The sequence below is a fragment of the Holdemanella porci genome, from assembly GCF_019052655.1.
Lineage (GTDB): Bacteria > Bacillota_I > Bacilli_A > Erysipelotrichales > Erysipelotrichaceae > Holdemanella > Holdemanella hominis.
Window position 1 is genome coordinate 1 of the sequence record NZ_JAHQVB010000010.1, and the last position, 46,663, is coordinate 46,663.

General features: G+C 34.9%; 43 protein-coding genes and 1 riboswitch. Of the genes, 8 read left to right on the forward strand and 35 right to left on the reverse strand.

Annotation, left to right across the window (positions count from 1 at the left end; genetic code table 11):
- Positions 1–270 precede the first annotated feature (270 nt).
- From KTQ83_RS03295 to KTQ83_RS03410, 24 genes are all read right to left on the reverse strand, one after another.
- Positions 271–657 carry a DUF956 family protein gene (locus KTQ83_RS03295; protein WP_117926010.1) on the reverse strand — a complete coding sequence of 129 codons (387 nt, stop codon included), beginning with the start codon at positions 655–657 and terminating at the stop codon, positions 271–273.
- Positions 658–675: 18 nt separating this feature from the next.
- The gene (locus KTQ83_RS03300; RefSeq protein WP_117926012.1) at positions 676–1,593 is read right to left on the reverse strand and encodes a PTS system mannose/fructose/sorbose family transporter subunit IID; all 918 of its coding nucleotides are present in this window, start codon (positions 1,591–1,593) and stop codon (positions 676–678) included.
- A gap of 23 nt (positions 1,594–1,616) precedes the next feature.
- Positions 1,617–2,435, reverse strand: coding sequence for a PTS mannose/fructose/sorbose transporter subunit IIC (locus tag KTQ83_RS03305; protein WP_117926014.1), 819 nt, complete (start codon positions 2,433–2,435; stop codon positions 1,617–1,619).
- Positions 2,436–2,453: 18 nt separating this feature from the next.
- Positions 2,454–3,434 carry a PTS sugar transporter subunit IIB gene (locus KTQ83_RS03310; RefSeq protein ID WP_003866163.1) on the reverse strand — a complete coding sequence of 327 codons (981 nt, stop codon included), beginning with the start codon at positions 3,432–3,434 and terminating at the stop codon, positions 2,454–2,456.
- A 199-nt stretch (positions 3,435–3,633) separates the two neighbouring features.
- Entirely contained in the window at positions 3,634–4,467 is an 834-nt protein-coding gene (locus KTQ83_RS03315; protein WP_217256019.1) for a PRD domain-containing protein, read from the reverse strand.
- A gap of 5 nt (positions 4,468–4,472) precedes the next feature.
- The gene (locus KTQ83_RS03320; protein WP_217256020.1) at positions 4,473–6,563 is read right to left on the reverse strand and encodes a PTS sugar transporter subunit IIABC; all 2,091 of its coding nucleotides are present in this window, start codon (positions 6,561–6,563) and stop codon (positions 4,473–4,475) included.
- A 79-nt stretch (positions 6,564–6,642) separates the two neighbouring features.
- Entirely contained in the window at positions 6,643–7,227 is a 585-nt protein-coding gene (locus KTQ83_RS03325) for a class I SAM-dependent methyltransferase (protein ID WP_217256021.1), read from the reverse strand.
- A gap of 1 nt (position 7,228) precedes the next feature.
- On the reverse strand, positions 7,229–8,143 hold the full coding sequence (locus KTQ83_RS03330; RefSeq protein WP_117571758.1) for a transketolase family protein: 915 nt from the start codon (positions 8,141–8,143) through the stop codon (positions 7,229–7,231).
- Complete coding sequence (locus tag KTQ83_RS03335) at positions 8,143–8,991, reverse strand: transketolase (RefSeq protein ID WP_255466308.1); 849 nt, start codon at positions 8,989–8,991, stop codon at positions 8,143–8,145. The genes KTQ83_RS03330 and KTQ83_RS03335 overlap by 1 nt, the downstream gene beginning before the upstream one ends.
- Positions 8,992–9,040: 49 nt before the next feature.
- Entirely contained in the window at positions 9,041–9,412 is a 372-nt protein-coding gene (locus KTQ83_RS03340) for a hypothetical protein (protein WP_117926572.1), read from the reverse strand.
- Positions 9,413–9,489: 77 nt separating this feature from the next.
- Positions 9,490–11,316, reverse strand: coding sequence for a 1,4-alpha-glucan branching protein GlgB (gene glgB, locus KTQ83_RS03345; RefSeq protein WP_117926571.1), 1,827 nt, complete (start codon positions 11,314–11,316; stop codon positions 9,490–9,492).
- A gap of 105 nt (positions 11,317–11,421) precedes the next feature.
- Positions 11,422–12,387: a tRNA dihydrouridine synthase DusB gene (dusB, locus tag KTQ83_RS03350; RefSeq protein WP_117926570.1), complete on the reverse strand. Its 966-nt coding sequence runs from the start codon at positions 12,385–12,387 to the stop codon at positions 11,422–11,424.
- A complete protein-coding gene (hslO, locus tag KTQ83_RS03355) occupies positions 12,380–13,264 on the reverse strand; it encodes an Hsp33 family molecular chaperone HslO (RefSeq protein WP_117926569.1) in 885 nt (294 codons plus the stop codon). Before hslO ends, dusB begins: the two co-directional genes overlap by 8 nt.
- Positions 13,265–13,364: 100 nt before the next feature.
- Positions 13,365–15,320 (reverse strand): ATP-dependent zinc metalloprotease FtsH, encoded by a 1,956-nt coding sequence (gene ftsH, locus KTQ83_RS03360; protein WP_217256022.1) that lies wholly within the window; start codon positions 15,318–15,320, stop codon positions 13,365–13,367.
- Between the two features lie 10 nt (positions 15,321–15,330).
- A complete protein-coding gene (gene hpt, locus KTQ83_RS03365) occupies positions 15,331–15,873 on the reverse strand; it encodes a hypoxanthine phosphoribosyltransferase (RefSeq protein ID WP_186999065.1) in 543 nt (180 codons plus the stop codon).
- Between the two features lie 46 nt (positions 15,874–15,919).
- Complete coding sequence (gene tilS / locus KTQ83_RS03370) at positions 15,920–17,104, reverse strand: tRNA lysidine(34) synthetase TilS (RefSeq protein WP_186999066.1); 1,185 nt, start codon at positions 17,102–17,104, stop codon at positions 15,920–15,922.
- Between the two features lie 7 nt (positions 17,105–17,111).
- Positions 17,112–17,660 (reverse strand): hypothetical protein, encoded by a 549-nt coding sequence (locus tag KTQ83_RS03375; protein ID WP_117926053.1) that lies wholly within the window; start codon positions 17,658–17,660, stop codon positions 17,112–17,114.
- A gap of 49 nt (positions 17,661–17,709) precedes the next feature.
- Positions 17,710–18,777 (reverse strand): MraY family glycosyltransferase, encoded by a 1,068-nt coding sequence (locus KTQ83_RS03380; protein WP_227402742.1) that lies wholly within the window; start codon positions 18,775–18,777, stop codon positions 17,710–17,712.
- Entirely contained in the window at positions 18,774–19,712 is a 939-nt protein-coding gene (locus KTQ83_RS03385) for a rod shape-determining protein (protein WP_186999067.1), read from the reverse strand. Before KTQ83_RS03385 ends, KTQ83_RS03380 begins: the two co-directional genes overlap by 4 nt.
- A complete protein-coding gene (locus KTQ83_RS03390; protein WP_117571749.1) occupies positions 19,699–19,905 on the reverse strand; it encodes a DUF1146 domain-containing protein in 207 nt (68 codons plus the stop codon). The genes KTQ83_RS03385 and KTQ83_RS03390 overlap by 14 nt, the downstream gene beginning before the upstream one ends.
- 1 nt (position 19,906) lies before the next feature.
- Complete coding sequence (ispE, locus tag KTQ83_RS03395) at positions 19,907–20,740, reverse strand: 4-(cytidine 5'-diphospho)-2-C-methyl-D-erythritol kinase (protein ID WP_117926049.1); 834 nt, start codon at positions 20,738–20,740, stop codon at positions 19,907–19,909.
- A complete protein-coding gene (rsmA, locus tag KTQ83_RS03400; RefSeq protein ID WP_186999068.1) occupies positions 20,712–21,581 on the reverse strand; it encodes a 16S rRNA (adenine(1518)-N(6)/adenine(1519)-N(6))-dimethyltransferase RsmA in 870 nt (289 codons plus the stop codon). Before rsmA ends, ispE begins: the two co-directional genes overlap by 29 nt.
- Positions 21,578–22,102 (reverse strand): ribonuclease M5, encoded by a 525-nt coding sequence (gene rnmV, locus KTQ83_RS03405; protein WP_217256023.1) that lies wholly within the window; start codon positions 22,100–22,102, stop codon positions 21,578–21,580. Before rnmV ends, rsmA begins: the two co-directional genes overlap by 4 nt.
- Complete coding sequence (locus tag KTQ83_RS03410; protein ID WP_117926043.1) at positions 22,086–22,970, reverse strand: YitT family protein; 885 nt, start codon at positions 22,968–22,970, stop codon at positions 22,086–22,088. The genes rnmV and KTQ83_RS03410 overlap by 17 nt, the downstream gene beginning before the upstream one ends.
- 83 nt (positions 22,971–23,053) lie before the next feature.
- Positions 23,054–23,151: riboswitch (purine riboswitch) on the forward strand.
- A 6-nt stretch (positions 23,152–23,157) separates the two neighbouring features.
- On the opposite strand from KTQ83_RS03410, the gene KTQ83_RS03415 reads away from it, so the two are divergent.
- The 4 genes from KTQ83_RS03415 to KTQ83_RS03430 all read left to right on the forward strand — a co-directional run bounded on the left by KTQ83_RS03415 (position 23,158) and on the right by KTQ83_RS03430 (position 31,677).
- On the forward strand, positions 23,158–24,528 hold the full coding sequence (locus KTQ83_RS03415; protein WP_117926041.1) for an NAD(P)/FAD-dependent oxidoreductase: 1,371 nt from the start codon (positions 23,158–23,160) through the stop codon (positions 24,526–24,528).
- A gap of 105 nt (positions 24,529–24,633) precedes the next feature.
- Positions 24,634–27,183, forward strand: coding sequence for a PD-(D/E)XK nuclease family protein (locus KTQ83_RS03420; RefSeq protein ID WP_217256024.1), 2,550 nt, complete (start codon positions 24,634–24,636; stop codon positions 27,181–27,183).
- A gap of 2 nt (positions 27,184–27,185) precedes the next feature.
- Entirely contained in the window at positions 27,186–30,293 is a 3,108-nt protein-coding gene (locus tag KTQ83_RS03425; RefSeq protein ID WP_217256025.1) for a UvrD-helicase domain-containing protein, read from the forward strand.
- A 55-nt stretch (positions 30,294–30,348) separates the two neighbouring features.
- Positions 30,349–31,677 (forward strand): NCS2 family permease, encoded by a 1,329-nt coding sequence (locus KTQ83_RS03430; RefSeq protein ID WP_217256026.1) that lies wholly within the window; start codon positions 30,349–30,351, stop codon positions 31,675–31,677.
- Between the two features lie 26 nt (positions 31,678–31,703).
- Here KTQ83_RS03430 and KTQ83_RS03435 read toward each other — a convergent pair whose 3' ends face one another.
- Positions 31,704–32,366 (reverse strand): cytidylate kinase-like family protein, encoded by a 663-nt coding sequence (locus KTQ83_RS03435; protein WP_186999481.1) that lies wholly within the window; start codon positions 32,364–32,366, stop codon positions 31,704–31,706.
- A 64-nt stretch (positions 32,367–32,430) separates the two neighbouring features.
- On the opposite strand from KTQ83_RS03435, the gene KTQ83_RS03440 reads away from it, so the two are divergent.
- The gene (locus KTQ83_RS03440; protein WP_117926030.1) at positions 32,431–33,213 is read left to right on the forward strand and encodes a Cof-type HAD-IIB family hydrolase; all 783 of its coding nucleotides are present in this window, start codon (positions 32,431–32,433) and stop codon (positions 33,211–33,213) included.
- Between the two features lie 20 nt (positions 33,214–33,233).
- Here the strand turns inward: KTQ83_RS03440 and KTQ83_RS03445 are convergent, their stop codons facing one another.
- From KTQ83_RS03445 to KTQ83_RS03460, 4 genes are all read right to left on the reverse strand, one after another.
- On the reverse strand, positions 33,234–33,542 hold the full coding sequence (locus KTQ83_RS03445; RefSeq protein ID WP_118012629.1) for a hypothetical protein: 309 nt from the start codon (positions 33,540–33,542) through the stop codon (positions 33,234–33,236).
- Between the two features lie 94 nt (positions 33,543–33,636).
- Positions 33,637–34,539, reverse strand: a complete 903-nt coding sequence (locus KTQ83_RS03450; RefSeq protein ID WP_217256027.1) for an AEC family transporter — start codon at positions 34,537–34,539, stop codon at positions 33,637–33,639.
- 83 nt (positions 34,540–34,622) lie between these two features.
- Positions 34,623–36,770, reverse strand: coding sequence for a Tex family protein (locus KTQ83_RS03455; RefSeq protein WP_217256028.1), 2,148 nt, complete (start codon positions 36,768–36,770; stop codon positions 34,623–34,625).
- A gap of 52 nt (positions 36,771–36,822) precedes the next feature.
- Positions 36,823–38,157 (reverse strand): ATP-binding protein, encoded by a 1,335-nt coding sequence (locus tag KTQ83_RS03460; RefSeq protein WP_244975751.1) that lies wholly within the window; start codon positions 38,155–38,157, stop codon positions 36,823–36,825.
- A 308-nt stretch (positions 38,158–38,465) separates the two neighbouring features.
- Here KTQ83_RS03460 and KTQ83_RS03465 point away from each other — a divergent pair, with 308 nt between their 5' ends.
- Both KTQ83_RS03465 and KTQ83_RS03470 read left to right on the forward strand, forming a co-directional pair.
- Positions 38,466–38,900, forward strand: coding sequence for a LytTR family DNA-binding domain-containing protein (locus tag KTQ83_RS03465; RefSeq protein ID WP_186999488.1), 435 nt, complete (start codon positions 38,466–38,468; stop codon positions 38,898–38,900).
- The gene (locus KTQ83_RS03470) at positions 38,897–39,565 is read left to right on the forward strand and encodes a LiaF transmembrane domain-containing protein (protein ID WP_217256030.1); all 669 of its coding nucleotides are present in this window, start codon (positions 38,897–38,899) and stop codon (positions 39,563–39,565) included. The genes KTQ83_RS03465 and KTQ83_RS03470 overlap by 4 nt, the downstream gene beginning before the upstream one ends.
- Positions 39,566–39,574: 9 nt before the next feature.
- Here KTQ83_RS03470 and KTQ83_RS03475 read toward each other — a convergent pair whose 3' ends face one another.
- From KTQ83_RS03475 to prfA, 6 genes are all read right to left on the reverse strand, one after another.
- On the reverse strand, positions 39,575–39,955 hold the full coding sequence (locus tag KTQ83_RS03475) for a toxin-antitoxin system HicB family antitoxin (protein ID WP_244975752.1): 381 nt from the start codon (positions 39,953–39,955) through the stop codon (positions 39,575–39,577).
- 133 nt (positions 39,956–40,088) lie between these two features.
- On the reverse strand, positions 40,089–41,426 hold the full coding sequence (locus KTQ83_RS03480; RefSeq protein WP_244975753.1) for an MATE family efflux transporter: 1,338 nt from the start codon (positions 41,424–41,426) through the stop codon (positions 40,089–40,091).
- 48 nt (positions 41,427–41,474) lie between these two features.
- Positions 41,475–42,341 (reverse strand): methionyl aminopeptidase, encoded by an 867-nt coding sequence (locus KTQ83_RS03485; RefSeq protein WP_117926505.1) that lies wholly within the window; start codon positions 42,339–42,341, stop codon positions 41,475–41,477.
- 95 nt (positions 42,342–42,436) lie between these two features.
- Positions 42,437–43,006, reverse strand: a complete 570-nt coding sequence (locus KTQ83_RS03490; RefSeq protein ID WP_003866202.1) for a ferritin family protein — start codon at positions 43,004–43,006, stop codon at positions 42,437–42,439.
- Positions 43,007–43,103: 97 nt separating this feature from the next.
- A complete protein-coding gene (gene prmC, locus KTQ83_RS03495; protein WP_217256032.1) occupies positions 43,104–43,952 on the reverse strand; it encodes a peptide chain release factor N(5)-glutamine methyltransferase in 849 nt (282 codons plus the stop codon).
- The gene (gene prfA, locus KTQ83_RS03500) at positions 43,952–45,028 is read right to left on the reverse strand and encodes a peptide chain release factor 1 (RefSeq protein ID WP_117926507.1); all 1,077 of its coding nucleotides are present in this window, start codon (positions 45,026–45,028) and stop codon (positions 43,952–43,954) included. Before prfA ends, prmC begins: the two co-directional genes overlap by 1 nt.
- A gap of 164 nt (positions 45,029–45,192) precedes the next feature.
- Here prfA and KTQ83_RS03505 point away from each other — a divergent pair, with 164 nt between their 5' ends.
- Complete coding sequence (locus tag KTQ83_RS03505) at positions 45,193–46,572, forward strand: glucosaminidase domain-containing protein (RefSeq protein ID WP_217256033.1); 1,380 nt, start codon at positions 45,193–45,195, stop codon at positions 46,570–46,572.
- Positions 46,573–46,663 lie beyond the last annotated feature (91 nt).

The following is a 46,663-nucleotide window of genomic DNA, read 5'->3' on the forward strand; positions in this document are numbered from 1 at the left end:
GTGATTATTTTGTATAACATTTTTTTGATACCACCCGCATAGCAGGTGGTTTTGTTGTTTCGTACTTCGTACTCAACCGGCTAAAGCCAAAAGCATAAACAACAAGGATGTGAAATTCTAAAGTTCCACATCCTTTTTCATTAAGAAAGACTTTTTCTGTGAAAAAGTCACACGTCATATTATTTTTCTCCTGTATTCTTTACTATTCGTGTACACCAATTTAAAAGAAAGAAAACCCAATCAACATAATGTGGATTGGGTTAACAATACTTAGTTATTAGAATGTAGTAATTTATTTGGAATATACATTAAACCTCGTTTAAACACATCCCAAAAACTTAATGATCGAAGCATTCGATCTGCAGGTACATATTCTCTTATAGCACGCAGTGTTTTTTTGTTGTCTTTTGTAGAGAAAGTAAAGTATGTTTTCTCATTTATGAAAATCACAAATCGAGAAATACTTTTATTAAATAAGACACTCGCTTCTACTCGATCAATTGTATCCCATGGAATTTGAATACAATCTTCAACATTTCTTTCATTATAGAATTCAAACGCTTTATTTCCAACCATGACATTTCCATTTGTACTTAATCCTGCAAAAGATGTTGCCTTAATTGTTAAATCTACTTTTGAATTTAATGATTGTGCCATATGTACCTCCTTAAGCTATTACATAATTCCGATTACACGACCAATAATACCAACTACGAATAATGCGATGATAATTGTGATTGGCGAAACTTTCTTCTTCAATAATTTACAGCATAATAAAGTTAATAATAAAGCTGCAAGACCAGGAATCAATGAATCTAAGTTTTGTTGTAAAGTTGTAACTTTGATTTGATTTAAACCAGTAGCTCCTAATGAAGAATATTGTTCTAATGCACTCTTAATTCCATCAGCATTTCCTTGAATTTGTGACCAATCAATGTATGCACCTTCAGATTGAGCAACACTTGAAACAACTGGAGTAAACGAAATACTTACCCAACGTTGAACCAATGCACCAATGATAAACATACCTAAGATACTTGCACCTTGAGTTATTTTTCCAAGAAGTCCACCTGACATATCTTTAGCAATTTTAGTACCTACATTGTAACCAAATTCTTGTGTATACCACATGAATGCTAAACGAATTACGTTCCATAATACAAAGAATAAGATAGGTCCTAGAATATTTCCACTTAATGCTAAAGAAGCTCCTAATGCACCTAAAATTGGACGCATTGTAAACCAGAATACTGGGTCGCCAACACCAGCTAAAGGCCCCATCATACCTACTTTAACACCTTGGATTGCTGTATCATCTACATTTTCACCATTTGCTTTTTCTTCTTCCAAAGCAAGTGTAACACCCATTACTGGACTTGACACATAAGGGTGAGTGTTATAGAACTCCATGTGACGTTTTAAAGCAGCAACTTGATCTTCCTTGTTAGAATATAATTTTTTGATTGCAGGAATAATTGAATAGCACCATCCACCATTTTGCATACGTTCATAGTTCCAAGAACCCTGAAGGAATTGATGACGCCACCAAACTTTTTTACGATCTTGTTTAGTTAATGTAATTTTTTCAGCCATTTTCATTTACCTCCTTCAAAATCCTAGTAATCATTCAAGATGTCGCCTAATGGATCACCAGAACCAGTATTCGATCCTCCACCATTATTTTTAGCAGCATCTTTCAAACCTAAATAAACGATTGCGATAACAACACCAATAACACCTAAAGCAATTAGTGTGAATTCACTTACACAAGCAAATACGAAACCTAAAGCGAAGAATGGCCAAGTTTCCTTTGTAGCCATCATGTTGATAACCATTGCATAACCAACGGCAGCAACCATTCCTCCACCAACTGTCATACCACCAGATAACCAAGCTGGCATTGCATTTAATACACCAGTTACAACTGAACTAGGTACGAAACATAATGCAGCAGCAGGAATCGCAATACGAACACCTTGTAAACAAATACCTACAATTTGCCAACGTTCAATTGCTCCAAAATCACCTTTTTCAGCAGCAGCATCCATGAAGTGAACAATTGGAATTGCAATTGTACGGCAAAGCATAGTTAAGAATAAACCAGCTACTGATAATGGAATAGCTACGGCAATTGCTGTAGAAATAGCAGTTGTAGTATCTGTTGTTCCACCATTTAAACCTAAAACCATAATAATTGCAGAAGCAACTGAAGCTAGTGCAGCATCGGGTGCAACAGCTGCACCAATGTTTGCCCAACCTAAAGCCATCAACTGCAAAGAACCACCTAACATAACACCTTCTTTTAAGTGACCAGTAACCAAACCAATTAATGTACATGCTACTAATGGTTGGTGGAATTCAAATTGGTCAAGAATCCCTTCCATACCGGCTAAGAAGGCAACAATTATAACTAAAATAACGCTAATCGCTGACATAATAATCTCCCTCTAAATTTACTTTAATTCTGTTTTTGCTTTTTTAAGAATTTCATCGAAGTTTTCAGGTGAATCTGTTGGCACCTTACGAACATCGATCTTAATTCCCATTGCTAATAATTCATCAAATGTTTTTACATCATCACTTCCCATAGAAACGGCCTTTGTACAAACTACCTTTCCTTGAGAGTGTGCCATTGAACCTAAGTTCAATTCTTTAATATCAACTCCACCTTTGATAGCTCTTAATGCATCTTGTGGTGTTTCAAACAACAACATCGCTTTTGTGGCTCCAAAACGAGGATCTTTCGCGACCTGGATCATCTTATCGATTGGAACGACATTTGCTTTTACTCCCGGAGGAGCCGCCTGTTCGATCATGCTCTTTCTTAAATTGTCATGAGCTACATTGTCACTAACAACAATGATACGGTTTGGTCCAACTGTCTTTGTCCAAGCTGTTGCTACCTGACCATGAAGTAAACGTGTGTCAATACGTGCTAAACCATATTTAATATGTCCATCTCCAAGAACTGTTCCTTCTGGAATAGCTCCTTGAGGGGCTGCGCTTACTTCCGCTTTCTTTTCTTCTTTTGGTTCTAATTCTTTTGGATTAATCTGTACACCCTCTTGTGCCGTCTGCATGACGTGTGCTGCAATTTCGTGCGCCTTCTCCATTGAAAATCTAGAAGCATACGTTTCAATCAACATAGGCAAATTCAATCCTGTGACAATTGCCCATTTGTCTTCGTGACCATCTAACAAGGCACTTGCCTGATTGAATGGAGTTCCTCCCCATAGGTCAACTAAGAACAATACTTCTTCTTGATTTTCAAAAGAAGCGATCGCATCTTCCATCTTCTTTCGAATGTCTTCAGGTCCTTCACTAGGCATCAAAGTACAAGGCTTTACATTGGCTTGTTCACCAAAAATCATAGCTCCTGACTGGAAGATACCATTCGCAAATTCACCATGACTTGCAAGAATAATTCCTACCATATATTTTCATCCTTTCTTAGAAATTCAATACGCAAAAAAAGACAGACATATACATTTAAACTGAAGATATACAATAAACCAATAAAAATTATATCTTCAATCAAAATAGTAAATGCCTGCCTAACCAGTTACACGCTATTGAATATTCACTTTTTACATCTGAAAATGTACCACTTTCTGAAAGCGTTGTCAACATTTTTCACGAAATAATCGTACTCGATAAAATTCTTTCCAAGTGTAAAGCCAAATACCCCAACTCCGAATCTGGCAAATCTTTATGTAAAACACGGCTCAATTGTTCACATAAAACACGAGCCTGCTCATAAGCAAATGGAAACTTTTCTTTTGTGAACTCTGTAATATCCATCTGCAATTCCTCATCATTATTTAGTCTCAACAACAAAAACTTAATATGATTCATTAAACGAATATATGACAATGAATTCGCATCAATACGAACATTTAAATCAGCCTGTAATTTCTTGAAGAATTCACGAATCATACGCATAACTTCCATCGACTCTCCTACTTTATTTACCGATATAGCCGAGTGAATATGCAAAGTGATAAAAGCAATTTCATCTGTATTAATTTCTTCATGCGTATATTTTTCAATGACATCCTTTGCCTTTAACGCCACTGAATATTCATCCGGAAACATAAGTTGAATATCCATATTAAATGGATTGGATGGGAAATCCTTCTCTTTAATTCTTTTTATCGCAAAATAAATATGATCCGCTAAAGACAATAAAATATCATGTTCTACTTTACCAAATTTCTCTTTTGTTAAAGTAATAATTTCAGATGAAATTTCAATATACATTGGATCAATGTAATCAAAAATATTATTCGATTTCTGTTTCGCCTGATATGACTTTTGCATCTTATACTGCTTTGCATTACGCGGAACATCCACTTGTTCCCCTTGTTTTTTACCAAAACCAATTCCTTTAGACATCACAATTATTTCTTCATTTTCTTTTAAAACCAAGATTGTATTATGATTCAAAACCTTTAAAATTTCATACATATCCATTATCCCTTTACCCTTAACATCATATCATGACATTGCATTTTTCCATATTTTTTTTCTATTTCTGCACCATCTTTTATTTTCGTAAATACAATTATAATATTCTCATCTAACGCATTATCTTTGATATACTTTAAATCTGCATTCCACAAAACATCTCCGGCTTTTACTTCTTGGTTTGGTCTAACCAACAATTCAAACCCCTTGCCATTTAATTTCGCCGAATCCGTGCCAAAATGAATTAAGATCTGTGTATTATCATCAATTGTAATACCAATCGCATGCTTTGTTGGATAAATCATTGAAATAACTCCATCACACGGCGCCACAACAACCCCATCATACGGACGAATCATAATGCCATCACCCATCAATTTATGTGCAAACATAGAATCCGTTGCATCTTCTATCGGCATTACTTCCCCATTTACTAAACATTCAAGTTCCAACTGTGTTTTTGTTTCTAAAACAACTTCTTTATCCTCAAAATCATAACTTTCCGGCACATTCAACATATACTCATCCAGTTTTGTCTTTATATTCGAAGCCTGAGGACCATAAATAATTTGAATTGCATTTGGCTGACACATAATAGCTGCAGCCCCCGATTTTTTTAACAACCCTTCATTGATTAAAGTATCATCTTTGATTGTCGCTCTTAATCTTGTGATGCAACAATCTAAATCCGTAAAGTTACTTCGTCCACCTAAGCCTTGAACAATCATCTGACTTCTAGGATCGATCAACGATTTATCAAAACTAAAATCATACTTCTTCTTATCAAACACCTTAATGCTTTCGTCTCTTCCAGGCGTTTTTAAATCGTACTTTACAATCAAAAACTTAAACACCCCATAATACACAAAGAAATATACCAAGCCAATCAAAACTACAATCATCCAATTTGTCTTCGCATTTCCCTGCAAAATCCCAAACAATGTAAAATCAAGCAACCCAGCTGAAAAAGTAAATCCAATCGCAACCTGTAAAGCTTGTGCAACCACAAAACATGTGGCGGCTAATAACACATGAACAACATATAATAATGGCGCCACAAACAAGAAAGAGAATTCAATCGGCTCTGTAATTCCTGTTAATGCACTTGTTAAAGCGGCCGAAAGCAATAAACTCGCCGTCTTTTTTTTAGCTTCTGGATTTGCACACTTATACATGGCTAAAGCTACGCCAGGCAAGCCAAAAATCATAAAAATAAATTCCCCAGAGAAAAATTTAGTTGCATTCACACTAAAATGAGTCACACTTGGATCGGATAATTGCGCAAAGAATATATTCTGTGCGCCCGATATAATTGAACCATTTACCATCTTTACACCGCCTAGAGCACTCTGATAAAATGGCATGTACCAAACATGATGCAAGCCAAAAGGAACTAAACTACGCTTAATAACTCCATAAATAAATGTCCCAAAATAGCCGGAGTCAGATATAAATCGTCCTAAATTATAAACGCCCTGCTGTAATGGTGGCCAAACAAAATACAAAAGCACTCCAACTAATACATATGTAATAGCACAAATAATTGGAATAAAGCGTTCTCCTTCATAAAAAGAAATCACATTTGGCAGTTGAATCTGGTAAAAACGATTATGCAAATAACTAACACCAAGTCCAACTATAATTCCGCCAAACACACCCATTTCAAGCGACAAAATTCCACATACCGAAGTAATAGATCCATCTAGAATATAATTTGAAGCCACACCATTCACTATACTTCCATCTAAACAAAGTAACGCATTAATTGTGGCATGCATCACAAAAAAGGCAATAATAGCTGCAAGAGCAGCGACTTCTTTTCTTCGCTTAGACATTCCTAAAGCTATAGAAACCGCAAAAATTAATGGTAGATTATCAAATAAAATTTTGCCCACTTTTTTCAATAAAATTAAAACACAATATAAAAAGGTTCCTTGCCCTAATACTGATTCTAAATGCAATGCCATTACGGTTGTTTCATTGGTCAAAGAACTTCCTACACCCAAAAAAATACCTGCAACAGGAAGCACTGCGATAGGTAACATAAAGGATTTTCCCATCCTTTGTAAAAAACTAAACACATGATGTTGTTTCATTGATTAATACCTCTACTGTATTTATGATGATAAATGACCTCTGTCAAAAAGTCCATAAAAAAAAGGTAATGCAGAATCATTATCTTGAAATCTTCATTACCCAATAGCCTTTATCACGAGCCATTTTTTCTACTTCATAGCCTTTTTCTTGTAAATAATGAATCGCACTTTGTGCACCATGCTGCTTGCGCATTACAATCCAGAAATGACCATCTTCCTTTAAATGTAATAAGCACTGATCAAACAATGAATAAATCATTGCCTTTCCCGTACGAATCGGTGGGTTCAAAAGAATACAGGCATACTGGCCTTCATTCACACCTGACTGACATAATATCTTTGCCTTACGACGATATTTTTTCATGTTTGAATCTGCGAGCTGACAAGCTCTTTGATTTACATCAATCATTGTCATTGCGGTATGCTTCCAATACTCCATTAAAATCAAGGCAATCGGACCAATTCCACAACCTAGATCTAATGTGCTTTCTGGTTCAGCTTCATTGTCGAGTACCGTTTCTAAAAGAATACGTGTACCTTCATCCAATTTATCTTTACTGAAAACTCCAGCATTCGAATTTAACTTATATGTAAAATCACGAAAATGTATCGTAATTTCTTCTGGTGCATCTTTTACAATATCATTTGTGAAATAGTGTGCCATACTACTTTGTAGCAGCTTCTACAATCGCATCTGCATCAATTTTGTATTTTGCGAATAATTCAGCTGGTTTTCCACTTTCACCAAATACATCCTGAACACCGACACGAACAAGTTTACATGCTGTTCCTGCTTCAGCTAAAACTTCTGCCACAGCACTTCCTAAACCACCAATAATTGAATGTTCTTCACAAGTAACGATAGTATCATGAGTTTTTGCTAGTTCAATGATCAATTCTTTATCAATTGGTTTAATTGTATGGATATTCACTACAGTTGGAGCTGTTTCCATTTTCTTAGCAGCCTCTAATGCTTCTTGAACCATTAATCCAGTCGCAACTAAAGCTACTTTTTCACCTTTTTGAAGGACAACACCTTTTCCTAGTTCAAATTTATAGTCATCGCCATTTACACTTTCAACACCACTACGACCTAAACGAACGTAGCAAGGCCCATCAATTTCAGCTACAGCCTTACATGCTTGTTTAGCTTCATTATAGTCACATGGAACGATAACTTTCATACCTGGAATACCACGCATTAAACTAACATCTTCAATACATTGGTGACTTGCACCATCTTCTCCAACACTAATTCCTGCATGAGATGCACAGATTTTAACGTTTAATTGTGGATATCCGATACTGTTACGAATTTGTTCGAATCCACGTCCAGTCGCAAACATTGCGAAGGTAGAAGCATACGCAATCTTTCCACTAGCCGCAAGACCAGCCGCAACACTCATCATATTTCCTTCGGCAATTCCCATGTCAAAGTGACGAGAAGGGTCTACTTTTTTAGCTTCTCCACTCTTTGTACTACCCGCTAAATCAGCATCTAATACAACGACATTTTTATTTTCAACCATTAATTCTTTTAAAGCATCACCATAAGCGACACGTGTAGCTACTTTTGCCATTATTCTGCCTCCAATTCTTTCATTGCAGCATGGTATTGTTCTTCATTTGGTGCTACTCCATGCCATCCCTGTTGATCTTCCATAAATGAAACACCTTTTCCTTTAATTGTCTTCGCAACAATTACAGTTGGCATTCCTTTTGTTTCACGAGCTTCTTTTAATGCAGCACGCAATTGATCATAATCATGACCATCTACATTAATTACGTGGCAATTGAAAGCTTCGAATTTTTTATCCAAAGGATACACACTCATAACTTCATCTACATGACCATCAATTTGAAGGTTATTATTGTCAACAATAATACATAAATTATCTAATTTATAGTGAGCCGCCGACATTGTAGCTTCCCATACTTGTCCTTCTTGGCATTCACCATCTCCAAGTACAGTATAGATACGGTAATCGTTTTCATCTAATTTATTGGCTAATGCCATACCTACAGCGCAAGAAATACCTTGTCCTAAAGATCCTGTAGACATATCTACACCTTCTACATAATTCATGTTAGGGTGTCCTTGTAAACGTGAATTGATAGCTCTGAAAGTTGTCAATTCTTCTTCAGGAAGGAATCCCTTTTCAGCAAGTACTGCATATAAAGCTGGACTTGCATGTCCCTTACTTAATACAAAACGATCACGATTCAATGTATTTAAGTTTTCCTCATTAATATCCATTTCTTCAAAGTATAACTCTGTTAAAATGTCAGTTGCACCTAAACTTCCACCCGGGTGTCCACTTTGGGCACTATACACTTCTTTCACAATATTTCTACGAATATTTTTTGCGTGCAATGCAAGTTCCTTGTTTTCCATAATATTTACGCTATCTCCTTTTTGCGCATACATTATAACAAACTTTTTGTCACAATACACCCCCTACAAAAAGTCAATTATTTCACAAATGCTTATATTGCCACACATAAGCTGCATCATTGATCAATTCTATGTCATTTTGACTAATCCCAATCAATTCCAACGCTTCAAATATGTCTATCCCTTTTTCAAATAACTTCTCAAAACAATCCATCCTCGCATTTGTCTTTTCTTGTTTGATTACTTTCTCTAACACTTCTTGCACTCGATCCGATTGAGCACGATAAAACATACCATCCATCTTTAAAGCGAGTTTTTCATCCACATCCGAAAATAAAGCTCTTAAAGTCTTTATGTCGCAACCCCGATTCAATAAAAGTAAATAAAAGCTACGAATCTCCAAGTTGTACACTCGCTTACGAAACAGTTCAAATTCTACATCTAATTTTTCCATTTTTTTGTTCTCCTTTTTTCTACACTCTCTTATACGTAAAAAAAAGAAGTTTCATCAAAAAAAGTGAGAAATCAATCTCACTTTTCAACTTCATAAATCATGGCACCAAAACTAGGAACATTTACTTCGATCATATATGGCTGATTATGTCTTGTAAGACGCATTGCCTGCACCTCTTGAGGTGCATGACCTTTTAAGTTTCCGTTGTATTTATCCCACTCTGTATTCAAAATTTCTTTATATTTACCTTTGCAAGGAACACCAAACTGTTGGTGATCATATGGATTTGTTGAAAAATTCATAATAATAACGAAATCTTTCTTTGAACCTCTACGAATAAATGAGAACGTATTTTGTCCTACATTATCTGCGTCAATCCAACAGAAACGACTTGGATCATAATCTTGATCAAAGAATGCATCATTTTCTGTGTAAATCTTACCTAAATCTTCGCATAAATGTTCAAATGCATCGTGCATTGGATAATCCAACAAGAACCAGTCACAGCTCTTTTGTTCATCCCATTCACGCAATTGACCAATTTCATTACCCATGAAATTCAATTTCTTTCCAGGATGCGTAAACATATATACATATAATGCTCTTGCCTGGGCAAACTTATCTTCATAGCTTCCCCACATCTTATCTACAATGGTTGCCTTACCATGCACAACTTCATCATGACTAAATGGTAAGATAAATCTTTCTGAATAGAAATAAGCCATCGAGAAAGTAACGTCATGGTGATGCCACTTACGATAGATTGGATCTCTTTTTAAATAAGATAATGTATCATTCATCCAACCTAGATCCCACTTATAGTCAAATCCTAAACCACCCGCATAACTTGGCTTTGTGACATTAGGGAAATCGCTTGAATCTTCTGCAATCAACATGATTTTTCCTTGATGTGCCTCATTCAACAAGTGATTCATACGTTTCATGAAATCACATGCACCTTCATTCACACCATTATTCTTGTTTCCATGCCAGAAAATCGCATTACTGATCGCATCCATTCTTAAACCATCCACATGATAAACATCTACCCAGAAATTGGCTGCAGACATCAAGAATGAGCGAACTTCTTCTTTCCATAAGTTGAAGTTAGCCGTTCCCCATTCACTATTCGCATCTTCCGGTTTTGAATATTCATATAAAGGCGTACCATCAAACATTCCTAACGCGTAATTATCCTTTACAAAGTGCACAGGTACAAAATCCATGATAACACCAATTCCAGCTTCGTGAAGTGCATTCACAAAGTGCATTAATTCATGATTTGTTCCATAACGAGAAGTACTTGAAAAATATCCCGTACATTGATAACCCCAAGAACCATCAAACGGGTATTCACATAGCGGCATGACTTCAACATGTGTAAAGTGATGTTTTTTACAATGTTCAATCAATTCCTTTTCTATTTCATGATACTGTACAAACTCTTCGCTTTCATCATCTTTTCTCCATGAACCAACATGCATTTCATAAATATTTACAGGAGAATCAAAACCCTTATTTCTTTGATTCAGCCATTCTTTGTCAGTCCATCCATCATAACTTAAATCTGATACAATACTTGCCGTATTTGGTCTTAATTCACTATAAAAAGCATATGGATCCATTTTGTCTACCAATTCACCATTTGCCTGCCACACACGATATTTATACGAATCCTTATCCTTTGCACCTTCTACAAAACATTCCCAAATCCCACGTTTATCTTTTTTCATTTTACTCGCTTGATCATCCCAATTATTAAATGTACCAATAACTGAAATATTCTTTGCGTTTGGAGCATACACTCTAAAGCGAACCCCATTAGCTTCTAGGTGTGCACCAAAAATATTATAAGCATGTATGTCACGCCCTTCAAAAAAGGCTTTTGTCTTTCTTTGATCCATATCGATATAACCTCCGTATATATATTTTATACCGGAACACAAGAAACTTAAAGTATATTCTTCACACTTTGAAAACGCTTACCAATTATCAAAAAAAAGATGCAACTAACGCTGCACCACCATAAATTGACGTAATATATTTTCTAAATCTTCTAATGTGTTCATTTGTGACATCTCGTTTTTAAAGATCCTTGAACTAGGAAGTCCCTTTAAATACCAGCTAGCCAAACCTCGCATTTCACGAATAGCTACTTTTTCACCTTTTGTATCCGCTAATCCTTTGGCATGATCCACACAAATTTCAATACGATCTTCCATTGAAAATTCATGTTTCTGTCCTGTAATTGAATCCACACATTCTTGAATCAAGAATGGATTACCTACAATTCCTCGACCTAGCATAACCGCATCACAACCTGTTTCATTCATCATACGGTGAAAATCTTCTACACTGCGGACATCCCCATTCCCGATAACAGGAATAGATACCGCATCTTTTACTTGCTTAATATAAGACCAGTCTGCTTTTCCTTCATACATCTGATTACGCGTACGACCATGCACCGCAACAGCACTAACGCCCACACTTTCCATAGCCTTCGCCATTTCAACACAATTAATATGATACGTATCAAAACCTAAACGCATCTTTACAGTTACTGGCTTATTTACATTTTGTACAATATTCGATACAAGTTCTTTGGCATAATCAATATCCTTCATTAAAAAGCTTCCTGCCTGTGCTTTGATAACCTTGTTTACGGGACACCCCATATTAAAGTCAATAATGTCACAATCTGTTTGCGTATCCAAATATTTAGCTGCATACACAACCGTATCAATGTCATGACCAAACAACTGGAAAGATACAGGATGTTCATTTTCATCGATGGCACACATTTGTTTCGTCTTCAATGAATCATAGTATAAAGCTTTATCACTTACCATTTCATTACAAACTAAACCAGCTCCAAAGCGTTTCGCAATTCTACGAAATGCGATATTACTAATACCTGCCATTGGTGCAATCACAACCGGATTTTCGATTTCTACATTTCCAATCTTAATCATGCATCTTACTCGCAATCGCTCTTAATTCTTCTTCTGTGAAATGATATGTTTCATTACAGAAATTACATGTGATTTCACAACCATGCTCTTTATCAGCCATCTCTAAAACATCTGATTTTTTTATAGTTCCCAAAGCTCTAGCCATACGTACCTTTGAACAAGGACAATCATAAGCCACTGGTTGTGTCGTTAAAATCTTCGCATCTTCAAACATGTCATTTGCCAAATCTTCTAAACTTGAATCATCATATTCTTGAATTAAAGTACTCATTGGTTTCAATCCTTCAAGTACGTGTTCACAAATAGAAATATCTGTTTCTGTTGCATCTGGAAGCATTTGTAGAATCATAGCACCTGCACTGGCAACACGACCATCTGTTCCTATTAAAACTCCACATGATACAGCTGTTGGTGTTTGTTCAGACAAAGTAAAGTAATAGGCGAAATCATCCCCAATTTCACCACTCTGTAACTCAACCGAACCAGAAAAGTTTTCTTCCATACTTAAATCTTTAGTAACTGTTAAAGTTCCATCTGTGCCGACAACAGCTCCTACATTTAATTTTCCTGGGCGAATCAAAACATCCTCTACATGTGGATTTGAAACAAACCCACGAACATTTCCATTCGCATATGCATCTACCACAATAGAACCAATTGGACCGTGTCCATTGATTGTGATTGACAACATTTCTTCTTCTGATTTCAACATAGCACCCATCATACTTGCTACAGATAAAGTTCTTCCTAAAGCTGCACAAGCACATGGATGTAAATCAAAACGATCTTGCGCTTCCTGTACTAAGTCAGTTGTGCGCACAATATATAAACGAACATGCTCATTTAAAACAAGAGCTTTTAATAGTTGATCTTTCATAATATCCTCCACAATAAAATTCACTAGCAACATTCTACTGAATTCTTGTATCCATTTCAAGCCAAACTAAAAGCCATCAATCGATGGCTTTAATGTGTAATTAATCTTTTTTCTTAGTTAATTCATTGAACGCATCATCCAAATCCTTTTGATCAACACCAGCTGGAGTCTCCGGAATCTCTGGAACTTGAACTACTTCTTGTTCTACTTTTTCCTCTTCTGCATTTGTTTCAATATTTGGATCTGTTAATTGTCCATAATTCATTAAATTGGTGATTTCTTCATTTGTTAATGTTTCATGTTCATACAAATTGTTCGCAATCAAATCCAACAAATCTTTGTTTTCAGTTAAGATCTTACGGCAATTTTCATGGCACTCATCAACAATCGCACGAACTTCTTTATCAATTTCAGCCGCTACACCTGCAGAATAATCACTACCCTTTGTATAATCTCTTCCTAAGAAGACATTTCCTTGAGGATCCGCATATTGGATAGGCCCTAAACTAGACATACCATATACACGAACCATATTTTTGGCAATTTCTGTTAATTTTTCAATATCATTTACAGCACCCGCACTGATTTCACCAAATTGGATCTCTTCAGCTGTACGACCACCAAGTAAACCAGTGATCTGCGCAATAAATTCAGATTTTCTATGGAAGTATTTCTCTTCACGAGGTGTCATCAAGTTATATCCACCCGCATCTCCACGAGGAATAATTGTAACTTTCTGAACCATATCTGCATCTTCAAGTTTTAAACCAATAACGGCATGTCCCGCTTCATGGTAAGCCACAAGAATTTTATCTTTTTCTGTATATTTTTTGCTCTTTTTCGCAGGTCCCATCATAACACGGTCAATAGCTTCATCTAAATCCGTCATTGTAACCTTAGACTCATTTTTACGAACCGCTAAAATGGCACCTTCATTCAATACATTAGCTAAATCTGCACCAGAGAATCCAGGCGTACGTTTTGCCAGGTTTGCAAGTGAAACATCATTCGCCAATTTCTTGTTACGAGCATGTACCTGTAAAATAGCTTCACGGCCCTTAATATCTGGCAAGCTAACCGTAACGCGACGATCGAAACGACCACTACGAAGTAAAGCAGGGTCCAATACGTCTGGACGGTTTGTAGCCGCAATAACAACGATTCCAGCATTATCTGTCATACCATCCATTTCAACCAATAATTGGTTCAATGTTTGTTCACGCTCATCGTTTCCGCCACCCATACCAGCTCCACGCTGACGTCCAACGGCATCGATTTCATCAATAAAAATAATACATGGCGCACTCTTTTGTGCTGTTTTAAACATGTCACGAACACGACTCGCACCTGTTCCGACAAACATTTCAACAAAGTCAGAACCTGAAATCGAGAAGAATGGAACATTGGCTTCTCCAGCTACGGCTTTTGCCAATAAAGTCTTACCAGTTCCTGGAGGACCAACCATCAAGATTCCCTTAGGAATATGTGCTCCCATATCTGTAAATTTCTTTGGCGAACGCAAGTAATCGATAATTTCTTTTACTTCTTCTTTTTCTTCTTCACAACCCGCAACATCTTTAAAACGAACTTTTACATTCGATTCAACACGAGCTTTTGATTTTGCGAATTCAAAGGCTTTATTATTGCCTCCACCACCCATTTTAGAAAACATGAAGTAGAAGAATACCGCAATAATCAAGAATGGAATGATTTGAGAAAGAATAGAAATCCATACACTTCCTTGGTTTGGATCTTCTACTGTTAGCTTTCCACCATTACGTTGCAAATCCTTTTCCAACTTCTCAATATTCTTTTCTGTTCTTGGAACAATAACCTTGTATCCAACTGTCTTTGAGTTCTGTTCATAAGTACCTTCCAACTGAATAACAGTGGAACTAATTGTCATAGAACTCTTCTTAAAGTCAACTTCATCTACAATTTTCTCAAATTGTGTATAATTCATTTGTACAGTACTGCCCTGTGAACTATAAAAAACTAATGATAATACAATTGATAAAATGAAGATGGTTGGTAAATAATTTAACCACTTCTTCATAATCTTCCTCCTACTGATAAATTTCAGGTTTTAAAACACCAACAAATGGTAAGTTACGATATTTCTGGTTGTAATCCAATCCGTATCCAACCACAAATTCGTTTGGCACCTCAAAACCAACGTAATCCGCCTCAATTTCACAAACACGACGGCTTGGTTTATCTAACAATGTTACACAACGAACATCTAGACAACCTTTATTCTTAAACATTTTCTTTACTTCAACTAAAGTTCTACCTGTATCAATAATATCTTCTACAACTAAAATAGAACGATTCTTACAAGATAAATCCATATCCTTTAAAATACGAACATCTCCAATAGATTCTGTTCCATCGTATGAACTAACGGACATAAAATCAATTTCACATGGAAATTCAAAACGCTTGATCAATTCAGCCATAAAAGGAACGCTTCCCTTTAACAATCCAACTACGATTGGAGTTTCTCCAGATTCTTTATAATCTTCTTCTATTTGATGTGCTAGTTCTACACAACGGTTTTCGATTTCTTCTTCACTTAATAAAATTTTTTCAATATCTTGAGCTATCATATGGTGTTTTTCTCCTTAAGTTACTTAAACATTGTAACATAAACATTTAATCTAGACCATTCATTTTAAAATAGAACTGTTGATTTTGTGAATAATGTTCTACATCACATCCAAGGCCTGGTACGAAAATAACTTTTCCTGCATTATTTTCCACAACCAGCCAATATTTTCGGTATATCTTGCAGATTTTTCGGTCCACAAAGAAACGATGCACATTCTTATTTCCAAAACGCATCGAAATTACGTCATTCACTTTAACATGACGCACCACCAAAGGAAAGTCAGATGCCTCCACACTAAAAGACTCAATTGTTTGGCCCTGATTCATAATAGAGAATTCTTTATAATCTTTATACTCCAATTCATCCAATGTACAATACACATTCTGTGGTTTTGGCATTAAATACAACTTTTCATTATGCCTTTCCAATAAATGATTCTCTATTTCAATCAGCACATTTCCCTTTAATTGGACACACAACTCTTCCGTGTATTTCCTAGAGAAATGATGGCTCAAAGCCTGAAATAAGAAAGCATCTAAATAGAGCCAGGCATCTTCTTGATTCAATAAAGAATCTACATCCCCATTCCAATTCTTTAAAAAATCTTCTATGCCTGCTCTTTTTATTTGCCAAAAATCATTCTCATTTTGAATCTTTAAAATCCATTCTTCCTTTTCATTACGATCCATCTTCTCAATTTGCGTATGACGAATCACATTACGCGTATAGTGATTGGTTAAATTCGATTCATCAATCCCAAAAGAAACACCATTATCATTGCAGTATTGTTGCAATTCACTCTTTGTGAAATTAAGTAAAGGTCGAACAATTTGGTATCCCTGCCTTACACTCTTTTCTTTTAATCCATACCAGTCACAAATCATATTTCGATTTTTCTGAAACAAATACGTCTCAATCACATCATCCATCTGATGTGCTACATATAATAATTTCGTATCAAATTCATCTGCCACTTCTTCAAAAAAGGCATAACGAACATCTCTTGCCCATGCCTGAAAATTTCCTTTCTCATACACCGGATATAAAACTCGAACAGGAATATCATATTTTTTACAATATTCCTTCACTATTTTCTCATCCCTATCTGCCGTATCGCGATGTTTATAATTCACATGTGCAACGACAATGTCCTTGCCTTGTTTATTCAATTGATCTAATAAAGCCATGCTGTCAGGTCCACCTGAACAGGCTACTACACATTTTGACATGTTCTTATTATAGCATCATTTGCATAACACATTTTTTTATTTTATCAAACAAGTGAGAATTCGGGTCAATATGCGCCTTCACATCAATCACACGCGCCGAATTGATCCATTTCGCATCATTTAAAAATAAGACACTCGACTTATTTAATCCCTCAATTTCTGGTAAACGCATCAAATGACGCTTTCCCATATGGGATACAGGATCATACGCCCTATGATACGCACTACTATTCCCACTCATAGGTACTACAAATATTTTCCCATTCTTCATTGCCAACACTAAACCAAAATGCTGATAGCCAACCTCACTTAGATAGGCCAATCCAAAATCTGTAAAGCATATGTCACCAACTTTCACATACACCTTAGCCTCTAAACTCGAATACATTTGTTTCCTCTGACAAAAATTCAGTTTAGAAAGCATATAATCATAAACCTCACTTTCATTTAAACCCTCTAACAGTTGTTCTTCAGCAATTCTAGCCTGCGACGTTATTTTCTGTGTGTACTCCGTCGACTTCTTGTTTTTGTACTTTTGCCATTCATTCGGTTCCATAACCCCATTCTAACAAACCGATGTGAAAACAATATTAAAAGTAGGCATTTTAGCCTACTTTTTTGAATATTTTTCGCGATTTTCTTTGAATACGATGCCACAAACCAATTAAAGGATGAAATTTCTCACTAATCATTGCCGATTTCTCAATAAAGATCTCTACCGCCAACAATATAATGACCATAACTAAAAAGCCGATATTTCGATTGATCATATACGCAAAAGCACTCAATCCAAAAAGCGCTGTTAAACCACACATGATAATTACAGTATTACGATGTCCAAATTGGCGCATCAACAAGTGATGAATATGACTCTTGTCCGCCTCCATAAATTTCATACCCTTTAAAGTACGTCTCAAAATAGCGGATAACGTATCAATAATTGGCAGCATCAACAATAAGATAGGCAATGCCAACGTCAAAATCGTACTCGATTTAAATCCAAGCAATGAAATTGCCGAAATCATGAACCCCAAAAACAACGATCCACAATCTCCCATAAAGATACTAGCTGGATGCGCATTATAAACTAAGAAACCCAATGTTCCAAAAGCTAAGATAAAGGCAATGCTTAATAAATCCGAACGTCTTTCGATGATAGCGATAGAACCAATGACCACAAGCACAATAACACTCATACCTCCTGCAAGACCATCCAAGCCATCAATCAGGTTTACTGCATTTGTGATACCGGCCACCCAAATAATCGTAAAAATAAACGAAATAATACCTGTATCAATTTGAATGCCCAAAGGCAAACGAATAATATCTACTGAAACCCCAAAATAAATCAAAACCATAGCCGCAATAACTTCCAATGTTAGTTTAACCAGTGGCTTAATATCGATTAAATCATCAATTAAACCAGTAAAAAACATAATACTGCTTCCAATAACCAAACCTTTGATCTGACGATCAGCCTTCACAAAGATAGCCATCGTTATAATGAATGCCAAATAAATCGCTACACCACCAATACGCGAAATCTTTCCATGATGGACCGTACGCTTATTTTCTTTGGCATAGGCCCCACAATAAATAGAATATTGCTTCACCAACGGTGTTAGAATCACTGAAATCAAGAATGGTAATAAAATCATTTTATAATCAATCACGCTGACTTTACCCCCTTTAATGCATCTATCATATCGTATTGTCCTCGTTTTGTACAAAAAACTGGACAAGATATGTTCTTAGAAATGAATTGTGACGGTCCAAAACAATCCGCCAATCCTCCACTCAATTCAATTCCATGCATCAAAAAATGTTCTTGTAAAGAAGCAGGAAGGCCATCAAAACAATGTTTTACCCATAATGAAATCTGTGCTGAAACCATCTCGAAGGCCGGCCACAACATACTTGACTCAATTTGAATATGATGAAGAATCTGTCTTGAATCAAATGCATAACACAACAATAAATTGTTTTTTTGTTGCCAAAAAGCTAGACTTGCCATTTCCTTCAAATGCGCCGCATCCATTTTTGTGATAAAACAACCCGTCTTGTTGTAAACAATCCTTTGTATCTGCTCATCAATCTGTGCTCCCGCATAATAAATTGTCTTTGACACAAGCACCTTACCATAAGCACACACATGAATTTCCGTATAAGAATGTCCACTATGTACTAAAAAACAAGAACCTTCTTCTTGTAAAGCATTTAAGTTTGAAATAAATTCAACCTTACGTACGCCACAATCCAAAAACATTTGCTGCCAAAGTTCTCGTTGTCTTTGCGACAACTCCGTAGGAACACTCACAAGCACACTCGGTCTTAATAAGCCATCAAAGGCATGTAGTTCGTTTAACCCCTTCTGAACCAAAGGTTCAATTGAATGAAGAATTTGACCATGTGATATAGGATATTGAATTTGTATCGTATCCAGATCCTTATATAAATAGGCAAGCGCCTGATCCGATACACCCAATGTTTCTTTTCCTTTTTTTGCGATTATTGTTTTTAAAACAATTTGTTTCTGTGTAGAAAAATCATAAAACCGTGCAAGATACGCCCCCATATCCAGGGCAATCCACTTATCAAGCAAAGCCATTATAGATTGTTAATTGTAAAATCGCCTGACTTGAAATGTACGCAAGACAAAGCGATAAAAGAAACATTAAAATTTGCACTTTCTTCGGATTTTTTACACTACACACCTTTTCAAACTGAATACTTGAAATCGCATAAAAGCTTAAACCAAAACACGCAAAGAATACTAAATAAGAAATTACAGAAGCTGCCATATTAGCCTCCTACATGAACAATTTGAACAAAATCATACTTTTCCTTCAATTGCTCACATGCACTTAAAATCACTTCTTCATCCACACTGAATCCCAACATACTTGAACCAGACCCAGACATCAATATACGTACTAAACCTGCATCTTCCATATCCATTTTCACTTGTTCTAATTCAGGCTCAATCTCAAAAGCGATTGGCTCCAATGAATTTGCCATTGTCTGATATAAAAGATCCATGTTCTCTTCTCGAATACTCGACTCTACTAAATCTACATCCGGATGAAAAGGACGAGACTCTTTCCATTTAGAAAATGCATTCGCGGTGGAAATTCCAAAATCTGGCTTTACAACCACAATATCAAATTTCCAAGCACTTTCAATCGGCGTGATTTTTTCTCCAATACCCTTTACCCGAGCCCACTTATCATGAATACAAAAAGGAACATCCGCCCCCACTTGTTTTGTGATTTCATAAAGATTTTCTTCCGTTTCCTCAATACCTTCCATCTTTAAAACCGCCTTACATACAGCAGCTGCATCCGCACTTCCGCCACCAAGACCTGCCTGAGCTGGAATGTGCTTCTTGATAGATACTTTGAAACAAGAATCTAAGTGATAGGTATCCTTTAAAACTTGAATCATCTTTGAAACCGTATTGTTCTCTGGTAATTTCATACCTTCACATTCAACTACATCAAAATCATTTTTTTCTATCTCAATCTCATCATAAATTGAAATAGGTACCATGATCATGTCTAAAGAATGATACCCATTATCCATTCTTTCTACGACATCTAATGCTAGATTAATTTTTGCCCTTGCCTGTACTTTCATAGGTCACCTCATATAATCGAATAAAATCGTCTAACGTACACTGTTGTGCACGCGTACTAGGATCAATATTTACTTTTTCTAACAATTCTTTTGCCAGAGCCTTATCTTTCACAAAATTCTGAAAGTTATTATAAATAGTTTTTCTTCTTTGTGTAAAACAAGCTTTTACCAAATCGAAGAAATAAGTCTCATCTTCTAAATGATACTTGTGATGGAAAGAAAACTGAATGACCATCGAATCTACATTGGGACTTGGCCAAAATACTCTTCTTGATACATCCATGACTTTTTTCACATCACAACGATATTGCGTAATGACGCTCAACGCATTGTATTCCTTATCATTTTCGTGTGCCAAGAAACGTTCTCCCACTTCTTTTTGCATCATAACCGTAATTCTTTCAATCTCCTCATTTGCCTCGAACAATTTAAATAAGATCGGCGTCGTGATGTAGTAAGGAAGATTCGACGCGAAAACCACCTTTTGACCAGGCTTTCTAAATTCACGAATCTTTTCATCAATATCCACCTTTAAGATGTCTTCTAATACTATCTGTAAATGATCAAAACCAATCTCATTCTCTATTACAACCGGCAATCTTTCATCAATCTCAAAAGCTACAACCTGATTACTTTTTTCACATAAAAACTGTGTTAAAGCCCCAATTCCAGGACCAATCTCAAAAACCAATTCATCTCTTGATTGAATTGCTGCATTGGCAATCTTTTCAACAATACCCGGTTCAATAATAAAATTCTGTCCAAAGCTTTTCTTTGTGAAAACCTTATACTTTTCTTGAATCTCTTTTGTCTTTTTTACTGTCGCAATCGCCTGTCTCATGAAAGACTCCTTTCTTCTATCTCTTCTTTTGTCACATTCATCTGATTTAAACGCTTGAAACATGTTTTCGCATTACAAGGACCAATATGAAAATCTTCACAAACTTGAAAGCGCAAATCCTTGTTTCCAACTAAGCCTAAATCAATAAAGTCTTGCCAACTCAATACTTCTTCTTTATTCTCAAACGTTACACAATGACATAGGGCATCCCATAAATCTTCTTTACTTGCATGCTCTACACCGACTTTTTTAGGTGTTTTCGCTTTTTCTTTATTAATAAACGCATGTTTACATCCTGGCACACTACCACCAATCAATCTACGTATATGTTCTCCTGGCGTATCTGGATCTGTAAAAATAATCACGCCTCTTGTCTTTTGGGCCTGTCTAACACGCTCAATCGTTTTCTCGTTGACCTGGTCTCCACCCGTTTCAATCGTGTCACAATCAAAAAAAGACTGCAACGTGTTTGTATCATTTTTTCCTTCAACGACAATAATTTCTTTAATATGCTGCTTCATCTGTCTCCACCACATGTTTTGATGTAAAACCAGCACCATGTACCTGATGCACATCATTCACAATAATAAACGCTTTTGGATCAATCGCTAAAACACTTGACTCTAATAATGGATATTGTTTCTGCTTAATAACACACATCAACACTGGCTTAGGCGCTTGTGTATAGCCACCACTTCCATCTAGAATCGTTACACCACGATCCACTGTCTCTAATAAAATACGACGAATCTGCTTCCACTCTGTCGATATAATCATAACATTTTTTGCGGATTGCATGCCTAGCATTACTGTTTTATCAATTGCGACACCACAAACAAACACAGACATAATACCAATCAATGCTGGTGTTAAACCATGTGTAACCACACCCAATAAAACTGTTAAGCCATCTACGATCATTACACTGGTTCCTTCAGGAATCTTCAAGTATTTATGTAGAATCAAAGCTAAGATATCCATACCACCCGTACTTGAATTAACTCTAAACACTAAACCTAAACCAATCCCCACAAGAACTCCGGCATAGATTGTGGCCACATAAGCTGGCATCACAAATGTATCTTTAGGAAACATTGTAGCAACCTGTGATAAACCTGTTACGAAAACCGGATATACAATTGTAGAAATCACAGATTTCATCGCAAACTGCTTTCCTAATAAAAGAGCTCCCAATATAAATAATCCAATTGTTAAACCATCAATCATCAAAACTGTATCAATCGGAAGAACTGGATGTAATGCGACAGCCACACCAGCTACACCACCTGTTAATATATTATTAGGAAGTATAAAAAAGGAAACTGAACATGCGACCACAAAGTTTCCAAGTATAATCATTATTAAATCATGTATTTTATTCTTGCTCATATGCATACCTCTTCTAGCCTACATGATTATATCATTTTTTTTATGTTTCGTTTTCAAAAATATCGCTTGCAAACAATTCACTTTATCCGTATAATAGTCCGGGTTATATAAGTTCATGATATGGTTGAACGTTCATACCTACTACCGAAAACAGTAGACTATAGCCTTCAAACAGGAGGAAAATAAAATGCAATACGATATCATTATTATTGGTGCTGGGCCTGGAGGAATTTTCTCAGCCTACGAATTATTAAAGAGTAAACCTGAATTAAAAATTGGTGTTTTTGAAGCAGGAGCACCATTAAACAAAAGAAAATGTCCAATTGACGGAAAGAATATCAAATCATGTATCCACTGTAAATCATGTGCCATCATGAACGGTTTTGGTGGAGCTGGTGCCTTCAGTGATGGAAAATACAATATCACAAATGAATTTGGTGGAAACCTATACGAATATGTAGGTGAACAAGAAGCTATCGATTTAATGGAATATGTGGATGAAATCAACTGCAAGATGGGCGGTGAAAAAACTCGTCTATATGCAAACTCAGATGCTGCTATCGCCAAAAAATGTCTTCAAAATGATCTTCACTTATTAAAAGCGAAAGTTCGTCACTTAGGAACTGACATTAACTATGTAGTACTTGAAAACTTATACAATGAATTAAAAGACAAAGCCGAATTCCATTTCTTTAAACACATTGATATGGTAAACAAAATCGAAGATGGATATGAAGTCGTTTGTGGGGATGAAACATATACATCTACACAATGTATTATTTCTACAGGCCGTTCAGGAAGTAAATGGATGGAATCTGTATGCTCAAACTTAGGCATTGAAACAAAGAGTGATCGTGTAGACATCGGTGTTCGTGTTGAACTAAATGCCGATACATTCTCAGAATTAACAGACTCATTGTATGAATCTAAAATCGTATATCGTTCAAAGAAATATCAAGACCGCGTTCGTACATTCTGTATGAACCCTAGAGGTGTTGTCGTAAACGAAAACACAAACGGAATCATCACTGTAAATGGTCACAGCTATGAAGATCCAGCTCGTTTCACAAACAACACAAACTTTGCCTTATTAGTATCAAATCATTTCACAGAACCCTTCTCACAAAGTAACCAATATGGTGAAAGTATTGCCCGCCTATCAAACATGTTAGGTGGTGGCGTTATCGTTCAACGCTTTGGTGATCTGATTCGTGGACAACGTTCAACTCCAAGTCGTATTGCACAAGGATTCGTAACTCCTACATTGAAGGCTACACCAGGAGACTTGTCTCTAGTTATCCCTAAACGTCAATTAGATGACATTATTGAAATGATCTATGCGCTTGATAAAGTATGTCCATCAACAGCTAGTGATGACACATTACTATATGGTGTTGAAGTTAAATTCTACAACATGCAAGTAAAAGTAGATAAAAACTTAGAAACAAAACACAAAGGACTATTCGTTATCGGAGACTGTTCAGGTGTAACACACTCATTAAGTCATGCCAGTGCATCTGGTGTATATGTTGCAAGACACATTACAGAAAATCTATAATACAACACAAAGTGGATCAAATGATCCACTTTTTTTCATTAACTGCACAGTTAATAACTCTCGAGTTAATAATAATGATGGTATAATAATCTAGGTGATAATTTTATGATACAAATTCCAGACAACAGTACAATATTAGCTCCGGCTACCCTACATCTAGCTTTATACAAAGAAATTTTAAAACAAAAAAAAGATTGCCTTGGCATACAAGTTTTAACCTTGTCTAGCTGGCTATCTTCTTTTTATCATGGACAAAATAAATCTGACATTGAAATTCTTTATTTATACAAAGACGCTTTAAAGAATATCTCTCTTTCCAATGCCTTCTATTCCAGTAAAGAAGACTATGACTTTTTAAATGCCTGTCTAGACTTTATAAAAATGGCAAAAACCTATCAGATTCATAATTTTCCTTGTTCAACCCAAAAAGAAAAAGATTTACACGAAATCTTAAATCTTCTGTATCCAATTCAACTCAAAGAAGACCAAACGCAAGATGTCTTTTCAAGTTTACCAGATTTAGAAAACATCTATATCCTAAAAAAAGAATACTCTCAATTAGACAGTTACTGGATTCAAGTGTTGATTGATCATGGCGCAAAATGGCTCGGCGATAAGCAACTATTAACAACACACTACTACAGTGTTGCCAACGCACGCAAACAAATGGAAGTCATCGCAAATCTTATTATTGAAAATGACTATTCAGCCGATGATATTTTCATTGCCCTAAACAACCCAAGTGACATCAATGTTTTAACCCAGATTCTTACAGCACATAAGATTCCATTCACAACTATACAAGAAGTTCATACTACATCTATATATAACGAGTGGATCCATTATTTAACATGGGCTAAAGATATGGATTTAAAAAGTTTTTTAAACGTAGTTCAAACCTTATATCCAAATGACAATTATCTCTTGCAGTATTACACATTGTTCCCTGAACAATTTTTAAAATTTGAACCTTTCTTAACTACACTTCCATACAAAGATAATGAAATCATTGATTCCTACCAATTCGCATCCTACCAAAAATTAGAACAAGACACTTTAGAATGGATACACGATCATGCCTTCTTATTTGATGCATACGATTTTATCAAGATGGCCAAACACATTCAAAATCTACATGAACAAGTCACAAAAGAAGATTTGAATGCCTTCAACGATGTCATGTCACTTATCCAAGATGTGCATACACACATTCATAATGCGAATGATTTAAACATCTTGATTCACCAAATCCAAAATCTTTCTGCCAATCAGAAAGCCAATTCCATTGAAGGGGTATTCATTGGATCTAGGCAAGACATCACAAATTTAAGACCTATCGTCTTTTTAACTGGCACAAATGCCAGTGCATTTCCTGCTTTAAAGTTACATACTGGAATCTTTGATGAGGCCTATGTACAAAACACGGATTTACCAAATCTTGAAACACGCATTCAAAACCAGCAGTCACAAATCTTTGACTGTTTGTCTTTGTGTGAAATTCTTTATGTATTCTATCCACAAAGTGATTATCAAGGAAAGAATTATGAACCTAGCTCCGACATAGAAAATTGGCTCCAACAAAAGGCTGAGTTTATCACTACGCCCGATTCTTTTAATTGGACTACCCCAACTATCGATTTAAATGAAACAACAGCTAAATCCATATTCTTTAAGGATGATCATTTTAAAGGATCTATTTCAAGACTCGAATCTTATGCAAGATGTCCTTTTTCTCATGCACTAAAATACGGCTTATATTTAAAAGAAAAAGAAGACATCACAGACATTCGAATTCGTGGAAGCATATTACATCATGTTCTAGAAGTGATTTCTAAAGATAGACAAGAATATACGTCTTTATCCAAAGAAGAAATTCATCACTATGTTGAAAATGAATTTTCCTTCGCAAAAGAAGTGCTTTTACAACAAATTCCATGGTTTGATTCTCAAATTGAAGAAATCACAGAAAAACTTATGTTGATTTTTGAACAACTACATAATTTTGAATCCAACTGGCACATGAACATGGATAAACAAGAACATAAGTTCTCTTATTCCTACCCATGGAATGAATATACCATTGATTTATATGGCTATATTGATCGAATCGACAGTTCAAACACATCTTTTTGTATCTTTGACTATAAATCAAGTGATAAAGATATTAAAATCGATGACTATGAAAAAGGATTATCTTTGCAGTTAGCCACATATACGTTAGCTTACGAAAAAGAATCCGGTTTAATCCCTGTAGGATGTTTCTATATTGCACTAAGGACAACCCCAGAAACACTCACTTATGGAAAATTAAATTATCGCAAAAAAATACCTGAACTCACTGTGAACGATGAAAAAGATATTGCGGATACATTTAAAGTCAATCGAAGATTAAATGGATGGCACTTTAGTGATGCGAGCATTTATTGTGATGACATAAAACGATACATGCCTGTAAAAAGAGCCAATCCAAGTTTAGAAACCATCAAAGAGGAATGGACTCAAGTCGTTGACAGTCTTTTAAAGGACATTAAAAGTGGACAAGCTCTACCTAATCACGTCCAAGATGCATGTAAATTCTGTGCTTACAGATCTATTTGTCGAAATTCAGCGAATGAAGTTGAACCAATGCTTCGTGTAGAAAAGGAGGAAGAATAAATATGGATTTTTCAATTCCCCAACAAAAAGCCATTGACATTCGAGATACAAATGTCGTGGTTTCAGCCAGTGCCGGAAGTGGTAAAACAGCTGTTTTAGTAGAACGTTTATGTCAGCTTGTATTAAAAGACCACATTTCAATCGATTCTATCCTGGCAATGACTTTCACAAAGGATGCGGCAGCTGAAATGAAGGCACGTCTTCTTTCCAAATTAAAAGAGCAGCCAAAAACAGAATACATTCTTCAGCAAATGGCTCTACTTGAAACAGCCAGTATTTCAACTATTGATAGTTTCTGCTTGTCGATTGTACAAAATTATTACTATAAGATTCCTATTTCTTATACGATGTCCAAACAAACGGCATCTTCAGCCCAAACACGCATCGCCTTTGACAACGCCTACAAACATGCGATTCAAGATTTACACTTAGCTGCATACACAAAATTAAAAATGTATTTTCTCTCTTTTGGAAAAACAGAAGAAGACATTCAAAAATACATTGAAGATATTTTGGCAATCCTCAACTCTAAATCCGAAGAAGACGCAAAGACATGGATTAAAAACATTCAAGATTCATATACATATTTAAGTCCAGAATTAATGGAATATGCATTGAAATACTTTCATAATCATTGCTTGGCTATGTCAGAGATTTTAGATGAAATAATCTATCAAATCGCAAAGCCTGAAGATTATGAAGTCAAAAAGGACTATTTATCAAAGTGTTTAGATGCCAACTCGTATTCAGATTTTAAAGCTCAATTTGAATTGTATTTAAAAAATACCATCGGTTTTAAGAAGACAATTGATAAGGTGGATTACTCAAAATATCAAACTTCTTTTAAAGATCATGAAACAAAGATCGTAGAAAACTTATTTGATGAAGAATTCTATTTAAAGGACATTCAAAATCATAAAGCTTTAGTAGATACCTTATTTGAATTAACCAATAAAGTAAAGTTATACTTTCAATTGGAAAAGAAGAAAATGGAAGTGATTGACTTTAATGATATGGAGCACTTTGCGTATCAACTCCTTCAAGATCCGATGATCAAAGAAGAAATGTACAATAAATATCAGATGATTCTTGTGGATGAATTTCAAGATACCAATGAACTTCAAGAAAAAATCATTGCGTCTTTCTGCCATGAAAACAACGTATTTAGAGTGGGTGACATTAAACAATCCATCTATGGTTTTAGACAAGCCAATCCAAAAATTATGCAGGACTGGATGAAAAAGGAAGATATCAACAACACCCCTTTATTATTGCAGGAAAACTATCGTTCCAATGCGAGTGTTATTCAATTCAACAATGATTTTTATAGTAAGATCATGAACAATGAATTATTGGGAAAACAATTTGAAGAGATTGATATTGCCAATGTAGGTACGAAAGGACAAATGGAAAGTCCTCAATATCCAGTTCGTTTCTTATATACAGAATATAAAGATGAAGAAGGCAACAAAGCTACCATCAAAAAGAATCACAATGAGAATCGTTTTGATTTGATTGCACAAGATATTATCGAAAAGCACAAAGCAGGCATGTCCTATAAATCTATGTGTGTGTTAACCCGTAATCATGCGCCTCAAGAAAAACTGAAAACAGTTTTTGAGGCCTACAACATTCCGGCTATGATTACCATTGATCATGGATTCTACACAAATCCTGCCATCCAAATTGTACTTTCCACTTTAAAAGCTTTAGAAGATTTAACCGACGACATTGCGTTATGTGCTTCTTTAATGTCCCCATTATTTAATGTATCTTTTTCTCAAATTGCGAAGTGTTGCATTGGAAAAGAAAAAGGCACATCTTTATATATGAGTATTAAAAACGAAGATTTTATGAAGCCTTTCTTTGAATTATATGTAAATAGAAATCAAACGATTGTACAACTTCTACAATACATCTATGCCTATAATAATTTCTATTATGCTTCTACAACAATTCAAGATAAGAACAACCTGGATTATTTATTAGAATTAGCAACCCAGTATGAAAATCAGAGTGACATCCATGGTTTTGTCCTACAACTATCTAAAGATGCAACGCAAGATCAAACTCAGGAAGCAAGCTTGTATGGCAAAGAAGATGATGTAGTTCAAGTAAAGACAATGCATCAATCTAAAGGTTTACAATTTCCTGTTGTATATATTCTTTCGCAACATGAACAAAGAGATAAACATGGCAGTTCATGCATCTTACTTGATTCAATATTAGGATTATCTTTAAAAGGCTTAAGTAATGATTATAAATATAAGTACAATTCAATATATCATTTAGCTCTACAAACCAAAAAAAAATTGGATGATCTTGCCGAAGAAATGCGCGTATTCTATGTTGCGACAACACGTCCTCAAAAAGAATTGGTCATTGTAGATACGATTGAAAGCATTGAAGATTTTTATAGTCCATTAAACGCCTATACTCTATTAGAAGATGAGAGTTATACAGGATGGCTTTTACATACATATGCCAATACGAGTGATTCTCTAGTGGTTTTTGATAAAAAATCAGAATTGTATGAAAGACCATTAAAAGTGCGTCAAAATAATAAGTCTTACAAGCTTCCTGTCTATACAAAAACATCCGATGTGTTCTCGAGTCAGACGGCTAGTGGGGCCAAAATGAAATTAGACTGGAAAGATATTTCTCTTACTAAAAATATAGGAACGCTTCGTGGTACTTTATTCCATGAAATTGTGGCGCAATGTTCATATCCTTATCAACAAGAAGAAATTATTTCTTATGCGAATTCTTATGGATATACTTTAAAGGATTATGATATCAAACAGATTCTAGCTTTAAATTCGAATGCACTCTATGCTTCATGGATGAACGAAAAGCATGTATTTGAACAAAGCTATATTATTAAAGAAAAAAACAAAGTCGTTCATGGATTTATGGACTTAGTTATCTATAAAGAAGATGAAATAATTATCATTGATTTTAAAACAGATACCACGGATAATGAAAATAAATTAATTGATATGTATGCGGCTCAGCTTCAAACTTATAAACATTCAATGGAAAGAATAACGGATTCACCGATAAAAACATATATTTATGCTTTTTCTCTATTTAAATGCATCCTTTTATAATAACTTATGCTACAATGGAGGGGTCTTTTGAAAAAAGAGAGAAGGAGAGAGATTCATGGAAAAATTCTTTAAATTGAACGAGAAAGGTTCAAACGTTAAGACAGAGCTTATTGCCGGTCTTACAACATTCTTGGCTATGGCCTACATTCTTGGGGTTAACCCTGCAGTATTGGCAGATGCTGGTATGGATAAAGCATCTGTATTCCTTGCGACAGCTATTTCTGCTGGTGTGGCAAGTATCATTATGGGACTTGTTGCCAACTACCCAGTTGCATTGGCTTCTGGTATGGGTGTAAACGCATTGTTCGCCTACACAATCTGTGGACAAATGGGCCTTAGCTGGGCAGCTGCATTAAGTGCTGTATTCATTTCAGGTGTTATCTTTATTCTTATTTCTGTTACTGGTGTTCGTAAAGCTATTATCAATGCGATTCCAGTACAATTAAAATTGGCAATCGGAGCCGGAATCGGTTTCTTCATTGCGTTTGTTGGTTTAAAAAATGCGGGTATTATTGTAGCTAGTCCTTCAACATTTGTAACAATTGGAAACTTAACAGATCCAACTGTATTACTTGCGATTGTCGGATTGTTGATCACAATTGCGTTAGTTATTAAAAATGTTCCTGCAGCCGTTTTCGTAGGTATGGTTATCACTGCTGTGATTGGAATCATCCTTGGATTCATGGGAATGGCTGGTATGCCTACTTTACCTGAACATTTCATTTCGTTTGATTTTGAATTACAAGCTGCTGGAGCTTGCTTCTCAGGAATTTCTGAATTATTCGCAAATCCATTCCAAGCTTTCGTAGTTATTTTCTCATTCTTATTTGTTGACTTCTTTGATACAGCTGGAACACTTGTTGCGATTGGTAACCGTATTGGTTTAATCAACGATAAAGGTGAACTAGAAAATGCTGAACAAGCATTGCTTGCTGATGCGGTTGGTACAGTATTTGGTGCAGTTTTAGGTACTAGTACAGTAACTAGCTTCGTTGAATCTAGTTCTGGTGTTGGTGTTGGTGGACGTACAGGTTTAACTGCATGTACATCTGGTGTTTGCTTCTTACTAGCTGTATTCTTATCACCACTTATCTTAAGTACAGTTACGAACGCAGTTACTGCACCAGCATTGATCGTTGTTGGTATTATGATGGCACAACAGTTAAAAGGTATTGACTGGGATGACATGATTTTTGCAGCTGCTGGTTTTGTCACTGTTATTATGATGATCTTGATGTATTCTATTTCAAATGGTATCGCATGCGGATTCATCGTTTATACAATTGCCATGATTGCAGCTGGTAAAGCGAAAGAAGTTCACCCGACTGTTTGGGCATTAATGATCATCTTCGTATTATACTTCGCTACACCTTACATTATGTAAAAGAAAAAGTCGGGTTTCCGACTTTTTTAATACTTATTATCTTTTTCATATTGATTTTCAAAGGCATTCTTAAATGTGAGGATGCCTTTTTTTGCATCATAAAATGAAGCAAGTAATTGTACAGTTTCTTTTGTACTCATCTTCGATGTATTGATCATCAATGTATAGTTACGTGGATTTCCCCATTTTTGATTGGTATAGAATTCATAAAATCTAGATCTTTGTGCATCTTTTTCCTGCACAATTTTCTTGGCTTGTTTGGCAGGCACTTGATATTCGTCAATCGACCATTGAATACGTTCTTCTACATCACTGTAACAGAATACAGAAATAACATCCGGATTGTCTTTTAAAATATAATCGGCACATCTTCCTACAATAACAGCATCTTCTCTTTGGGAAATCTTTTGAATAAAATCACTTGCCATATCATAGATTTGTGTATTCACACTTAATTCTGTAATATTTCTAAGTCCTAAAAGGCCTTTAGATTCTATTGTAAATAAGCCATTCGCATCTTGATTCTGGTCTTTAAAAAAGTCAGCGCAGACTCCCATATTTACTGCAATTCTTTCCAAAATTTCTTTATTATAATAACTAATATCTAAATATTCAGCTAATATACGAGCAATCTCCCTTCCATTGGACCCAAACTGCCTCGATATCGTTATAATCACATTCTTTTCCATGCCAATTCCCTCTTTTTCTTATATCATACAATAATATGATAGAATAGTGTAGTGGAGGAAGGTTATGAAAAAAATTATTTTTTTAGATTTAGACGGAACTCTATGGACATTTGAAAAGATTCCTAGTTCTGCTTTAGAAGCGATTGAACTCGCAAGAAAAAACGGGCATAAAATTTATATAAACACAGGTAGAACACGTTGTGAAGTCCCTCAATTTTTATTAGATATGAATTTAGATGGCTATTGTTTCGGGGCTGGCAGTGAAATTATAATTGATAATATACAAGTACTTTTTAAACCATTGAAAAAAAGAGACACTCAATTTATTCAGCACATTGCCAAAGATTCAGGATTCTCTTTAGAGGGAAGCAAAATGACATTTACTAGTGAGAAAAACAGAGAAAGAATGCGCCAATTTAATACAGACAATCGTATGGGAAATCGTTTCTTGGCTTTTCCAGATATTTCAACAATTACCGACGATGATTACAATCAAGTCATGAAAGTCAGCATTCATTTTGACTCACTTTCACAAAGAGAAGAAATATTAAGACAAATCCCTAAACATTTAACATTCACAAACTTCATGCATTTAGGCGGAGAAATCACACATTCAGAATACAATAAAGCTACGGCTATTCAGTTTGTCAAAAACTATTATGAAGAAGAATATGAAACCGTTGCGATGGGTGATTCTGAAAATGATTTACCAATGTTAGAATATGCTGATCTTTCAGTTGCGATGGGAAATGGTGTCAAAGAGGTAAAAGAAAAAGCCGACTATGTCACAGATAAAATTGACAATGACGGCTTATACAAAGCTTTTAAATATTTAAAGCTATTTTAGAATCAGAAATGATTCTTTTTTTATTGTTGTTGTTCCTTCATTACATCTGCGTATTTTCTACGACCTGGATGTAAGTTATCAACATAGTAACGAACTGTTAAAGTTCCAGCAACCTTAGTACGAATCTTAGGCTCTACAATAAAGCCATCTCCTTCTAACATTGCATCTAACATTGCTTTGCAGCAATTTGCTAAATTTTTTACCCCTGGTTCACATTCATTCATAAACTCTTTGGCATTCACTTCGATGTATAACCACATTTTATCATGAGCTTCTTGTTTCATTTCCTGTAAACGAGCAGCATACTGTTCTTGAGTCCATTTTTCCATAATCATGACATCCTTTCTTATATCCTAATCATACATCATTCTAATCAATAACTCAAACTTTGTCCTTTATTTATAGTTACATTTGTCATGTTATTTACAAACTGTGCAAAATAAACACAATTGGAATCGTTACCACACACGAAACACTTGTCAAGAAGATAGCTTTACTAGCAAGCGTTGCATCCTCCCCATACATAAATGCATATACACTAGAATTACTTGCCACTGGCATACACATAATGAGTATAAGTGTATTTTCAATCAATGGATCCATGTGAAATAAAGAAAGAGAAAACATATAAAACAAAGGTAATAAAATCATTTTAAATATTGTAAATGCCCATACTTTTACATCCAACAACTCTTTGATATCCATTTTGACTAAACCAGCACCAATGACCATCATAGATAGTGGCGTCGTCACATTACCAATATACGTGCAGGTCTGTGCCAAGACATACGGAAGCTTCATATTAAAGACACAAAGAACAAGCGCAATAATGGAGGCAATCATTGGGCCATTCATAAATTTCTTAAGCGAAAAACCTCCCTTACGAAATAAACTCTCTCCATATCCATACATTAAACAGTTTAGTGGCAATAAAAATAAAGCTCCATAAAGCATGGCTTGATTTCCTAATATGGCTTGAATAGCGGGTAATCCCATAAAACCGGCATTGGTAAATAGAATCATAAATTGCCAAAGGGCTTTATTTTCTTGAATGCGTAAAACTTCTACAATAACTTTAGAGACAATCCCTGTAAAAATCACAAATATTGAAAAAATAACAAGCACATTGAATAATTCGTTTCCTGTAAATGGAGATCCATTTTTAACTGAACTAATAATCAAGCCTGGAATCCCGATTTTTAACAAGATATTTGATGCATATACATTTACTTCATCATTAAAGATGTTCTTTTTAGCTCCCACAAAACCAACAATCATAATCAATAATAAAATAGTCATTTGTGTAATAATGGTTGTGATATTCATAATAATCCTCTTCCCTTAAATTAAAAGGACAACAAAGAGTTGTCCTACTTTAGTAACGATAATAAACCTCGGTTTGTTGATTGTCAATTTGGATTGACCATTGTTAGTTGTACCTTTTGTTTCTCCTGGTCAATATTGTATACCCATACCGTAACAATATCTCCTACAGAAACAACATCACTTGGATGTTTTACTCGTTTTGTACTCATCTTTGAAACGTGAACTAAACCATCTTCGTGTAGTCCAATATCGACAAAGGCACCAAAGTCAACCACATTACGAACTGTACCTTCTAGCTTATCATTAATATGTAAGTCTTCGATTTCCAATACATCTTTTCTTAGTAATGGCGCATCATATTTATCACGATAATCTCTAAGTGGCATACAAATCGCATCTAAGATATCCTTCAATGTATAACTATCTAATCCAGTGTCTTGCATCAATTGTTTTGTATCACAATTAGAAATCACGTCTTTTGCCTTTTGTGTTCCCAAATCCAAAGTATCCAGACCTAATTCCTTCAACAATACTTTCGTTGCCTTATACGATTCAGGGTGAATGCTTGTACGATCCAACGGTTCTTTTCCATCTTCAATACGCAAGAATCCAGCTGCTTGTTCAAAGGCTTTTGGACCAATCTTAGGGATCTTTTTAATTTGTGTACGCGATTCAATTTTTCCATTCTCTTCACGATATGACACAATACTTGATGCGCTCGCATTATTTAATCCCGCAACATTTTTAAGTAAAGAAACACTGGCTGTATTGATATTTACGCCCACGCGGTTAACAGCTTTTTCAACTACGAAATCCAAACGTTCTTTTAATCTTGCGGTTGGCAAATCATGTTGATATTGACCAACACCAATCGATTGAGGGTCAATCTTGATTAGTTCTGAAAGTGGATCCATCAATCTTCGCGCAATAGAAATGGCACTTCTTTGCTCAACATGTAAGTCTGGGAATTCTTCAATAGCTAATTTAGAAGCACTATATACGCTAGCACCTGCTTCAGAAACAATGGTATAAGATACTGGTAAATTAAATTTTTTGATTGTATTCGCAACGAAAGCTTCACTTTCTCGACTTGCCGTACCATTGCCAATCGCAATTAAATTCACATGATATTCATTACATAATTGAACTAATTTTTGTTCAGACTCTCTTACTTTCGCATTTGGCTGATGTGGATAAATCACATCGACAGTTAATTTTTTACCCGATGCATCAATAACAGCCAATTTACATCCAGTTCTAAAGGCAGGATCAAAGCCTAGAATCACTTTATCTTTCATGGGTGGTTGAAGTAAAAGTTTTTCTAAGTTCATAGAGAATACATCAATACTTGATTCATGTGCCTTTTCACTTAAAGCTGAACGAACCATTCTTTCAATGGAAGGATAGGCAAGTCTTTTTAAGCCATCTAAAATGGCAGCACGAACATACTCACTTGTACCACTGTTAGTAAAGCGAATAAATCTTCGACATACCCAATTTTCGATATATTCTTCGTTAAAGGAAATCGAAACATTTAATACTTTTTCTTTTTCACCACGATCAATAGCCATAACTCGATGCGGTGCTAATGTATTCACTCTTTCTGAATAGTCATAATACATCTTATAGACTTTATGATCATCTTCATGATCTTTCTTTTCGCTTGCAACAATACGACCAAAATTTGTCATTGAATCCAATATTTTATTGCGCACATCCACATCATCACTCACTTTTTCGGCAATGATATCGCATGCACCTTGAATAACAGCTTCACGATCTTTTACGTTTTCATTAATGTAGGCATCTAATTCTGTTTCTTTAAAATAACGAGGAAAAGACATAAAAGTATCGGCTAGTGGCTGTAGACCATTGGCAATCGCAACACTTGCACGCGTCTTTTTCTTTTGTTTGTAAGGACGATAAATATCTTCTACCTGTGATAATTTTGTACATGCGTTGACATTCTTTATAATTTCATCATCCAATTTCCCTAATGTTTCAATACGAGCTAAGACTTCTTCCTTACGCTTAGCTAAATTCACTTGATACGCATAATTTTCTTGAATGACACGAATTTGTTCTTCGTCCAAACCTTTTGTACGCTCTTTACGATAACGTGCAATAAAAGGAACTGTAGCTCCTTCTTCTAATAATTCCAATGTATTCTTAACTTGCGAAATTGAAATATTCAATTCTTTCGCAATTAAGGAAATTATATTTTCATCCATAGTAAAACCTCATTTCAACTCTATTATTATACCAAAGATTGAAATACATTATTTAAAGATTTTCTAACAAAAATGGAACTGCGTAAATAGGCTTTAACTCCAACATCCCATCTTTCGAAAAATCCTTCTGTGAAAACAAGAATCTTCGTCCTACTACATGCGAATATTTCTTGCAGAATTCATCCATTGAAATATGACTCTTTGTTGCAGATGATTTTACTTCAATTGGAATGATTTTATTTCTTGAACGTATTAAAAAATCAATTTCATTACTATGAATACTATTCTCTTTTCTCCATGAATGATAATATAAATTATTACCACTATTTACAATAATTTGTGCGATTGCATTCTCATACATATAGCCTAAATCGGCTGATAACTTATCACTCAACAATTTTTTATAAATATCTGAAGATAATCCTTTCCCACCATCAAATATCATCGTTGTAAACAATCCAATATCAGAAATATACAATTTAAAAGTTTCTGGATCTCTTGTTTGTGCTAAAGCAATACTAGGTTGTGCAACATTGTAACATGGCAAAACTATTTTGGAATCAATTAAATTAAATAAACGTTCCTCATCTTTAATTTGTCTTCGGCTTTTAGTTGCTTCTGTTATTTTAAATCTATTTCTCTTCAATGCTAATTGACTAGGTATTGATGCATAAATATCAGATAATCTACCAGAAGGATCTATTTTTTTTAAATCATCTTCATATAAAGAAATAATATCTAATTTTTCTTTATCTACTGCATCAAGATTATTCGTTTGTAGGTAAGTAGAAACGACTTGAGGCATCCCCCCAACAGCCATATAAATACGAAAATCGCGCATTAACTTACGGTTTGTCATATCACCTATAGCAACATTCTTTTCAACTAAAGTTCTTATACTATCCGTACTTTTTTCCAATGCCCAATTAAATTCCTCATAATCCATCGGAAACACATTAATTTTATGTTCTTCAGAAGGAATTAATATATCTTGTACATTTTTCTTAATTGATATCAGTGACCCCGTCTCAATATAATGATACCTTGCATCTTTTACTAGATGTTTAATAGCTTGTCTAGCCTTTGGAAAAAATTGTACTTCGTCAAAAATAATGGCAGATTTAGATACTATCAAATTAATACCTGTCACTGTTTGTAATCGCAAGAAGAATATATCCAAATCCGAAATATCATTGAATACTTCTAACAATTCTGTAGATATATTAGAAAAATCTATAAATATAAAACTTTCATATTCATTTTTTGCAAATTCCAAAGCAATTGTGCTCTTACCTACACGCCTAGCTCCCTCTAATAAACAAGCTGACCGATCTGCATATTTTTCTTTCCATTCCAACAATTCATTATATACTTTCCGCTTAAACATATATCCTCCAGTCATGAAACAACATTATTTCAATGTTTTATTCCGTCTAAAATGTCATTATTTCAATATTTTAGAAATAAATATAATAATATCTGATGTCTCATCCTTTAAAGGATTTTGAAGTTGCAGAATAAATGATAAAGAACGATTAATATACAAAATTGATGAAGGCGCTATATATAGGCACCATTATACAGCCCACTAAAGAAGTGAATTTTCACTTCTTTTTTTTGACCACTTAGCCTTCTATTTTTACCACTTACTTTTCAAGACTATACTTTTAAAATTCCTTGTGGAATAATAAAACCATGAAAGTAAGACTAGAAATTGATGATTCACTAAAAGAAGATGAAATTGTCATACGTACAAAAGAATATACTGAGGAATTGAAACAATTGATTTCAAATTTTAAATCAAAGCCGAGTATACAATTCTTTAAACAAGATACGGAGTATTATCTAGATTTAGATGCGATCTTATTCTTTGAGAGTGATAATGGAACAGTCTATGCGCATACTGTCAGCGATATGTTTTCTACAACACAGAAGTTGTATGAATTAGAAAATATATTACCAAATTTCTTTTTAAGAATCTCTAAATCTACAATTGTGAATATACAGAGAATTTACTCTCTGTCTCATTCCGTATCGAGTCATCTCATTACTTTTCAAAATAGTCATAAACAAGTCTATGTATCAAGAATGTACTACAAAGTATTAAAAGAAAGAAGGAATCATTTATGAAAAGAAATTGGTTTTGGGGCATAATTTGTATTCTAGGTGCCATATTAATTTTTGGAAAATTATTTGGTTTTCTACCATTTACATTCAGTCTATGGAAAATCATTGGAACTCTTATCTGTCTATCCGTTATTATTGACGGAATCAAAGAAAGAAGCTTCTACAGCCCCTTATTTGGGATTGCGATTATTTTCTATTTATTCAAAGAAGATCTAGGCTTTGAAGATATTTCTTTATGGCTTCTATTATTAGCTACTTGGCTATTAGCTTGGGGACTTACAAGCATTATTCATCCAAAAAAAAGACATATTGAAATAGAAGATATTGAATATTCAACAAATTCTATCATCAATATTACTTCTAGTTTTGGCGAAAAAGTTCAATATATTCAAACCAATGATTTACAATATGTGACCATTGACTCTAAATTTTCAGGATTGAAACTCTATTTTGATCAGGCTACCATTCAAAATCAAGCTACGATTGAAATCGATGGAAATTTTACAGGTATTGAACTCTATGTACCTAAAGAATGGAGTGTACAAAGTCGTGTTCGTGCCTTCTTTGGTGGAGTTGATGAAAAAGGGCAGCCATCATCTAGTGGCTATCCTACATTAAATATCACAGGGCGTATTCATTTTGGTGGAGTTGAAATCCATTATATCTAAGAAAGACAATTAACGTCTTTCTTTTTTATATTCTGTATCATTTTTCGCAAGAAGATATAAACAATATTGATTCATACTAATGCCTTCCTCTTTAGCGTGTATAGATAAGAATCTATGAATCTTTTTGGGTATTCTTAATTTAAGTTGTCCTGAATACGATTGTAGATCACTAGGAAGCGAAATCTCTTTCCCATCTTCTAATATACCTAAAATCCATGTTTCTTTTGCGTCTTTGGCAAGTTCTAATAAGTCATCTAATGAATCTGAACATGTCATACATCCAGGTTTTACAAATGAGCAACGACTCGAACCACCTTTAGGTTGTTTGATCTCATATCCATATTCTTTCATTACTTTAACTATATCTTCAAAATGAATATCATGATCCAATTTAACAACTTATCCCAAGAAGATATCTTTTCACCTGGTATTTGGTGTCAATCATATTTTTAATGATCTCTACCTTAGATGTATATGAAAAAGATATTAAAAGTCAAAAAAAGAAGTCATTTAGACTTCTAATTTAACTCATTTTCTTTTGAACCGCACGCATTGCACTGAGCCACAATGGAATCAATACAAGTGTAGCTGCAACCCATGCTGCTTGATCGGCCCATGTGATCGCATTATATTTGAAAATAGGAACAAAGCATAATGCCACAATGCAGCGTGCAATCATTTCTACAAAGCCTGCAAGCATAGCTCGGGCAGAATAGCCAAGTCCTTGAACGGACATTCTTGTTGTGATCAAAATTCCTAGTACAGGATAGAAATAGCCCATTCTTCTTAAATATAACGCACTCGCATCTAACACTTGTGATTCATTGGCGCTCACAAACATCATGCTTAAAATTCTTCCAAAGAAAACCATTACGACACAGGCGAATGCACCATATAAAATACTCACCATTACACCTTTATGATATCCATCATGGATTCGTTCTAACTTGCAAGCTCCATAGTTTTGGGAAAGGAATGTAGAAACAGCTGCACCTAATGCATCAAATGGACACATCATCAACGATTTAATGCGCATACCTGCCGTAAAACCAGAAACATAAATGGTTCCCAAAGCATTGTTAGCCGACTGCATGACCATAGAACCTATGGCTGTAATCGAAAACTGTAAACCCATAGGAACGCCCATGGCAAGTAGTTTTAGAGAATGTTGCTTATCCACATAACGACTTGATTTAGGTATATGTAAAACATTGACCTTAAACGCAATTAATAAGAAACACAAAATGCCACTTACGGCTTGCGCAAAAATGGTTGCGATGGCAGCTCCTGCACATCCCCATTTCAAAACAAGAATGCAGAAAAAATCAAGGCCAATATTTAAAACAGCGGAAAAAGCTAAAAAGAAAAAGGGTGTTTTTGAATCTCCAATAGCTCTTAATATAGCCGATAAATAATTATAGAGTAATGTAAATGGTATCCCTGCAAATATGACAACTAAATAGGCATAGGCATCTTTAAAGATTTCATCATTGACTTGTAAAATGTGAAGAATGTCTGCACAAAATACAACGACTAAGATGGATACCACAAAAGCTGTAATGGCTGTCCATGCAGCTCCTGCATAAATATAAGTATGCATTTCATCAAGTCTTTTTGCGCCGAAACTTTGCGAAACCATAATCGAAAAGCCTTGGCATATTCCCATACAAAATCCTAGAATCAAAAACTGCACACTACTGCTTGCGCCTACGGCTGCCAATGCATAAGACCCTAGTGTTTGCCCAACAATAGCCGCATCAACAACGTTATAAAATTGTTGAAATAAATTTCCTAATAATAGTGGAATGCTAAAATTCAAAATGAGTTTTAAAGTATTCCCCTCAATCATACTCTTTTGCATATTCCCTTTTTTAAACCTCATCAAAAAAGAAGTCATTTTATTGACTTCTTACCAAGCTAATACTTCAATTCCTTTTTCTGTAACTAGAATTGTGTTTTCCCATTGTGCCGATAACTTTCCATCTTTTGTGTAAGATGTCCATCCATTATCTTTATCAATGTATAAATCACGCGTTCCTTGATTGATCATAGGCTCAATAGTGAAGACCATACCTGGTGCAATAACCATACCTGTATTACGAATTCCTACATGATGTACATATGGATCTTCATGGAAAGCATTACCAACACCGTGTCCACAAAAATCAACAACAACACTGTAACCATTTTTGTGTGCATGTTCTTGAATAGCAGCACCAATATCTCCAATGTATCCCCAAGGACGTACGGCTTCTTTACCAATTTCTAAGCATTCTTTAGTCACTTCAACTAAGCGTTTTGCCTCTTCACTTACATGACCAATACAGAACATTCTAGATGCATCCGCAAAGTGTTTATGTACAATGGTAGTACAGTCTACATTTATAATATCGCCATCTTTTAATACGACTTTTTCGCTTGGAATACCATGACAAATTTCATTATTAATAGATGTGCAAACACTCTTAGGGAACCCTTCATAACCTAGACATGCAGGAATCCCACCATGACTTGTTGTATAATCATATACTAATTTATCAATATCTTCTGTCGTCATACCTGCACAGATTTTTTCTCCAACTAAATCAAGAACTGCATTATTGATTTTAGCCGCTTTCTTGATCCATTTAATATCTTCTTCCGACTTGATTAAATTATGACTAGGAACAATTTTTCCTTGTAGTTTTAATACATTAATTGTATTGTCCCATTCTTCATGACAATGTTTATATTTTTTACCAGAACCACACCAACATGGACTATTCTTACCAATCATCTTGATCCTTCTTTCTATATATTCGTTAGACACAACTTATTATACACGAAAACAAGAAAAAAAGCTTCCGATTGATTCAGAAGCTTCTAAATGCATTATTCACCAAAATAACGTTTTAATAATCCAGCAAATGCCTTACCATGACGAGCTTCATCACGAGCCATTTCGTGTACTGTATCATGAATTGCATCTAAGTTTGCCTTTTTAGCACGAGTAGCTAAATCAACTTTACCTGCAGTCGCACCATTTTCAGCTTCTACACGCATTTCAAGATTTCTCTTAGTTGAATCTGTAACAACTTCGCCTAATAATTCAGCAAATTTTGCAGCATGTTCTGCTTCTTCCCAAGCTGCCTTTTCATAATACAATCCAACTTCTGGATATCCTTCTCTGTGAGCAACTCTAGCCATTGCCAAGTACATACCTACTTCTGAGCATTCACCTTCGAAGTTAGCACGTAAATCGTTTTTAATGTCTTCATCAACATCTTTTGCGACTCCTACCACGTGTTCAGCAGCCCAAGTCATTTCGTCCTCTACTGGAACAAATTTTTCTTTTGGTTGTTTACAAGTTGGACATTTCCAATCTGCAGGAAGATCCGCGAATTTTACGCCTTCTTTTTCCTCGTCATAAATGTGTCCACAAATTAAGCATCTATATTTCATAAATAATCCTCCTCTTGAAATATACTATTTCCTTTTATGTATATAATATCGCATATTCATTTCAATATTTCAAATGTATTGCTCATCAATTTTTAAATTATAATTCAATCATCAACATACGATCTTTTCCTGACATATCTTTATGTACAGTAATCGTTGCAGATTCAAAATATTCACGAGCTAGATTCGATAAAGATTCACCTTGATCCCATCCCATTTCAAAGGCAAGGAAGGCTTTTTCATTCAATACTAAATGTGCTTTTTCAAATACATCACGATAGAATTTTAATCCGTCTTCTCCACCAAATAGAGCTACGTGTGGTTCATAGTCCACAACGCTTTGTTCCATCTTCTCTTCACTTGGAATATATGGTGGATTGCAAACTAGAATATCACAATGTAAATCGCGATCTACAAATGGATCTAACATACTTCCACAAATAAAGTTTACATGCGCATCCAACTTTTCATTATTCTTTTGTGCAACCACTAAAGCTTCTTTTGAAATATCCGATGCGATCACATCCATTCTAGGTTCTTCTAGATTTAAAGTGATACCAATTGCACCTGATCCTGTTGCCACATCAAATACATTGACATGATCTTTATCGGCAAAATAATCATCAAACTTAGATAATACAAGTCCTACAAGTTCTTCTGTTTCAGGTCTAGGAATTAAAACATCTTCATTCACAATAAAGTCATAGCCATAGAAACATTCATACCCTAATACATAGCCTAATGGTTCTCCATTTTCCATTAAATGAATTCCTTCTAAATAATCCGTTTGAATTTGTTCATCCGCCTCTTCATCCATAGAAATATATAGATTTACATTTTTTTGACGACATAACTCTACCATGAAAAGTTGAGCTGCCTGTTCACCTTGACCAGCCTTATAAAGACGTTCTTTACCTTCATTGATCAATGAATGATATGTACTCATTATTCTTTTTCTCCAGCAATTTTTGCCTGTTGATCTGCAAGCTGTAATGCAGCCATTAAATCATCTAAACGACCATCCATAATACGGTCTAACTGATTGACTGTATATCCAATACGGTGATCTGTCACACGGTTTTGAGGATAGTTATATGTACGGATCTTTTCTGCACGATCTCCAGTACCAATCTTTGTACGACGTTCTTTGTCGTTCTTTTGATCCAATTCACGTTGTCTTTCTTCATATACACGAGCACGAATTGTCATTAAAGCTGTTGCACGGTTTTCATGTTGACTACGACCATCCTGACACTTAACTACAATACCTGTTGGTTTGTGAACGATACGTACAGCTGAATCGGTTTTATTAACGTGCTGTCCTCCAGCTCCACTTGAACGCATTGTTTCAATTTCCAAGTCGTTCATATCAATATCAAAGTCTTCTGCCTCTACTTCTGGCATACACAATACTGTTGCAGTAGAAGTATGAATACGACCTTGTGATTCTGTCTTTGGCACACGTTGCACACGGTGAGAACCAGATTCAAATTTTAAAGTTCCATAAGCCCCTTCTCCATTGACTTTAAATGAAACCAATGAGAATCCTCCAGCTTCACTATCTTCCATTTCAATGACTTCTGTTCTCCAACCTTTTGCCTCTGCATATTTTGAATACATTCTAAATAAGTCTCCGGCAAAGATATTTCCTTCGTCTCCACCAGCTGCTCCACGAATTTCTAAAATCGCATTATGAGAATCGTTAGGATCTTTTGGTACTAAAAGCAATTCTAAACGGTCTAAATAATTTTGGATTTTTGGTTCTAATTCTTCCAATTCCATTTGTGCCATTTCACGAATTTCTTTATCTTCCTCTTTTGAAAGAACTTTTGCCTCTTCTAATTCATCAACTGCTTTTTTATATTCTTCGTATGTTTCTACAATAGGTGTCAACTCATTTTGTTCTCGCCCCAATTTTGCCATTGTCTTACGATCTGATACAACATCACTTTGCATCATCAAATCATTGATTTCACAATAACGCTCAGCCATTTTTTCTAAACGCTCATCCATTTTTGCCATAAATATACATCCTTTCTCTATAATTTTTATATCTTGAGTGTTTTACCACTTAAAAAACGCTTTATTTTAGCGATATACCCCATCTATTTTAATATAAAGAACAAGTATTGTCGATGGAAATTGTCCTATTACGCAATTTTTGAAGATAAGAGTATAATATGAGTATGAAACAGAAAAGAAAAGTTAAAAAAATACCAGTTGTGTTTATTCTTACTTTACTCATTTTCGTATTTATAGTTATTCCCTTCACCATTTTAAAAATCACTGAAGACGGACAATACTACGTAGAAGATTTAAATACAAGTGAAGTACAAGCTTCCTATAAGCATTACATCTTCGCATCTTTTAAGATGGATACAATCGATTCTAAGTATGCGTGCATAAAAGATGAAAACGGAAAAATTTTACGACTTCAATCTGGCATTGTTAATTTAAAGACGAAAGACATAACTGAAAATACAGAATACACAACAGATACAGGTGAAACTGGATATGTGAATGGAAGTTATGGTGCAGATGCTCAATATTTAGGAACCAGCTTTAACGGAAAGAAGGTTCACTTTAAAATAAGCGGCATACAAGCATGGGCAGACATCAACAATGTTGAATTGTACTTATATGACGATTCTTATACTTTATCCACATATTATGTTTATAACGGTTCCCTCATTCATACGATTTCTACAGATCTTGTTCAAGGAAATGCGAATTCTATTGCGATTGGTCCTGCCCCAAAATTTTTAAAAGAAGGTACTGCCTATTATTCATATGATGGTCACTATTTTTATACGAGCTATAAAAACTTAGTTGATGATAAAAAGGTCAATAAAAATCCATACTATAACTATTATCAATATGTTCCACACAGAACCACGTCGTATTTGAATCATGCGATTTATAATACGTATGTCAACGATAAATCCGCACTCTATAATCAAGCCGATGTATTTTTTAATATACAAGCTAAATACACAATCAACGCATCTATGATGTATGCGCTTGCCCTAAATGAGAGTGGTCTAGGACTTAGTCAGTATGCGCTTGAATATCATAATTTATTCGGTCATGCAGCCATTGATGAAAATCCAGATAACGCAAATCAATACAAATCAATAGCAGATTGTGTAAAACAACATGCCTACAATTTCTTGCAGCAAGGTTATCTAAATCCTGAAGATTCAAGATATTACGGTTCGTGGTTTGGGGATAAGGCAAGTGGCATCAACGTGAACTATGCTTCTGATCCGTACTGGGGAGAAAAAGCGGCTAGTTTCTATTATCAATTGGATGAAGATGGTATTGACCAAAAAAAGAATCCAATCAAAATAATACAACTATCTAAGGACTTAAAGGTATATGCACCAAACAAAAAAGATGTTATTTATACTCATAAAAAAGGAAGTATTGTATCGATTCATATATTAAAAGATAAGTATGGGTACTATAAAATATCAAGTGAAGCACCTGTTAAAGATAATCATTTGAATATAAATGCTAAATATAAGAATAGCTATGCATATATCAAGAAATCGGATTTCAAATAAAAGAAACCATTCTAGTGTTGGCGTCTAGAATGGTTCCTTTTTGTTTATTATTATTTTTTTAGGAGAGAGATATGAATATTGGTTTATTTCT

What these genes read in the sequence shown, in the direction of transcription:
- KTQ83_RS03295 (WP_117926010.1), bottom strand. Translation starts at nt 657, where the DNA reads ATGGCACAATCATTAAATTCAAAAGTAGATTTAACAATTAAGGCAACA.
- KTQ83_RS03300 (WP_117926012.1), bottom strand. Translation starts at nt 1,593, where the DNA reads ATGGCTGAAAAAATTACATTAACTAAACAAGATCGTAAAAAAGTTTGG.
- KTQ83_RS03305 (WP_117926014.1), bottom strand. Translation starts at nt 2,435, where the DNA reads ATGTCAGCGATTAGCGTTATTTTAGTTATAATTGTTGCCTTCTTAGCC.
- KTQ83_RS03310 (WP_003866163.1), bottom strand. Translation starts at nt 3,434, where the DNA reads ATGGTAGGAATTATTCTTGCAAGTCATGGTGAATTTGCGAATGGTATC.
- KTQ83_RS03315 (WP_217256019.1), bottom strand. Translation starts at nt 4,467, where the DNA reads ATGTATGAAATTTTAAAGGTTTTGAATCATAATACAATCTTGGTTTTA.
- KTQ83_RS03320 (WP_217256020.1), bottom strand. Translation starts at nt 6,563, where the DNA reads ATGAAACAACATCATGTGTTTAGTTTTTTACAAAGGATGGGAAAATCC.
- KTQ83_RS03325 (WP_217256021.1), bottom strand. Translation starts at nt 7,227, where the DNA reads ATGGCACACTATTTCACAAATGATATTGTAAAAGATGCACCAGAAGAA.
- KTQ83_RS03330 (WP_117571758.1), bottom strand. Translation starts at nt 8,143, where the DNA reads ATGGCAAAAGTAGCTACACGTGTCGCTTATGGTGATGCTTTAAAAGAA.
- KTQ83_RS03335 (WP_255466308.1), bottom strand. Translation starts at nt 8,991, where the DNA reads ATGTATGCGCAAAAAGGAGATAGCGTAAATATTATGGAAAACAAGGAA.
- KTQ83_RS03340 (WP_117926572.1), bottom strand. Translation starts at nt 9,412, where the DNA reads ATGGAAAAATTAGATGTAGAATTTGAACTGTTTCGTAAGCGAGTGTAC.
- glgB (WP_117926571.1), bottom strand. Translation starts at nt 11,316, where the DNA reads ATGGATCAAAGAAAGACAAAAGCCTTTTTTGAAGGGCGTGACATACAT.
- dusB (WP_117926570.1), bottom strand. Translation starts at nt 12,387, where the DNA reads ATGATTAAGATTGGAAATGTAGAAATCGAAAATCCGGTTGTGATTGCA.
- hslO (WP_117926569.1), bottom strand. Translation starts at nt 13,264, where the DNA reads ATGAAAGATCAACTATTAAAAGCTCTTGTTTTAAATGAGCATGTTCGT.
- ftsH (WP_217256022.1), bottom strand. Translation starts at nt 15,320, where the DNA reads ATGAAGAAGTGGTTAAATTATTTACCAACCATCTTCATTTTATCAATT.
- hpt (WP_186999065.1), bottom strand. Translation starts at nt 15,873, where the DNA reads ATGATAGCTCAAGATATTGAAAAAATTTTATTAAGTGAAGAAGAAATC.
- tilS (WP_186999066.1), bottom strand. Translation starts at nt 17,104, where the DNA reads ATGTCAAAATGTGTAGTAGCCTGTTCAGGTGGACCTGACAGCATGGCT.
- KTQ83_RS03375 (WP_117926053.1), bottom strand. Translation starts at nt 17,660, where the DNA reads ATGGAACCGAATGAATGGCAAAAGTACAAAAACAAGAAGTCGACGGAG.
- KTQ83_RS03385 (WP_186999067.1), bottom strand. Translation starts at nt 19,712, where the DNA reads ATGGCTTTGCTTGATAAGTGGATTGCCCTGGATATGGGGGCGTATCTT.
- KTQ83_RS03390 (WP_117571749.1), bottom strand. Translation starts at nt 19,905, where the DNA reads ATGGCAGCTTCTGTAATTTCTTATTTAGTATTCTTTGCGTGTTTTGGT.
- ispE (WP_117926049.1), bottom strand. Translation starts at nt 20,740, where the DNA reads ATGAAAGTACAGGCAAGGGCAAAAATTAATCTAGCATTAGATGTCGTA.
- rsmA (WP_186999068.1), bottom strand. Translation starts at nt 21,581, where the DNA reads ATGAGACAGGCGATTGCGACAGTAAAAAAGACAAAAGAGATTCAAGAA.
- rnmV (WP_217256023.1), bottom strand. Translation starts at nt 22,102, where the DNA reads ATGAAGCAGCATATTAAAGAAATTATTGTCGTTGAAGGAAAAAATGAT.
- KTQ83_RS03410 (WP_117926043.1), bottom strand. Translation starts at nt 22,970, where the DNA reads ATGAGCAAGAATAAAATACATGATTTAATAATGATTATACTTGGAAAC.
- KTQ83_RS03415 (WP_117926041.1), top strand. Translation starts at nt 23,158, where the DNA reads ATGCAATACGATATCATTATTATTGGTGCTGGGCCTGGAGGAATTTTC.
- KTQ83_RS03420 (WP_217256024.1), top strand. Translation starts at nt 24,634, where the DNA reads ATGATACAAATTCCAGACAACAGTACAATATTAGCTCCGGCTACCCTA.
- KTQ83_RS03425 (WP_217256025.1), top strand. Translation starts at nt 27,186, where the DNA reads ATGGATTTTTCAATTCCCCAACAAAAAGCCATTGACATTCGAGATACA.
- KTQ83_RS03430 (WP_217256026.1), top strand. Translation starts at nt 30,349, where the DNA reads ATGGAAAAATTCTTTAAATTGAACGAGAAAGGTTCAAACGTTAAGACA.
- KTQ83_RS03435 (WP_186999481.1), bottom strand. Translation starts at nt 32,366, where the DNA reads ATGGAAAAGAATGTGATTATAACGATATCGAGGCAGTTTGGGTCCAAT.
- KTQ83_RS03440 (WP_117926030.1), top strand. Translation starts at nt 32,431, where the DNA reads ATGAAAAAAATTATTTTTTTAGATTTAGACGGAACTCTATGGACATTT.
- KTQ83_RS03445 (WP_118012629.1), bottom strand. Translation starts at nt 33,542, where the DNA reads ATGGAAAAATGGACTCAAGAACAGTATGCTGCTCGTTTACAGGAAATG.
- KTQ83_RS03450 (WP_217256027.1), bottom strand. Translation starts at nt 34,539, where the DNA reads ATGAATATCACAACCATTATTACACAAATGACTATTTTATTATTGATT.
- KTQ83_RS03455 (WP_217256028.1), bottom strand. Translation starts at nt 36,770, where the DNA reads ATGGATGAAAATATAATTTCCTTAATTGCGAAAGAATTGAATATTTCA.
- KTQ83_RS03460 (WP_244975751.1), bottom strand. Translation starts at nt 38,157, where the DNA reads ATGTTTAAGCGGAAAGTATATAATGAATTGTTGGAATGGAAAGAAAAA.
- KTQ83_RS03465 (WP_186999488.1), top strand. Translation starts at nt 38,466, where the DNA reads ATGAAAGTAAGACTAGAAATTGATGATTCACTAAAAGAAGATGAAATT.
- KTQ83_RS03470 (WP_217256030.1), top strand. Translation starts at nt 38,897, where the DNA reads ATGAAAAGAAATTGGTTTTGGGGCATAATTTGTATTCTAGGTGCCATA.
- KTQ83_RS03480 (WP_244975753.1), bottom strand. Translation starts at nt 41,426, where the DNA reads ATGCAAAAGAGTATGATTGAGGGGAATACTTTAAAACTCATTTTGAAT.
- KTQ83_RS03485 (WP_117926505.1), bottom strand. Translation starts at nt 42,341, where the DNA reads ATGATTGGTAAGAATAGTCCATGTTGGTGTGGTTCTGGTAAAAAATAT.
- KTQ83_RS03490 (WP_003866202.1), bottom strand. Translation starts at nt 43,006, where the DNA reads ATGAAATATAGATGCTTAATTTGTGGACACATTTATGACGAGGAAAAA.
- prmC (WP_217256032.1), bottom strand. Translation starts at nt 43,952, where the DNA reads ATGAGTACATATCATTCATTGATCAATGAAGGTAAAGAACGTCTTTAT.
- prfA (WP_117926507.1), bottom strand. Translation starts at nt 45,028, where the DNA reads ATGGCAAAAATGGATGAGCGTTTAGAAAAAATGGCTGAGCGTTATTGT.
- KTQ83_RS03505 (WP_217256033.1), top strand. Translation starts at nt 45,193, where the DNA reads ATGAAACAGAAAAGAAAAGTTAAAAAAATACCAGTTGTGTTTATTCTT.